The 56489-nt window shown below is 52.9% G+C and carries 58 protein-coding genes, 1 other RNA gene and 1 riboswitch (2 of these 60 running past the window's edge); of the genes, 43 read left to right on the top strand and 16 right to left on the bottom strand.

All coding sequences use genetic code 11. The annotated features are described in order from the left end of the window. The 7 genes from B2U47_RS16740 to rpsF all read right to left on the bottom strand — a co-directional run. Positions 1-340, bottom strand: partial view of an ATP-binding protein gene (locus tag B2U47_RS16740; RefSeq protein WP_296680582.1) — the beginning only. It extends 1133 nt beyond the left edge of the window; the window shows 340 of its 1473 coding nt (coding positions 1-340); the start codon lies at positions 338-340; the stop codon falls past the left edge of the window. A gap of 86 nt (positions 341-426) precedes the next feature. Beyond that, positions 427-1389, bottom strand: a complete 963-nt coding sequence (locus tag B2U47_RS16735) for a hypothetical protein (protein ID WP_296680584.1) — start codon at positions 1387-1389, stop codon at positions 427-429. Between the two features lie 94 nt (positions 1390-1483). Beyond that, positions 1484-2557 (bottom strand): alanine racemase, encoded by a 1074-nt coding sequence (alr, locus tag B2U47_RS16730; RefSeq protein ID WP_296680587.1) that lies wholly within the window; start codon positions 2555-2557, stop codon positions 1484-1486. Positions 2558-2583: 26 nt separating this feature from the next. Continuing rightward, entirely contained in the window at positions 2584-3966 is a 1383-nt protein-coding gene (dnaB, locus tag B2U47_RS16725; protein WP_296680589.1) for a replicative DNA helicase, read from the bottom strand. 132 nt (positions 3967-4098) lie between these two features. Continuing rightward, on the bottom strand, positions 4099-4545 hold the full coding sequence (gene rplI, locus B2U47_RS16720) for a 50S ribosomal protein L9 (protein ID WP_296680591.1): 447 nt from the start codon (positions 4543-4545) through the stop codon (positions 4099-4101). A 64-nt stretch (positions 4546-4609) separates the two neighbouring features. Beyond that, complete coding sequence (gene rpsR, locus B2U47_RS16715; RefSeq protein ID WP_296680594.1) at positions 4610-4837, bottom strand: 30S ribosomal protein S18; 228 nt, start codon at positions 4835-4837, stop codon at positions 4610-4612. Between the two features lie 27 nt (positions 4838-4864). Continuing rightward, complete coding sequence (rpsF, locus tag B2U47_RS16710; RefSeq protein WP_296680599.1) at positions 4865-5257, bottom strand: 30S ribosomal protein S6; 393 nt, start codon at positions 5255-5257, stop codon at positions 4865-4867. A 225-nt stretch (positions 5258-5482) separates the two neighbouring features. On the opposite strand from rpsF, the gene B2U47_RS16705 reads away from it, so the two are divergent. The 4 genes from B2U47_RS16705 to B2U47_RS16690 are packed head-to-tail and all read left to right on the top strand — an operon-like array spanning position 5483 to position 7880. Continuing rightward, positions 5483-6361, top strand: coding sequence for a serine/threonine protein kinase (locus tag B2U47_RS16705; protein ID WP_296680602.1), 879 nt, complete (start codon positions 5483-5485; stop codon positions 6359-6361). A 23-nt stretch (positions 6362-6384) separates the two neighbouring features. After that, complete coding sequence (locus tag B2U47_RS16700) at positions 6385-6708, top strand: hypothetical protein (RefSeq protein WP_296680605.1); 324 nt, start codon at positions 6385-6387, stop codon at positions 6706-6708. 39 nt (positions 6709-6747) lie between these two features. After that, complete coding sequence (gene xrtH / locus B2U47_RS16695; protein ID WP_296680608.1) at positions 6748-7272, top strand: exosortase H; 525 nt, start codon at positions 6748-6750, stop codon at positions 7270-7272. Continuing rightward, positions 7269-7880: an exosortase H-associated membrane protein gene (locus B2U47_RS16690; protein ID WP_296680613.1), complete on the top strand. Its 612-nt coding sequence runs from the start codon at positions 7269-7271 to the stop codon at positions 7878-7880. Before xrtH ends, B2U47_RS16690 begins: the two co-directional genes overlap by 4 nt. Positions 7881-7898: 18 nt before the next feature. Here the strand turns inward: B2U47_RS16690 and B2U47_RS16685 are convergent, their stop codons facing one another. Further along, positions 7899-8873 carry a hypothetical protein gene (locus B2U47_RS16685; protein WP_296680619.1) on the bottom strand — a complete coding sequence of 325 codons (975 nt, stop codon included), beginning with the start codon at positions 8871-8873 and terminating at the stop codon, positions 7899-7901. 32 nt (positions 8874-8905) lie between these two features. Beyond that, positions 8906-10795, bottom strand: coding sequence for a phosphomethylpyrimidine synthase ThiC (gene thiC / locus B2U47_RS16680; protein ID WP_296680628.1), 1890 nt, complete (start codon positions 10793-10795; stop codon positions 8906-8908). Between the two features lie 30 nt (positions 10796-10825). Next, positions 10826-10922: riboswitch (TPP riboswitch) on the bottom strand. A 152-nt stretch (positions 10923-11074) separates the two neighbouring features. Here thiC and B2U47_RS16675 point away from each other — a divergent pair. Continuing rightward, positions 11075-11362, top strand: a complete 288-nt coding sequence (locus B2U47_RS16675) for a hypothetical protein (protein WP_296680636.1) — start codon at positions 11075-11077, stop codon at positions 11360-11362. A gap of 19 nt (positions 11363-11381) precedes the next feature. Here B2U47_RS16675 and B2U47_RS16670 read toward each other — a convergent pair whose 3' ends face one another. Beyond that, positions 11382-11834 carry a universal stress protein gene (locus B2U47_RS16670; protein WP_296680638.1) on the bottom strand — a complete coding sequence of 151 codons (453 nt, stop codon included), beginning with the start codon at positions 11832-11834 and terminating at the stop codon, positions 11382-11384. A 125-nt stretch (positions 11835-11959) separates the two neighbouring features. Between B2U47_RS16670 and B2U47_RS16665 the strand changes: the two genes are divergently transcribed. The 18 genes from B2U47_RS16665 to lpxC all read left to right on the top strand — a co-directional run bounded on the left by B2U47_RS16665 (position 11960) and on the right by lpxC (position 30698). Then, on the top strand, positions 11960-12154 hold the full coding sequence (locus tag B2U47_RS16665; RefSeq protein ID WP_296680645.1) for a hypothetical protein: 195 nt from the start codon (positions 11960-11962) through the stop codon (positions 12152-12154). Positions 12155-12178: 24 nt separating this feature from the next. After that, an RNA gene (gene rnpB, locus B2U47_RS16660) (RNase P RNA component class A) lies at positions 12179-12527 on the top strand. 273 nt (positions 12528-12800) lie between these two features. Continuing rightward, on the top strand, positions 12801-13256 hold the full coding sequence (mraZ, locus tag B2U47_RS16655; RefSeq protein WP_296680650.1) for a division/cell wall cluster transcriptional repressor MraZ: 456 nt from the start codon (positions 12801-12803) through the stop codon (positions 13254-13256). A 10-nt stretch (positions 13257-13266) separates the two neighbouring features. Then, positions 13267-14205: a 16S rRNA (cytosine(1402)-N(4))-methyltransferase RsmH gene (gene rsmH, locus B2U47_RS16650; protein WP_296680653.1), complete on the top strand. Its 939-nt coding sequence runs from the start codon at positions 13267-13269 to the stop codon at positions 14203-14205. After that, a complete protein-coding gene (gene ftsL / locus B2U47_RS16645; protein WP_296680656.1) occupies positions 14202-14474 on the top strand; it encodes a cell division protein FtsL in 273 nt (90 codons plus the stop codon). Before rsmH ends, ftsL begins: the two co-directional genes overlap by 4 nt. A gap of 50 nt (positions 14475-14524) precedes the next feature. After that, a complete protein-coding gene (locus B2U47_RS16640; RefSeq protein ID WP_296680664.1) occupies positions 14525-16318 on the top strand; it encodes a peptidoglycan D,D-transpeptidase FtsI family protein in 1794 nt (597 codons plus the stop codon). Continuing rightward, positions 16315-17805: a UDP-N-acetylmuramoyl-L-alanyl-D-glutamate--2,6-diaminopimelate ligase gene (locus tag B2U47_RS16635; protein WP_296680666.1), complete on the top strand. Its 1491-nt coding sequence runs from the start codon at positions 16315-16317 to the stop codon at positions 17803-17805. The genes B2U47_RS16640 and B2U47_RS16635 overlap by 4 nt, the downstream gene beginning before the upstream one ends. Next, entirely contained in the window at positions 17802-19163 is a 1362-nt protein-coding gene (locus B2U47_RS16630; protein WP_296680669.1) for a UDP-N-acetylmuramoyl-tripeptide--D-alanyl-D-alanine ligase, read from the top strand. Before B2U47_RS16635 ends, B2U47_RS16630 begins: the two co-directional genes overlap by 4 nt. Further along, positions 19163-20245, top strand: a complete 1083-nt coding sequence (gene mraY, locus B2U47_RS16625) for a phospho-N-acetylmuramoyl-pentapeptide-transferase (RefSeq protein ID WP_296680672.1) — start codon at positions 19163-19165, stop codon at positions 20243-20245. The genes B2U47_RS16630 and mraY overlap by 1 nt, the downstream gene beginning before the upstream one ends. A gap of 14 nt (positions 20246-20259) precedes the next feature. Beyond that, the gene (gene murD / locus B2U47_RS16620; RefSeq protein WP_296680675.1) at positions 20260-21603 is read left to right on the top strand and encodes a UDP-N-acetylmuramoyl-L-alanine--D-glutamate ligase; all 1344 of its coding nucleotides are present in this window, start codon (positions 20260-20262) and stop codon (positions 21601-21603) included. Then, positions 21600-22805 (top strand): putative lipid II flippase FtsW, encoded by a 1206-nt coding sequence (gene ftsW, locus B2U47_RS16615; RefSeq protein WP_296680678.1) that lies wholly within the window; start codon positions 21600-21602, stop codon positions 22803-22805. Before murD ends, ftsW begins: the two co-directional genes overlap by 4 nt. Then, a complete protein-coding gene (gene murG, locus B2U47_RS16610; protein ID WP_296680681.1) occupies positions 22798-23931 on the top strand; it encodes an undecaprenyldiphospho-muramoylpentapeptide beta-N-acetylglucosaminyltransferase in 1134 nt (377 codons plus the stop codon). Before ftsW ends, murG begins: the two co-directional genes overlap by 8 nt. Next, positions 23931-25364: a UDP-N-acetylmuramate--L-alanine ligase gene (gene murC, locus B2U47_RS16605; protein ID WP_296680684.1), complete on the top strand. Its 1434-nt coding sequence runs from the start codon at positions 23931-23933 to the stop codon at positions 25362-25364. Before murG ends, murC begins: the two co-directional genes overlap by 1 nt. Then, positions 25364-26287: a D-alanine--D-alanine ligase gene (locus tag B2U47_RS16600; RefSeq protein ID WP_414717838.1), complete on the top strand. Its 924-nt coding sequence runs from the start codon at positions 25364-25366 to the stop codon at positions 26285-26287. The genes murC and B2U47_RS16600 overlap by 1 nt, the downstream gene beginning before the upstream one ends. Next, positions 26287-27093 carry a cell division protein FtsQ/DivIB gene (locus B2U47_RS16595; protein WP_296680691.1) on the top strand — a complete coding sequence of 269 codons (807 nt, stop codon included), beginning with the start codon at positions 26287-26289 and terminating at the stop codon, positions 27091-27093. Before B2U47_RS16600 ends, B2U47_RS16595 begins: the two co-directional genes overlap by 1 nt. Further along, on the top strand, positions 27093-28340 hold the full coding sequence (gene ftsA, locus B2U47_RS16590) for a cell division protein FtsA (protein WP_298684137.1): 1248 nt from the start codon (positions 27093-27095) through the stop codon (positions 28338-28340). Before B2U47_RS16595 ends, ftsA begins: the two co-directional genes overlap by 1 nt. Before the next feature lie 18 nt (positions 28341-28358). Further along, complete coding sequence (gene ftsZ, locus B2U47_RS16585; RefSeq protein WP_296680696.1) at positions 28359-29525, top strand: cell division protein FtsZ; 1167 nt, start codon at positions 28359-28361, stop codon at positions 29523-29525. Between the two features lie 255 nt (positions 29526-29780). Then, entirely contained in the window at positions 29781-30698 is a 918-nt protein-coding gene (gene lpxC / locus B2U47_RS16580) for a UDP-3-O-acyl-N-acetylglucosamine deacetylase (RefSeq protein ID WP_296680698.1), read from the top strand. Here the strand turns inward: lpxC and B2U47_RS16575 are convergent. Beyond that, the gene (locus B2U47_RS16575; RefSeq protein ID WP_296680701.1) at positions 30695-31120 is read right to left on the bottom strand and encodes a hypothetical protein; all 426 of its coding nucleotides are present in this window, start codon (positions 31118-31120) and stop codon (positions 30695-30697) included. The two genes, lpxC and B2U47_RS16575, sit on opposite strands and share 4 nt — an antisense overlap. A gap of 89 nt (positions 31121-31209) precedes the next feature. Between B2U47_RS16575 and B2U47_RS16570 the strand changes: the two genes are divergently transcribed. The 4 genes from B2U47_RS16570 to B2U47_RS16555 all read left to right on the top strand — a co-directional run bounded on the left by B2U47_RS16570 (position 31210) and on the right by B2U47_RS16555 (position 37182). Continuing rightward, a complete protein-coding gene (locus tag B2U47_RS16570; RefSeq protein ID WP_296680704.1) occupies positions 31210-32169 on the top strand; it encodes a M23 family metallopeptidase in 960 nt (319 codons plus the stop codon). A 145-nt stretch (positions 32170-32314) separates the two neighbouring features. Then, a complete protein-coding gene (gene secA, locus B2U47_RS16565; protein ID WP_296680707.1) occupies positions 32315-35020 on the top strand; it encodes a preprotein translocase subunit SecA in 2706 nt (901 codons plus the stop codon). A gap of 22 nt (positions 35021-35042) precedes the next feature. Next, positions 35043-36251: a bifunctional glutamate N-acetyltransferase/amino-acid acetyltransferase ArgJ gene (gene argJ, locus B2U47_RS16560; protein ID WP_296680710.1), complete on the top strand. Its 1209-nt coding sequence runs from the start codon at positions 35043-35045 to the stop codon at positions 36249-36251. Beyond that, positions 36232-37182, top strand: coding sequence for a Nudix family hydrolase (locus tag B2U47_RS16555; RefSeq protein ID WP_296680713.1), 951 nt, complete (start codon positions 36232-36234; stop codon positions 37180-37182). Before argJ ends, B2U47_RS16555 begins: the two co-directional genes overlap by 20 nt. Here the strand turns inward: B2U47_RS16555 and B2U47_RS16550 are convergent. The 4 genes from B2U47_RS16550 to B2U47_RS16535 form a co-directional block, all read right to left on the bottom strand. Then, positions 37179-37385 carry a YdcH family protein gene (locus B2U47_RS16550; RefSeq protein ID WP_296680716.1) on the bottom strand — a complete coding sequence of 69 codons (207 nt, stop codon included), beginning with the start codon at positions 37383-37385 and terminating at the stop codon, positions 37179-37181. The two genes, B2U47_RS16555 and B2U47_RS16550, sit on opposite strands and share 4 nt — an antisense overlap. Positions 37386-37392: 7 nt before the next feature. Next, positions 37393-38970 (bottom strand): DEAD/DEAH box helicase, encoded by a 1578-nt coding sequence (locus tag B2U47_RS16545; RefSeq protein WP_296680719.1) that lies wholly within the window; start codon positions 38968-38970, stop codon positions 37393-37395. A 206-nt stretch (positions 38971-39176) separates the two neighbouring features. Next, positions 39177-40541, bottom strand: a complete 1365-nt coding sequence (radA, locus tag B2U47_RS16540) for a DNA repair protein RadA (protein WP_296680722.1) — start codon at positions 40539-40541, stop codon at positions 39177-39179. Further along, entirely contained in the window at positions 40538-41347 is an 810-nt protein-coding gene (locus B2U47_RS16535) for a cytochrome C assembly family protein (protein ID WP_296680724.1), read from the bottom strand. The genes radA and B2U47_RS16535 overlap by 4 nt, the downstream gene beginning before the upstream one ends. Before the next feature lie 130 nt (positions 41348-41477). Between B2U47_RS16535 and ffh the strand changes: the two genes are divergently transcribed. The 14 genes from ffh to trxA all read left to right on the top strand — a co-directional run bounded on the left by ffh (position 41478) and on the right by trxA (position 53354). After that, positions 41478-42860, top strand: a complete 1383-nt coding sequence (ffh, locus tag B2U47_RS16530) for a signal recognition particle protein (RefSeq protein WP_296680726.1) — start codon at positions 41478-41480, stop codon at positions 42858-42860. A 209-nt stretch (positions 42861-43069) separates the two neighbouring features. Next, entirely contained in the window at positions 43070-43351 is a 282-nt protein-coding gene (locus tag B2U47_RS16525; protein ID WP_296680730.1) for a hypothetical protein, read from the top strand. A gap of 226 nt (positions 43352-43577) precedes the next feature. After that, positions 43578-43889 (top strand): hypothetical protein, encoded by a 312-nt coding sequence (locus B2U47_RS16520; RefSeq protein ID WP_296680734.1) that lies wholly within the window; start codon positions 43578-43580, stop codon positions 43887-43889. A 261-nt stretch (positions 43890-44150) separates the two neighbouring features. After that, positions 44151-44531, top strand: coding sequence for a hypothetical protein (locus tag B2U47_RS16515; RefSeq protein ID WP_296680737.1), 381 nt, complete (start codon positions 44151-44153; stop codon positions 44529-44531). Positions 44532-44759: 228 nt separating this feature from the next. Beyond that, positions 44760-45995, top strand: coding sequence for a hypothetical protein (locus B2U47_RS16510; RefSeq protein ID WP_296680740.1), 1236 nt, complete (start codon positions 44760-44762; stop codon positions 45993-45995). Between the two features lie 127 nt (positions 45996-46122). Beyond that, positions 46123-46851 carry a DUF1287 domain-containing protein gene (locus tag B2U47_RS16505; protein WP_296680743.1) on the top strand — a complete coding sequence of 243 codons (729 nt, stop codon included), beginning with the start codon at positions 46123-46125 and terminating at the stop codon, positions 46849-46851. A gap of 160 nt (positions 46852-47011) precedes the next feature. Beyond that, positions 47012-47266, top strand: coding sequence for a 30S ribosomal protein S16 (rpsP, locus tag B2U47_RS16500; protein WP_296680746.1), 255 nt, complete (start codon positions 47012-47014; stop codon positions 47264-47266). Positions 47267-47273: 7 nt separating this feature from the next. After that, entirely contained in the window at positions 47274-47780 is a 507-nt protein-coding gene (gene rimM / locus B2U47_RS16495; protein ID WP_296680749.1) for a ribosome maturation factor RimM, read from the top strand. Between the two features lie 5 nt (positions 47781-47785). Then, the gene (gene trmD, locus B2U47_RS16490) at positions 47786-48535 is read left to right on the top strand and encodes a tRNA (guanosine(37)-N1)-methyltransferase TrmD (RefSeq protein WP_414717839.1); all 750 of its coding nucleotides are present in this window, start codon (positions 47786-47788) and stop codon (positions 48533-48535) included. 6 nt (positions 48536-48541) lie between these two features. Next, positions 48542-48889, top strand: a complete 348-nt coding sequence (rplS, locus tag B2U47_RS16485; RefSeq protein WP_298684185.1) for a 50S ribosomal protein L19 — start codon at positions 48542-48544, stop codon at positions 48887-48889. A gap of 343 nt (positions 48890-49232) precedes the next feature. Further along, positions 49233-50969, top strand: coding sequence for a putative bifunctional diguanylate cyclase/phosphodiesterase (locus tag B2U47_RS16480; RefSeq protein ID WP_296680756.1), 1737 nt, complete (start codon positions 49233-49235; stop codon positions 50967-50969). A 6-nt stretch (positions 50970-50975) separates the two neighbouring features. Continuing rightward, positions 50976-52325, top strand: a complete 1350-nt coding sequence (gene mpl / locus B2U47_RS16475; protein ID WP_296680759.1) for a UDP-N-acetylmuramate:L-alanyl-gamma-D-glutamyl-meso-diaminopimelate ligase — start codon at positions 50976-50978, stop codon at positions 52323-52325. A gap of 11 nt (positions 52326-52336) precedes the next feature. Further along, positions 52337-52966: a flavin prenyltransferase UbiX gene (locus tag B2U47_RS16470; protein WP_296680763.1), complete on the top strand. Its 630-nt coding sequence runs from the start codon at positions 52337-52339 to the stop codon at positions 52964-52966. A 22-nt stretch (positions 52967-52988) separates the two neighbouring features. Continuing rightward, positions 52989-53354, top strand: a complete 366-nt coding sequence (gene trxA, locus B2U47_RS16465) for a thioredoxin (RefSeq protein WP_296680766.1) — start codon at positions 52989-52991, stop codon at positions 53352-53354. 10 nt (positions 53355-53364) lie between these two features. On the opposite strand, the gene B2U47_RS16460 is transcribed toward trxA, so the two are convergent. Beyond that, positions 53365-53979, bottom strand: a complete 615-nt coding sequence (locus B2U47_RS16460) for a metal-dependent hydrolase (protein ID WP_296680768.1) — start codon at positions 53977-53979, stop codon at positions 53365-53367. Positions 53980-54418: 439 nt separating this feature from the next. On the opposite strand from B2U47_RS16460, the gene aroC reads away from it, so the two are divergent. Beyond that, positions 54419-55516, top strand: a complete 1098-nt coding sequence (gene aroC / locus B2U47_RS16455) for a chorismate synthase (RefSeq protein WP_296680771.1) — start codon at positions 54419-54421, stop codon at positions 55514-55516. After that, positions 55513-56489: the 5' portion of an MFS transporter gene (locus tag B2U47_RS16450; protein ID WP_296680774.1), read on the top strand. Its footprint extends 220 nt past the window's final position; 977 of the gene's 1197 nt are visible here — the first part of the coding sequence; the start codon lies at positions 55513-55515; the stop codon falls past the right edge of the window. The genes aroC and B2U47_RS16450 overlap by 4 nt, the downstream gene beginning before the upstream one ends.

The raw sequence follows: 56489 nt of genomic DNA, 5'->3' as shown, positions 1-56489 counted from the left end.
GTAAGCCGCCCATTTCCCGCTCGTGGGGTGGCGGAGGAGGTGGTGGTGGCCTTTCCGCATCATCGCCATTGGCAGGAAACAGGCTGCTACGCACGGCAGAGTGCAGCAAGGTATTCCACAGCCGGGGATTGTTTTCCAGTTCCTGCCAGTTACCCTTGGCTTCATACAGATCCAGCAGTTGTGCTCCCAGTTGTGTCAGGGAACGGTTTTCCTGCTCGTTCAGGTAGTCGAGAAAACTGCGTTTGAAATTAAACTGCACCAGCGCCGCCAGCCCACCGATGGTGAGTAGGCAGGCTAAAAAAATGGCAACAAACAGTTTTGTGCGGATACTGACGATCATAACGTTTGATTGGACACCCTACACTGGCTTTGGTTGCCAGTGTAATGCAAGACTGCCAATCATGCGTCATTTTCACTGCTGGGGGGTTATTTAATTTTTAGCCAAACATGTCCTTTGTTACCTGACCTTTTGACTTGCTCGATTTCTACTTGCTGACCTTGCGGGAGATAACTGACTGTTTTGCTTAGGGATGTGTCTTTGCCGGGTGGGGTGGAACGTACATTGGCTCCCCAATTGAGTGCGTAACGTTTGCCACTGGCAGGCAATTCATTGTCGATAACCAAGCCGCGTTCCAGCCATTGTCCGTCCACAAACTGGCCTGCATAAATCCAGCCGCCCCCTGACGAACTTTCTTCTTGCTCAGGTTTCTGGGGTTCTGGTTTGGCCTCTGCTACGGTGGCAGCAGGTTCGGCAGGTTTTTCAGCGGGTTTGTTTTCAGCCGGTTTTTGGGGTTCGGGTTTGCTCTCTGTCACAGTGACAGCAGGCTCGGCAGGTTTCTCAGCGGGTTTGTTTTCAGCCGGTTTTTGGGGTTCGGGTTTGGCCTCTGCCAGGGTGACAGCAGGTTCGGCAGGTTTTTCAGCGGGTTTGTTTTCAGCCGGTTTTTGGGGTTCGGGTTTGGCTTCTGCCAGGGTGACAGCAGGCTCGGCAGGTTTTTCAGCGGGTTTGTTTTCAGCCGGTTTTTGGGGTTCGGGTTTGCTCTCTGCCACAGTGGCAGCAGGCTCAGTTGGTGGCTTTGTATCTGTAACAGTAGTGGTTACTACTGGTGTGGTTTGTTCGGTTTGTGTTGTGGTAACGGCAGGTGGTGTTGCAGCCGCCGGTTTTGGTTCTGTGGGTGCGGGCAATGCTGGTGCGAGTGCTTGCTCTTGTTTTGGTTCAGCCTGTTTGTCTGCCGATGCAGGGGTAGAAGAGGCTTCTTTGGGGGCTGTGGATGGCTGGACAATGAATGCCACTGCGATCAGGATACCACCAACACCCATGGTCAATGCTGCCAATGCCCTTGCCAGTCGCTCCTGCCTGCTTAGCAGCTTGACTGATTCTCTCTTTGCCATTTTTTACCGTCCATTACTCAAACTTGTTGCGCCAGAAGAAGAGGGTAGCAAAAATTTGAGCAATTTCCAGTCAAAGTGTAAAAAATTTTATGTGTTATTGGTATTCGTGTTGGCAGAGGTTGCCTGCATTGCACAGCAACTCGTAACTGATAGTTCCTGCTGCTTTGGCGATACGGTCAACGGATAAATGTTTGCCCCACAGTTCCACCTGATCGCCGATGCGAGCTTCAACTGTGGTCAGGTCGATCACGATCATGTCCATAGAGACGCGCCCGAGGATACGGGTTTCCTTACCGTTAATCCACACAGGTGTGCCACTGGGGGCATGGCGTGGATAACCGTCAGCATAGCCGATCGCCACCACGCCGGTACGGGTGTCTTCCGCACATGTCCAGCTTGCGCCGTAGCCGATGCTTTCACCTTTGGCAATGGTGTGGATGGCAATGATAGGGGCTGTCAGGGTCATGACCGGTTGCAGGTCATCTCCTTTGTGATTGCCATTGACGAAAGGGGAGGAGCCATACAGCATGATGCCGGGGCGTACCCAGTTGACGTGGGTTTGTGGCCAGCCAAGGATACTGGCGGAATTGCCAATGCTGCGGGGAGCCTGTAACCCTGCGGTGTATTTGGCAAAGCGCTCAAGCTGTTGCTGCGTGTGGGGATTTTCCGGTTCATCCGCGCAGGCCATGTGGGTCATCAGCCAGGGGGTGGGCTTGATGTTGGAATGCTTGCTGAGCTGTTCAAACAGGTTGCTGGCCTGTTCGATGGGCAAGCCGAGACGGTGCATTCCGGTATCCAGCTTGAGGGCTGCATCCACCTTGATGGATGCGGGGGCGCTGTCCAGCAGGTCAAGTTGGTAACGGTCGTGGATTACCACACGCAGACGGTGTTCCGCAGCCGCTTTCAGGGTTTGCAGGCTGTTGAAACCTTGCAATACCAGAATCGGGTGGATGAATCGCGCCTGACGTAACTCCATTGCTTCCTGAATGCAGGAAACGGCAAAACCATTAGCATGACTGAGGGTTTCTGCCGTTTTGAGCATGTTGTGCCCGTAAGCATTGGCCTTGATGACGGTCATTGCCAGACTGTTGGGCGCAACCTCGCGGCAACGGGCAAGGTTATGCCGCAGGGCGGAAGAGTCAATGATGGCGCGGGCTGATCGTTTCATGCGGGCAGTGTAGCGGGTTGCGCCATTTATTCAAATCCCGGTGTGTAAATGTCCGGGGTAAAATTCTCGAAACGGGTGTATTTGCCGAGGAACGTGAGGCGGCATGTGCCAATAGGGCCATTACGCTGCTTGGCAATGATGATTTCTGCCGTACCTTTGTCGGGGGATTCGGGGTTGTAGACTTCATCGCGGTAGACGAACATGATTACGTCAGCATCCTGTTCGATCGCGCCCGATTCACGTAAATCCGACATTACCGGGCGCTTGTTGGGGCGCTGTTCCAGACTGCGGTTGAGCTGGGAAAGGGCAATGACGGGGCAAGCCAGTTCTTTTGCCAGCGATTTCAGGGAGCGGGAAATTTCAGAAATTTCAGCAGTACGGTTATCAGAACCACCGCCGACCTGCATCAGTTGCAGGTAGTCCAACACAATCAGGCCGAGTTGCCCGTGTTCACGCATCAGGCGGCGGGCGCGAGCACGGACTTCCGTAGGCGACAGCGCCGGGCTGTCATCAATGAACATGGGAACTTCAGAGAAAATTTTCACGGCGGTGGCGATGCGGGGCCAGTCCTCATCGGTCAGCTTGCCGGTACGCACCTTGTGCTGGTCAACCCTGCCCATGGATGACAGCAAACGCAACACCAGTTGTTCGGCGGGCATCTCCATGCTGAAAACAGCGGTTGGCAGCTTCTTGTGGGCAGCAGCGTATTCGGCGATGTTCATCGAAAAGGTGGTTTTGCCCATGGATGGCCGCCCGGCGACAATCACTAGATCGCCTTTCTGCAAGCCGGAAGTCATTTCGTCCAGATCGGTATAGCCGGTGGAAACGCCGGTAATGGTGCTGTTGAGCTTGCTGAGTTCCTCAATGTGTTCCAAGGTGGTTTTCAGCAGTTTTTTGAGTGGCTTGAAAACCTGCCCCTGACGTGCACCTTGTTCGGCAATTCTGAAAACTTTTTGCTCTGCTTCATCCAGCAATTCCTTGCTGGGGCGACCTTGGGCGGTGAAAGCGGAGTCGGCGATACCCGTACCAACGCTGATCAACTGGCGCAGGATGGATTTTTCCCGCACGATTTCTGCATAGGCACGGATATTGGCGGCACTGGGGGTGTCTTTTGCCATGGTTGCAAGATAGGCAAAACCACCGGCATTTTCCAGTTCGCCACGTTGTTTCAGCCATTCCGACACCGTGACCAGATCCAGCGGCTTGCTGTCTTCAGCAAGGTCAGCAATGGCGCGGAAAATCAGACGGTGATCCTGCCGATAGAAATCGCTTTCCACCACCTTGTCGGCGATGGTGTCCCAGGCGGTACTGTCGCGTGCCAACCCGCTCAGCAACAAGCCGCCCAACACGGATTGCTCGGCTTCGATGGAATGGGGGGGGATTTTGAGGGATTCGTATGAGTCTGCCATGTGAGCATTCTAACGAAACTCAGCCGGAAAGGTTAGGGATAGGTCTGTGGTAATTCTGTGGATAAAACGAAAATACCCCGCAACACCTGACGGCACTGCGGGGTATTTCTGCTAGCAGGTTGTCGGCAGCGCTTATGCTGCTTCAACCACAACCTTGACGACAGTGTTGACTTCGGTATGCAGGTGCAGGCCGACTTCAAACTCGCCCAAGTGACGGATAGCACCGTCAGGCATACGGATTTCGCGGCGTTCCACTTCCACACCGGCAGCAACAATGGCTTCGGTAATTTCAATGTTGGAAACGGAACCGAACAGTTTGCCTTCGTTACCGGCTTTGGCCTTGATGGTCAGCACCATGCCGTCCAGTTGGGCTTTACGGGCTTCAGCAGCAGCCAGTGCGGCAGATGCTTCGGCTTCCAGCTCGACGCGGCGGGCTTCAAATGCTTCCATATTGGCTTTGGTAGCCATCTGGGCTTTGCCCTGCGGGATCAGGTAGTTGCGTGCATAACCCGGACGCACGGAGACAACACTGCCCAGTGCACCGAGGTTTTCTACTTTTTTCAGAAGAATGACTTCCATCGTTCTCACCTTGTTTGCGCACAAACGCCATGCATTTGCGCGTCAGTTGACTGTTGGCAGCAGCTTACTTGTGCTGGTCTGAATACGGTAGCAGAGCCAGGAAGCGGGCGCGTTTGATCGCGGTCGCCAGTTGACGCTGGTATTTGGCCTTGGTGCCGGTGATGCGGCTAGGCACGATTTTGCCGGTTTCGGTAATGAAGCTTTTCAGGATGTCGACATCCTTGTAATCAACTTCGGTGATGCCTTCAGCCGTGAAACGGCAGTATTTTTTGCGGCGGAATTGACGTGACATAAGTGTGTATCTCCAGATCAGCCGTGATTATTCGTCGTCGGATGCGTCGTCTTCGTCATCAGCGACGACTTCTTCACGCATACGCTTGGCGGGTTTGCCTTCGCTTTCCTTCTTCAGTGGGGAAGGCTCGCTAACGGCCTTGTCACAGAGGATGGTGAGATGGCGGATAACCGCGTCGTTGAAACGGAAAATGCTTTCCAGTTCAGCCAGGGTTTCCGCGCCACACTCGATGTTCATCAGCACGTAGTGTGCCTTGTGCAGCTTGTTGATAGGGTAAGCCAGTTGACGGCGACCCCAGTCTTCCAGACGGTGAATCGCGCCACCGCTTTCCTGTACCATGCTGCGATAGCGTTCTACCATCGCCGGTACTTGTTCGCTCTGGTCAGGATGAACCAGAAAAACAATTTCATAATGTCGCATGAATGCTCTTCCTTTCGGGTTAAACAGCCTCCCGTCATGGCGGTGAGGCAAGGGTTTAGAGGGTATTGCTACCGCTAAAGGGGCACAATTATCCGGGAGTGCTGGAATGTTGTCAATGTCGGAAAAAACCTGCCATATACGACAGTTAGGGAATAATAGGGAGAACTGTTCTACACTCGGGGCTTATTCCTATAAATAAGCATCAAAAGGGGTTAGGCAACGTTAATGGATGAAGCCGCTTATCAACAGCACAAGCTACGGCGTTGCCTGCAACAATACCCGCTGGTGTTGCCCGGTCTGACTTTCCGCGAGGTATTGCACGAGAGTGACAATGCCGTCATCTTGCTGGCGGAAAACACGGCGCATTTGCCGTTTGCCGTCAAACGTTTCAAATTCGATGCCCCCCTGATTGCGTCAGCAGTGCTGGATGATTTCCTGCTAACTTCGCGTGCCTTAGGGTTGCTGCAACAGCGCGGGTTGGTACGGGTGTTGGATGCAGGTATGGTCGATGGTGCGATCTATCTGCGGATGGAATACATCCAGGGGGATACCTTGCGGCATCATCTGGAAACTAGCCCTTTGCCGCCTTTGCCGCAGCGTTTGCAATGGTTTGAGGAATTGCTGGCGGCTGTCGGAGCCATGCATTCCCTGTGCCTGCTGCACCGTGATCTGAAACCGGCGAACATTTTGGTGCGCGAAGATGGTTCACTGGCTTTGCTGGACTTTGGCATTGAAAGCCGTTTGTTGCTGGAAGCCGGTTTTTTGCAGGCCGACGAGGTGTATTGCACGCCTTACTATATTAGCCCGGAGCGGATCATGGGGGAGGATGCCGATGAGCGTTCCGACCTGTATGCCCTAGGGGTAATACTGTATGAACTCCTGACAGGCGATAAGCCCTATGATGCCAAGACACTGGAAGAACTCTTGAAAAAACATCTGCTTGCCCCCATTCCCAGGCTGCCGGTTGCCTTGCAATCCTTTCAGCCACTGTTGGAGGGGCTTCTGGCAAAGTTTTTGGATAACAGGTTACAGTCTGTCAGCGATGTGGCATGTTTGTTGCTTGATGCCATGCAGCAACTTGATAGGCATAATCGCACGACTTGAGCGATGATTGGGAGAGCATTTCGATGAATGACAAAGCAAAATGTTGGGCCTTACACCGTTGTGAAAAATCACTGGCCTTCCGCTTCATCAATATTGCCCGCTGGGTTGCTTTGCTGTTACTGGTGGGGATTGGTGTCATGGGCGCTTATGTACAGCACCAGCAAGGGCAGGATGTGAGCTGGGTGTTTGTTGGTGTTTGTGTCATCTCAGGGGTGATGCTGTTCTGGATGGGGCGGTGTCTGTTGAAAAGCGAATGCCAACACCGGCAGCCAGTCGGCGGTTCCTGTGGCAAGCAGGACAAAGGCGTTGCCACAATCAAACTATCATCCGTAGGTAAAATGCGTTAAAGTTTTAACCCTGAATAATAACAATGATAAGTAGGGGCTATGTTACGTTTTCTTGTTGTGTTCATGCTGGTGCAGGTGACGCTGTTTGGTGTCGAAATCCTGCAACCGGTGCAATCTGCTGTCATCCTTCCCTGGACTGGTTTGTTGGCTGATGTCAGTGGCTGGCTGGTTTCCGCTTTTGACCCAAATGTGGCTACTTCCGGCAAGGTGGTACGCAGTACCTTGAACGGCTTTGCTGTCTCCATTGAGCCTGGCTGCAATGGGGTGGAAGCCATGATTGTGTTGCTGGCTGCCATCATCGCTTTTCCTGCACCTTTCCTGTACAAGCTGCAAGGCTTGTTATGGGGCTTTGTCGCGATTCAGGGTGTCAACCTGTTGCGGATTATCAGCCTGTTTTACCTCGGGCAATGGAACCGGGAACTGTTCGATTGGGCACATCTTTACGTCTGGCAGGCGTTGATCATGCTGGATGCGTTGGTGGTGTTTTTGATCTGGATTCGCTATTTGCCAGTGGATGACAAGCCCGTTCCACCTGCGTCACCTCAGGGGGAGGCTACGGTATGAGCCAGAAACCTTTGTATCGTTTCATGCTGGGCGTGGTAATTCTTTTGCCATTGACGTTTTTGGTCTGGTATTTCACCGCCGCTGTTCATCTTGCTCCTGTTACCTTGCTGACGAGTGCATTGCTGGATTGGATCACGCCGGATGCCTTACTGTGGCTGAAACTGGATGGGCACATGCTGGTACTGGCATCCAGTTTCGGGCGTGATGCCAGCGGGGCAGTGGTATCACCACCTGTGGGGGATGATGTGCTGGGTTTTCACCTGAACCCGCTGGTCTACAGTTACAGCCTGCCTTTGCTGGCTGCGTTGATACTGGCTACTCCAGGCAAGGAACGTGGCTTGAAGCTGGTGTGGGGATTATTACTACTGTTGCCAGTCGAATTGTTCAGCATGGTATTCCATGTGTTGAAAACGCTGACGTTTGAGGTGGGGGCTGCTTTTCAGTTGCAACAGGGGTTTGCGCAAGGCAGCATTGACCTGATTGCGCTGGGCTATCAGGTAGGAACCCTGTTGCTGCCCATGATTGCACCACTCATTATCTGGGTGGCGTTGAGTCGTGATTTTCTAACCCAACTGGCGCCGCAACTGGAAAAGGCATTGGCGCGTTAAGCCCGATGCCTTATCGTTTCATGGCTGGCTGGAGCTGGTGTCTTGCCGATCTTTTTTCCAGTTGGCAAGGCTGATTACTTTGTCCGTTGTGTCAGGATTTTCATCTTCATGGGAATAGCCCAACAGCACGGAGGGGTTGCCAGACAGGAATTCACGCATCAGGCGCAATTTCAGGCTGTTGGGGAACTTGCTTTTGCTTTGCTCGTTTTCCAGGTCTTCGGCTTCTTCTTCAGTCAGGGAATTGACCAGTTTTGACCAGCGCTCGTTGAGTGCCGTTTCGATATGGGCGCTGTCGGCTTCCAGTTTTGCCAACACATCCGGTGGCAAGGAATCCAGATAGGCATCAATATTGCCCATGATGCGCCCGAAGCGCATTTCCAGCAGGGCACGCAGGACTTCATCCGTCCACTGTTCTTCAGCCTGACGCGAGAAACTGTCCGTATCGGTAATCAGTACCCCTTCTGCATTGACCGCCCCATGCGTTTCACCATGACGTCGCCACAGGATATAGAGTTGCGGCAGAAAAGATTCCAGTTGCAAGCCATCTTCGCTTGCTTGCGGTTGAAACGTGACCGGCTTGAATTGCGGGTATGCCTGACAGAACTGGTACAGTGCACTGACATACTGGAATGGGTCAAAGGTCAGGGTAATGATGTTTTCATCGAATTCATCGGCTGGCTCGTCATCTTCCATGTCCAGTTCAACATGCAGGAACGGTTCATAATGTTCGTACACAATGTCCCACAGGATTTTGCCATCCCGGTGACGCACGAAAACGGCAGATTCTACCTGGAAATCTGGCAAGTCGGGGGTGGTGTTAACGATCCAGTAATCTCCCGTGGCTTGCGCACTACGCACAAGCGCCCGAAAGTCGAGTAATCCCAGTGGGATTTCCAGAATACGGTCGGGATGCCGGTAGCCTTCCAGTACAACGAGTTGCACGGAAGGCTGACCGCCTTCAAAAGTAACGGCAAATGATAGGCTTTCTTCCATGCGGCTATTCTAGCAAAACCTGCTAGAGACACCTATGCCTGATGGTAAATCTTGCCGCCGGTTTTAACGAATTCCACCGCTTTTTCTTCCATACCCTTTTGCAATGCTACTTCTGCATCCATGCCCTGTTTGGCGGCGTAATCGCGTACATCCTGGGTAATCTTCATCGAGCAAAAATGCGGGCCGCACATCGAGCAGAAATGCGCCACTTTCGCGGAATCTTTCGGCAAGGTTTCGTCGTGATATTCACGCGCCCGGTCTGGGTCTAGCCCCAGGTTGAATTGGTCTTCCCAGCGGAACTCGAAACGTGCTTTCGACATAGCATTGTCGCGGATTTGTGCGCCGGGCCAGCCCTTGGCGAGGTCGGCAGCGTGTGCGGCAATCTTGTAGGTGATGATGCCGACCCGCACATCTTCCTTATTGGGCAAGCCCAGATGCTCTTTGGGGGTGACATAGCACAGCATCGCACAGCCATACCAGCCGATATTGACCGCCCCAATCCCGGAAGTGATGTGGTCGTAACCGGGGGCAATATCTGTCACCAATGGCCCCAAGGTGTAGAACGGTGCTTCAAAACAGTCGCGTAGTTCCTTGTCCATGTTTTCCTTGACCATGTGCAAAGGTACGTGACCGGGGCCTTCGATCATCACCTGTACGTCGTGTTCCCACGCAATTTTGGTCAGTTCGCCGAGGGTTTCCAGTTCAGCGAATTGGGCGCGGTCATTGGCATCGGCAGCGGAGCCGGGGCGCAAACCGTCACCCAGCGAGAAGCTCACGTCGTAAGCCTTCATGATTTCGCAGATGTCTTCAAAGTGGGTGTAAAGGAAGTTTTCTTTGTGATGCGCCAGACACCACTTTGCCATGATTGAGCCGCCACGAGAGACAATGCCGGTAACACGGTCGGCAGTCATGGGCACGTATGCCAAACGCACCCCGGCATGAATGGTGAAATAATCCACGCCTTGTTCGGCTTGTTCAATCAGGGTGTCGCGGAAAATTTCCCAGGTCAGGTCTTCGGCTTTGCCGTTCACTTTTTCCAGTGCCTGGTAAATAGGTACTGTGCCGATGGGCATGGGGGCATTGCGCAGAATCCATTCGCGAGTTTCGTGAATGTTTTTGCCAGTGGAAAGATCCATCAGGGTGTCGCCACCCCAGCGTGCTGACCATGCCATTTTTTCGACTTCTTCTTCGATGGATGAGGTCACGGCGGAGTTGCCGATATTGGTATTGATCTTCACGCGGAAATTGCGCCCGATGATCATCGGTTCAAGTTCCGGGTGGTTGATGTTGGCGGGGATAATTGCACGACCTTCTGCAACTTCCTTGCGGACAAATTCTGGCGTGACTTCCGCTGGCAAGTTCGCTCCCCATGCTTGACCACCGTGTTGGCGTAACAGTTTGGCGTAGCGTGGGTCATTGCGCAGTTCCTGCAATTTCAGGTTTTCGCGGATGGCGACGTATTCCATTTCCGGGGTGATGATGCCTTGGCGGGCATAGTGCATTTGCGAGACGTTTTTTCCTGCCTTGGCGCGGCGCGGTGCTCGCAAATGGGCAAAACGCAGGTGTGCCAGGCGTGGGTCGTTCTGGCGGTCGCGTCCGTAGTCGGAGGTGGGGCCATTCAGTTGTTCGGTATCGTTGCGTTCCAGAATCCAGTTCAGGCGTACATCGGGGATGCCTTCCAGCAGGTTGATGCGCACGTTCGGGTCGGTGAATGGCCCAGATGTGTCATAGACCGGAATCGGCGGATTCACTTCTGCCCCGAAACTGGCAGGGGTAGGGTGCTGGTCGATTTCACGGATGCCGACGCGGATGTCAGGGCGTGAACCTTGCAGGTAAACTTTGCGCGAGTTGGGGAAGGGTTGTGTGACTGCGCTGGAGAGCTCAGCGGTTTTTTTCAGGAAGGATTCGGGTATTGCGCTCATATTCCTATTTGCTCCACTAGGGCGCGGAATGGCTCAGCAATGGAGCATTCCCTACGCCGGTATCATCCGTATCAGGTTCCAAGGGTGTAATCTCAGCCTGCTTGTGCAAGCACCCCTAGCTCGTTTGTCGCTACTGTAACAGATTCATCATGCGGGAGGTATAACTTGCAGTTTGTCGCGGGATATGGGTTTAACATCGGTAGTTTGATTTTTCGCAAGGTGTATTTTAGCAAAATCTTATATTAAGCTAGGGTCTTCCCCATGTTGCAGGAATATTCAATGAACGATTTGGTTGCACGCACGTATTGCGTCGTGCCGTCGGCAGTGCTTAAAGCCTTGCTATTTGCTGGCATTATCGGTGGTCTTTTCCTCGGTGTTGCCAGAGTGTTGGCGGTAGACGTGCCTGCCGAGCTGATCATTGGCTTGATAGGCTTTTTCTTTTCGGGCGCAATTCTTGCTTCCCACAGGCTTTCCCTGTTGCGCAAACCGGGTCTTGTCCTGCTGTTTGGTTCGGCCTCAATCGTGGCTGTTGTGCAATTGCAAGGCATTATCCTGACACTGCTCTGATCATCTTGTTATCCTTGTTTCAAACAGATTTGTAGCGTACTACCAGTACGTCACACTTGGCTGATTTGACGACTGCATTGGCCGTTGAGCCAAGTAAACCAAAAATGCCTTTTTTGCCGCTGTGGGCAAGCACAATCAGGTCGACCTGTTTGTCTTCGGCAAAGCTGATGATTGTTTCGGCGGCAAAGCCCGTCTCAATGGCACGTTCTACATGGAGTGGCAGTTGATGCTGGGCGGCAAGGGCTTCCAGGTTTTCCTGGGAACGGGTCAGGTGCTGCTGACGTATTTCTTCTCCCAATACCAGTGCGGCTGGTTCACCAAAGGGTTCCGCTGCCAAGGTTAGGTCTTGCACCACATGCAGCAGGCTGAGGCGGGCATCAAACAGTTCCGCCATTTGTTGGGCGTGTTGGATGACTTCTCCGCCCATGTCAGAAAAATCAACGGCGGCAAGCAAGTGCTGGTAGCGTTGCATGGTATTCCTCCTGGTGGTTGGCGCTACTAATCGGGGTATTGTATTTTTCCAGTGTAGTCCATGAAGCAGGCGCGGGAAAATGAGCTATATCTTGTATGTCCACTTTTTAGGTAAAGGAGTTGCCAGTGTTTGATTGGATGGTGAATCGCCTGATTGACGTATTGTTGGTGTTCGTATTAGCAACTGTGGTCTTGTGGTGGGGGGCAGTACGTTACCCTGAGCTGTTTCCGGCAGCGTTCTATCATTACTGGGGTGTTGCCATGCCAGTGGCAGAGGCACCTGTAACCGCGCCACCTGTTACAGCGCAGGTGCAACGTTGACGTCTATCTGTTATTGTTCGCGCCAGAGCTGATTGGGCAATCGCTGTTCCGCTTGCGGGATGGAGGAAAGTCCGGGCTCCACAGGGTAAGACGCCAGGTAACGCCTGGGCGGCGCGAGCCGACGGAAAGTGCCACAGAAATTATACCGCCAACCCGGTTCGCCGGAGGTAAGGGTGAAATGGTGCGGTAAGAGCGCACCGCGTCGCTGGTAACAGTCGACGGCACGGTAAACCCCGTCTGGAGCAAGACCAAATAGGGATGCATTGGTGTGACCCGCACTGCATCCGGGTAGGTTGCTAGAGGTGCATGGTGACATGTATCCCAGATGAATGATTGTCCTCGACAGAACCCGGCTTACAGATCAGCTCTTTATTTTTTTCAAATTCCTTTCAGCCCTTTTGCCAATTGGCATAGAGTGCTTTTTCCTGAGAATCTGCTTTAGCTTTTGTTTCCATCTTAATGAAAAAAAACAAGATTTAATTTTTAATCATTTGGTCTATTTGTTTTTAATCCTTAATTATTGCTTATTAAAGTTAATTCTTCGGAATTTTATTGACAGCGTGTGGATGTCTGCCTATATTCACCCATAAGTGGAAGAAAGTGGAAAAAAGTGGGTGTTTTTCCCATGACGGGTGGATAATCAAGCATGTTTCGCGGCATATCACATATCACGGTTGATACCAAAGGGCGGCTTGCCATGCCTACCAAGTACCGTGATGTTATTGCGGAAATAGCAGGTGGGCAAATCGTCATCACAGTCGACCACACTGACAAATGCCTGCTGGTTTACCCGATGGATCAATGGGTAAAGGTTGAGAAAACCCTGATGTCATTGCCCAATATGAACCGGCGTGTCCGCAATATGCAGCGTCTGATTCTCGGGTATGCGGCGGAACTGGAGTTGGATGCCCAAGGACGCGTATTACTGCCAGCTCCATTGCGTGAGTACGCAGGTCTGGACAAAAGGGTGGTACTGGTCGGGCAGGCCAACAAGTTTGAATTGTGGGATGCCGATGGGTGGGATGCAGCTCGTGAAGCCTGGTTGCTGGAAGCTCAGGAAGACAGTGAAACCAACGATATTCTCAATCAGGTTTCGATGTAGGCGGTGAACAGTGACTGATCCGGTCTGGAAGCACGATACAGTGCTTCTGCATGAGGCGGTTGCCGCCTTGAATGTGCAGGTTTCCGGTATTTATGTGGATGGCACATACGGGCGTGGCGGTCATTCTGCCCTGATACTGGAACACTTGGGAAAAAATGGGCGTTTGATTGTGACGGACAAGGATCCGGTAGCGATTGAACATGCACGTCAACGTTATGCGGATGACCCGCGTGTTTTTGTTTGGCACGGTTCATTCCGTGATTTTCCTGAAGCATTGGCAGCAGCCGGTGTTGCAGGGCTGATTCAGGGTGTCTTGCTGGATCTTGGGGTTTCCTCCCCGCAACTGGATGATGCTGAACGGGGTTTCAGTTTCATGCGTGAAGGTCCACTGGATATGCGGATGGATATATCCAGGGGCGAAAGTGCCGCTGACTGGCTTAATCGTGCAACGGAAACAGAAATGGCGGATATTCTCTGGCGTTACGGGGAAGAGCGGTTTTCGCGCCAGATTGCACGTGAAATTGCACGTTCACGCTCGCAAGCTCCACTGCAAACTACAACGCAATTGGCTGAATTGATTGCGGGCGTCGTGCGCAAGCGTGAACCGGGCAAGCATCCTGCAACCCGCAGTTTTCAGGCAATACGTATAAAAGTAAATCAGGAACTGGATGATGTCGAAGAGTGTTTGCGCAAATCGGTTGATTACCTGGCTCCCACAGGGCGGCTGGTCGTCATCAGTTTTCATTCACTGGAAGACCGTATCGTCAAACATTTCCTGCGGGATGTTTCCACTCCGCCGCCAATACCCAAGGGGTTGCCCGTGATGCTGCAAGCCGCACAGACACCCATGCGCTTGATAGGCAAAGCCATCCGGCCTTCTGGGGTGGAAGTGGAAGGTAATGTCCGCGCCCGCAGTGCCATTATGCGGGTTGGGGAGCGAATGCCATGAATCGTGGTCGCTTGCTGGGATTGGGGCTGTTGTACCTGTTGGTCATTGGTATGGCCTTGATGGTGGTTGCCAACCGGCATGAAGCACGTCAGTTGTTTGCAGAGTTGCAAAAACTGGAAAAGGAAAATGCTGAGCTAAGCGCGGAATGGAGCCGCCTGAAGCTCGAACAAAGTACCTTGCTGAATCAGGTGCTCGTGGAATCACGGGCAAAACAGGAACTGGGTATGCAGAAACCGTCTGCGGACAATATCAGGGTCATACGCGAGTGAAACGCAAGCATGTTACATCACCGGTTTTTCAGGGCAGACGACTGCTCCTGATGCTCCTCTTGCTGGTGGTGATCGGCATTTTGATGTTGCGTGCGGCATATCTGGAAATTTTCCAGCAGGAATGGTTGCAGAAAAAGGCGGATGACCGTCAATTGCGGGTGGCAACCGTTCCGGCTTACCGGGGCATGATCCTTGACCGTAACGGCGATGCGATGGCGATCAGTTCGCCGGTGGATTCGCTGTGGTGCAATCCGCAGGACTTGCTGAAAGCCCGTGAAGAAATGCGCCACGAATACGAGCTTGCCCGGCAGGTGACAGATGCGACCGCAGGCAAGGCTGATGCTGAAGAGCGTGAAATGCACGAATTGGCGGCAACCCGTTTCGCCCGCCTGGAAGCCGGTTTCCGTCATATTGAAGAAACCCTGGAAATGGGGGAAGGCGAGCTGTTACGGCGTCTGGAAAAAGAGGGCAACAAACAGTTTGCCTATCTCGGTCGTCATTTACCGCTGGAAGTGGCAGAGGAAATCCTCGCTCTGGATTTGCCGGGTGTGGCTGCTACCCGTGAGTATCGCCGTTATTACCCGCTGGGTGAAACCGCAGGGCATGTGGTGGGGATGACCAATACGGATGGCGTGGGCATTGAAGGTATCGAAAAAGCCCGTAATGCCGATCTGGCAGGCAAGGATGGTAAAACCCGTGTTGTGCGTGATGCCAAAGGTCGGCTGGTGGAGAGCGTGGTCAATCTGGAAGAAATGCAACCGGGGCAAAACATACAGCTCAGCATTGACCGCCGTATCCAGTATCTGGCCTACAAGGAACTTAAGGGGCGGGTTTACGAGCTGAATGCTCGCGCCGGGTCGATGGTGGTGCTGGATGCGCATACCGGTGAAATTCTGGCGATGGTCAATGTACCGTCGTTCAATCCCAACAACCGCAAAGATGTTGAGCCTTACCGCTACCGCAACCGTGCAGTCACCGACAAATCCGAGCCGGGTTCCACTCTCAAGCCGTTGACACTGGCAGCGGCACTGGAAGCGCGGGTGATTGGCTCGGATATTCTGATTGATACCTCGCCAGGGCATATCAGCTTCGGCAAATACACGGTCAAGGACAAGGGCAATTATGGCCCGATCAGTCTGGCAAAACTGCTGGCAAAATCCAGCAACGTCGGTGCCAGCCGGGTGGCTTTGCTGATGAATCCGCGTGACCACTGGATGTTCCTTAGCAAACTGGGCTTCGGGCGTGTGCCAGATGCCGGTTTTTCCGGGGAATCCGCAGGTCAGTTGACTGGCTATGAAAGTTGGGGAAAGGTTGATCATGCTTCCCATGGTTACGGTTATGGCTTGTCTTCCAGTCTGTTGCAATTGACTCATGCGTATGCGCCGTTCGCTGCGGGAGGCAAATTGATGCCTGCTAGCATTTACAAGGTGACACAGCAGCCGCTGGCTCAGGATGTCATGTCGGCTGAAACTGCCCGTTCCGTGTTGCGCATGATGGAAGCCGTTGTGCAAAAAGGTGGTACGGGGGAAATGGCGATGGTTGAGGGCTACCGTGTGGCAGGGAAAACCGGCACGGCTTACAAATTCATTGATGGCAAGTACCGTGATGATCGTTACCTGACCAGCTTTATTGGGGTTGCGCCTGTGAGCCGTCCACGTCTGGTGGTGGCAGTACAGATCGACGAGCCAAAAATTGAGGATAGTGGTGGTCGTGCGGCTGCCCCGGTATTTTCTAAAGTCATGGCAGAAGCCTTGCGCTTGCTGGATATTCCGCCCGACAACCTGCCGGATACCCGTCAGGCTGATACCCAACCACCCAAACAGACTACAGAGGGGGCAACATGACAGGGATGTCCCTTCGTGCATTATTGGCAGGTATCGTACCATCCGCGCCGGATGTGATGGTCAACGGCCTGTCACTGGATAACCGTCAAATTCGCCCCGGTATGGCTTTCGTTGCCTTGCGTGGAACCCGTCAGCATGGTCTTGCCTATGCTGAGGCGGCGGTACAGGCAGGCGCGGTCGCTATCCTGTATGAGCCGGAAGACGGTTTACAACAGCCACCCTTGTCGGTCGAGTTTGTGCCCGTGCCTTTGTTGAGGGGGCATCTGGGCACTCTCGCCGACCGTTTTAATTCCAGCCCTAGCGCCGATCTGTTCATGGTTGGTGTCACTGGCACTGACGGCAAAACCTCCGTCAGCCATTTTGTTGCTGAAGCCCTTAATGTCGGCAGTCATGGTGCAGCCATAATCGGTACGCTGGGCATCGGCATTCCCGCACAATTGCAACCTGCAACACACACTACCCCGGATGCGCTGACTGTGCATGGGTTGTTGCGCCAGTTGCGTGATGATGGGTTCCAGACTGTGGCGATGGAAGTGTCGTCCCATGCGCTGGATCAGGGGCGGGTGAATGGTATCCGCTTTGATGTGGCAGTTCTGACCAATCTGACCCGCGACCATCTGGATTATCACGGTACGGTGGAAGCCTATGCTGAAGCCAAACGCAAGTTGTTCCACTGGTCGGATTTGCGAACAGTGGTGTTGAATCTGGATGATGCCTTTGGGCGCAGGCTGGCGGCGGAAGTGCAGGGTAATACCGTGCAACTGATCGGTTATGGCGTGGGTTCCGTGACGGATTACCCAGTCGGAACGCTGGTTGCCAGTGATGCGGTGTTTGATCATACCGGCATCCGTGCCAGTGTGGTGTGGGGGCAGGAACAAGGTATCCTGCAAGCGCCGGTACTGGGGCGTTTCAACCTGCATAACCTGCTGGCGGCGTTGGGTGTGTTGCTGGCTAAAGGCGTGGTGTTTGCTGAAGCTCTGCAACGCCTGCAACAGGTGTGGGTCGTGCCGGGGCGTATGGAACGTGTTGCTGCGGGCAGCGATGATGGCAAGCTGGTGGTGGTGGATTACGCACATACACCAGGGGCGCTGGAACAGGTGCTGCAAGCCGTGCGGGCGCATACCCGTGGTCGTCTGCTCTGCGTATTCGGTTGCGGCGGTGATCGTGACCGGGGCAAGCGCCCATTAATGGCTCAAAAGGCAGAATTTGCTGCTGACGTGGTGATCGTTACCGACGATAATCCGCGCTCCGAAAATCCGCAGCAAATCTTTGAGGACATTATGCAGGGCATTACCAATAAAGCGGGCGTGACTTTTGAGCACGACCGCGCAAAAGCCATTCGCCTCGCCATCCAACAGGCACAGCCCGGTGACACGGTGCTGATTGCCGGAAAAGGGCACGAAACCGTACAGATTCTCGCCAATGGCACTGTGCCATTTGATGACCGCATCCAGGCAGCGCAAGCGTTGCAGGAGTGTGGCGCATGACATGGCTGACTTTGGCAAACATTGTTGAAATGACCAATGGCACGCTCCATGCCACGGATACAGAGCGCAGCCGCAGTATTGCTATCGAGCGGCTGGAACGTGATTCACGCGCAGTGCAAGCGGGCGACCTGTTTCTGGCACTGAAAGGTGAGCGTTTTGATGCCCATGATTTCGTACCGCAAGTGGTTGGCAAGGCCAGTGCAGCGCTGGTGGCAAAACCACTGGATGCCGACATCCCGCAAGTGGTGGTGGACGATGTACGTTTGGCATTGGGGCGGTTGGCAGCCGCTTGGCGCAAACAATTCCACCAGCCTGTTGTTGGGCTGACAGGCAGCAATGGCAAAACCACTGTCAAGGAAATGCTCACAGCCATCTTGTCATTACAGGGTGATACCTTGGCGACGCTGGGGAATCTCAACAATGACATTGGAATGCCACTGACCTTGTTGCGTCTGCGCCCGGAACAGCGTTTTGCGGTGATTGAAATGGGGATGAACCATTTTGGGGAAATTGATTACCTGACCCGGATTGCCCGCCCGGATATTGCCATCATCAATAATGCCGGGGCTGCCCATTTGGAGGGTGTTGGTGACTTGGCAGGTGTGGCACGTGCCAAGGGTGAAATTTTCAATGGTTTGTCAGAACAAGGCATTGCTGTTCTCAATGCTGATGATGCGTATGTGGATTATTGGCGTGGTCTGAATACTGGCAGACGAGTGATCACCTTTGGCATGGCTAATCCGGCGGATGTACGTGGCAGTATTGTTGATAGCCAGTTACATATTGCGGCCAATGGGCAAGCGGTTGCCGTCAGTTTGCCGTTGCTGGGGCGGCATAACCAAATGAATGCACTCGCTGCTGCCGCTGCGGTACTCGCGTTGGGCGTATCGCTGGAGACGGTGCAGCGTGGGCTGGAATCCCTGCAACCCGTCAAGGGGCGTTTGAACCCTAAACCTGGCAAGCATGGCGTTATGGTGATTGATGATACTTACAATGCTAACCCGACTTCGACCGCAGCAGCAGTAGCGGTACTGGCAGGGTTGAGTGGCAGAAAAATAATGGTACTGGGTGACATGGGCGAATTGGGCAACACTGGTGAACAATTACACGCTGCCATTGGGCAGCAGGCAGCGGCAGCAGGCATTGATGGCCTGTACACGCTGGGGCGTTTGAGTGCGAATGCGAGCCAAACATTTGGCAAGCCGGATTATGCCTTTACTGATCTGGATACCTTGTTGGCAGCCCTGGAGCAGGATTTGCAGCCGGGAACCAATGTACTGGTGAAAGGTTCCCGCTCTGCCCGCATGGAGCGGGTGGTGGATGCTTTGACAGCAGTGGCTGTCAGGGAGGCTGCGTAATGCTGGTGTGGTTGTTTGATTTTTTGAGTGATTTTTACAGCGGCTTTAACGTTTTCAAATACATCACTTTACGGGCAATTCTGGGTTTGCTGACCGCGCTGTTGATTGCGCTGTGGACTGGGCCGAGCATGATTCGGGCGTTGACCCGGTTAAAGATTGGGCAATATATCCGCGAAGATGGTCCGCAGCACCAGATGAAAGCCGGTACACCGACCATGGGCGGGGTGATGATCATCCTTGCTATCGGGGTGGCTACCCTGTTGTGGGCAGATTTGACCAACCGCTATGTATGGGTTGTGTTGGGCGTAACACTGGGTTTCGGCCTGGTGGGCGGTCTGGACGATTACATCAAGCTGAAAATGCGCCGCAACATGGGGCTGACGGCTCGCCAGAAAACCTTGGGTTTGACCATCGTGGGGTTTGCTGCTGCGTTTTACCTGTATGCCTCCGCACAAACTTCTACGGAAACCACTTTTTTCCTGCCAGTGCTGAAAGATGCCCACTGGCAAATGGGGTGGCTGTTTATTCCGTGGGTCTATCTGGTGGTGGTTGGTTCCAGTAATGCGGTCAACCTGACAGACGGGTTGGATGGGCTTGCCATCATGCCGACCATCATGGTGGCGGGCGGCCTGGCAGTCTTCGCTTATGTGAGTGGTCACGCCACGATGGCTCAGTATCTGGGTGTGCCTCGCGTGCCGGGAGCCGGTGAACTGGTGGTGTTTTGTGGCGCGATTTTTGGTGCAGGGCTGGGTTTCCTGTGGTTCAACACTTACCCCGCGCAAGTGTTCATGGGTGATGTGGGCGCATTGGCACTGGGCGCGGCACTTGGCATCGTGGCGGTGGTGGTGCGTCAGGAAATTGTGCTGGCAATCATGGGTGGGATTTTCGTGCTGGAAACCCTCTCGGTGATTTTGCAGGTGGGGTATTTCAAGGCGACCGGCGGCAAGCGCATTTTCCGCATGGCACCCTTGCACCACCATTATGAGAAGAAGGGTTGGCCTGAGCCACGGGTCATTGTCCGTTTCTGGATCATTACCGTGATTCTGGTGATGATCGGTTTGGCAACGTTGAAGATTCGTTAATGGGTAACGTGAACATGGCAACATCTGCTTACAACTGGAACACGCTGGTGGTTGGCCTTGGTCAGACCGGGCTGTCGGTTGCCCGTTACCTGCATTCACGCGGCATTGCCTTCGCGGTGGTGGATAGCCGTGCCAATCCACCGGGCAAGGATGAGCTGCTGACGCAGTTTCCGGCTGCACCTTATGCCTTCGGTGCATTTGCTGATGCGGATGCAATGTTTGCCCAGGCACAAACACTGGTGGTCAGCCCCGGTATTGCGGTGGCTACCCCTGAAATCCGCACTGCTGCCGAACGGGGTGCGGAAATCATCGGTGATATTGAATTGTTTGTGCGTGAAGCCAAAGCACCCGTGGTGGCGATTACCGGCTCCAATGGCAAAAGCAGTGTGACCACACTGGTTGATCTGATGGCGAAAAAAGCCGGGATGGCCTCTTTCGCTGGCGGCAATCTCGGTTATGCCGCGCTGGATTTGCTGGAACAAGCTGTGCCTGATTTGTATGTCATGGAGCTTTCCAGCTTCCAGTTGGAAACCACCCGGTCGTTGCGGGCAGTGTCGGCGGTGGTACTGAATGTCAGCGAAGACCACATGGATCGTTACGACAGTTACGCTGACTACGCCGCCGCCAAAGCTGTCATTTACCAGAACTGTGCTTGTGCGGTGGCAAACCGTGATGACCCGTTGGTCATGACCATGGTTGAGGGCATGGATAATGTGGTCAGTTTCGGCCTGAATGTTCCGGCTGCTGGTCAATACGGGGTGCGTGAACACGACGGCAAGCGCTGGCTGGCCAAAGGTGAAACCCTGCTGCTGCCAGTGACTGACATGAAGTTGCCCGGCGAACACAATATCGCCAATGCTTTGGCCTCACTGGCGTTGGGCGAAGCAGCCGGAATCCCGTTGGCAGGCATGTTGGCTGCCCTGCGTGAGTTTACCGGCCTGTCGCACCGTACCCAGTGGGTACGTGAACGTAACGGGGTGAACTGGTACAACGATTCCAAGGGCACAAATGTCGGGGCAACACTGGCGGCATTGGCAGGCTTGCCTGGCAAGACCGTGCTGATTGCGGGCGGGCAAGGTAAGGGAGCAGATTTCGCACCCTTGGCGCCGGTCGCACAAGAAAAAGCCCGTGCGGTGGTGTTGATTGGCGAAGACCGCAACAAGATTGCCGATGTGCTCGAAAACAAGGTGTTATACCTGTTGGCAGACAGCATGGAGGACGCTGTACAACTTGCATCAGAACTGACGCAGCCCGGTGATAACGTGTTGCTTTCCCCTGCGTGTGCCAGTTTCGACATGTTCAATGGGTATGGGCATCGTGGTGAGGTGTTCAGTGATGCAGTACGGAGGTTGCCATGAACGCGGCAGCTATCCAGCCAGACATGCCTGAAACCGGCCTGTGGGCACGTTACATCGACCGCGACTTGCTGGTTGCTCTGCTGGCATTGCTGGCTATCGGTGTGGTGATGCTGTTGTCTGCATCCATGTGGGTGGCGGAAAGGCAGTATTCCAACCCGTATTACTATTTTGTGCGGCAACTGGTGTTTCTGGGGCTGGGGCTGGTGCTGGCGTTGCTGATGTACCAGATACGCCTGGATTTCTGGCAAAAACTGGGCGTGCGCCTGTTGCCTATTGTGCTGGTCTTGCTGGTACTGGTATTGATTCCGGGCATTGGCAAGACCGTGAATGGTAGTAGCCGCTGGTTGAATCTGGGTTTCATGTCGGTGCAGGTGTCGGAAATAGCCAAGCTGATCATGCTGTTGTACCTGTCCGGCTACCTGATCCGGCATGGCAAGAATCTGGCAACCTCGCCTTCCTACCAGCCCCTGCTGATTCCCTTGACGGTCTTGGGGGTAACGGGTGGCTTGTTATTGCTGGAACCGGATTTTGGCTCGACAGTGGTTATTTTTGCAACGGGATTGGCGTTGCTGTTTCTGGGGGGTGTACCGATGAAACGGCTGGGCATTCTGCTGGGTGGCGCAGTGCTGGTGATGATTCCTGTGTCGATGATGGGTTATCGCAGCGCCCGCTGGGATGCGTTGATGAACCCTTGGGCACATGAAGCGGATAAGGGCTATCAGACTGTCCATGCGCTGATGGCTATCGGTGATGGGGGCTGGTTTGGCAATGGGTTGGGTGGCAGCGTACAAAAACTGTTCTACCTGCCGGAGGCACACAACGACTTCATTTTTTCGATTCTGGCGGAAGAATTCGGTTTTATTGGCATGTTGCTGGTGCTGTCCTTGTATGGCTGGCTGGTGATGCGGGCTTTCGTCATCGGTTTTCAGGCGGATAAGGCAGGCAAGCATTATGGTGCTTATGTGGCTTATGGTGTCGGCTTCTGGATGGGGTTTCAGGTGATCCTGCATATTGGGGTCAATCTGGCGGTATTGCCCCCCAAAGGTCTGACTCTGCCATTAATGAGTTATGGCGGCAGCAGTTTGATGATTACGCTGGCGGCAATGGCACTGCTGATGCGGGTACACCGTGAAACCCAAACAGTATTACTGGGGTTGCCAGAGCGCAAACCCCGGCAGGTGAGGAGGGTGACGCATGGCTGAGAACAGGCAACAACGCCCGGTCATGATTACCGCTGGTGGAACTGGCGGGCATGTTTACCCTGGTCTGGCGGTTGCGCGTGCCCTGATGGCGCAAGGTATTCCGGTGGTATGGATGGGAACCCGCAAAGGGTTGGAAGCAAGGGTGATTCCTGAAGCCGGTATCGAGATGGCGTGGCTGGATGTGAACGGTTTGCGTGGCAAGGGCTGGCAGACTGTACTGATGGCGCCCGTTAATCTGGTGCGTGCTCTGGTGCAATCCGTCGGCATCATGCTGAAACACAAACCGGCAGCCATTTTAGGCATGGGTGGCTTTGTCGCAGGGCCTGGTGGTCTAGTGGCTGCACTGATGGGCAAGCCGGTGGTGATTCACGAGCAAAATGCCGTTGCTGGTTTGACCAATACCTTGCTGTCGAAAGTGTGTCGTCGGGTACTGGAAGGTTTTCCGGGGACGTTTGCCAGCAGCGCCAAGGTGATGGCAACCGGCAACCCGGTAAGACTGGACATTGCTAGTCTGCCTGCGCCACTGGAGCGTCTGGCAGACCGGGATGATCAACCGGTACAGATACTGGTAGTAGGTGGCAGCCTTGGTGCGCAAGCACTGAACAAGGCAGTTCCACAGGCGCTGGCCTTACTGGATACAGCTAGTCGCCCCGTTGTGCGTCATCAGGCTGGAGTGCGTAACATTGAAGAGGCTCGCAGCCATTACGCCAACGCCGGAGTGGACGGTGAGGTAACGCCTTTCATTGAAGACATGGCGGAAGCCTACGCCTGGGCGGATCTGGTGATTTGCCGCTCCGGTGCTTTGACCATTGCAGAACTGGCAGTCGTGGGTGTTGCCGCCATTCTGATACCGTTTCCCCATGCGGTGGATGATCATCAGACTGCCAATGCCCGTTATCTGGCAGACAATGGTGCAGCCTTGCTGGTGCAACAATCCGACCTGACAGCGGAAAAGCTGGCAGGCATTTTGAAAGATTTGTGTTCTGACCGTACCAAATTGCGGCAGATGGGTGTGGCTTCCCGCCAGTTGGCCAAGCCTTATGCTACCACACAGGTAGCCGCTATCGTTGCCGCTTATGCCGGTTATGACTTTGACAACAAAACTAATACAGCAGGAAAGCAATAATGAAAACAGGAAATGACCATCTCGCTCGCAAACGCATCAACCGGCTGCATTTCATCGGTATCGGTGGTGCGGGTATGGGCGGTATTGCCGAGGTGGTTGCCAATTTGGGCTATACAGTTTCAGGGTCGGATCTGGCGGAAAGTGCCATGACCCGTCGCCTGCAATCGCTGGGCGTGACCGTTTACAAAGGCCATGCGGCTGAAAACATGCAGGGTGCTGACGTTATCGTGGTTTCCACTGCGATTGACAGCCACAACCCGGAAATCATTGCCGCTCGTGAGCAGCGCATTCCGATTGTTCGCCGTGCTGAAATGCTGGCGGAGCTGATGCGTTTCCGCCAGGGCATTGCAGTTGCCGGAACACACGGCAAAACCACTACCACCAGCCTCACCACCAGTCTGCTGGTGGAAGGTGGCATGGATCCAACCTACGTGATTGGCGGCAAGCTGAACAGTTCTGCTAGCAACTCCAAACTCGGTTCAGGTGAATATCTGGTGGCGGAAGCGGACGAAAGTGATGCCTCTTTCCTCTACCTGCAACCCATGATTGCGGTTGTCACCAATATCGACGAAGACCATATGTCCACGTATGGCGGTGATTTCAGCAGGCTGAAACAGACTTTCATCGAATTCCTGCATCACCTGCCGTTCTATGGGTTGGCAGTACTGTGTGTGGATGATGAGCATGTGCGTGAAATCTTGCCGGAAGTCAGTCGTCCGGTTGTGACTTACGGTTTCGGTGACGATGCCGATTTGCAAGCGGTGGATGTGCGTTTTGACGGAACTCAAAGCCATTTCACCGTACACCGTCGTCGGGGCAACCGAGGTTCGCTCGATATTACCCTGAACCTGCCAGGGCGGCATAACGTGCTGAATGCACTGGCGTCGATTGCCATTGCTACGGAACTGGACGTTTCCGATGCTGCCATTATCGCTGGCCTGCGCAAGTTTGACGGAGTAGGCCGCCGCTTCCAGCAATACGGTGACATCGGTTTCGCCGTCGGCAAGAAAGCCACTCTGGTGGATGATTACGGTCATCACCCGCGCGAGATGAAAGCAACGCTGGATGCAGTACGCAATGCATGGCCGACCCGCCGCGTAGTACAAGTTTTCCAGCCGCACCGTTACACCCGTACCCGCGACCTGTTTGAAGATTTCGCCCAGGTTTTGTCAGAAACCGATGTGCTGGTGCTGATGGATGTGTATGCCGCCAGTGAACAGCCGATTCCGGGGGCTGACGGGCGTGCCTTGGCACGCGCTATCCGCATCCGGGGCAAGGTAGACCCGATTTTCGTGGCAGATGTGGAAGATGTGCCGGGTGTGCTGAAACACATTTTGCAAGACGGCGATATTATCCTGACCCAAGGGGCAGGCAGTGTTGGTGCGTTAGCAGCCAGCCTGCCGGAAAAACTCACCGTTAGGGGGGCAGAATGATGGCAACAGCAGCGATGCAGGCAAAGTTTGGCAAGGTGGCAGTCCTGTACGGTGGCTGGGCGGCGGAACGCCCGGTATCACTGAAAAGCGGCGCTGCTGTCCTCAAAGCATTGCAGGACAGCGGGGTGGATGCACACGGCATTGACGTTGACCGCAACATCATCAGCGTGTTGCAGGTAGGCCAGTTTGACCGGGTATTCAACATCCTGCATGGTGCAGGTGGTGAGGATGGCGTGTTGCAAGGTGCACTCGAAATTCTCGGTATTCCTTACACCGGCTGTGGCGTGATGGCTTCTGCTATCAGTATGGACAAGCTGATGACCAAACGGGTCTGGGCGGGGGCAGGTTTGCCAACTCCGGCCTACCGTGTGCTGACAGCAGAAACCGACTTTGCGGCAGTAGTGGCTGAACTTGGTTTGCCCCTGATGGTGAAACCAGCAACCGAAGGTTCCAGCATTGGCATGAGTAAGGTCACGGCAGCGGCTGATCTGGAAGGGGCTTTCCACAAGGCAGTCCAGTGCAGTAGTACCGTGATTGCCGAGCAGTGGATTACCGGGGCGGAATATACCGCTGGGATTGTGGCAGGGGAGTCGTTGCCATTGATCCGTCTGGAAGTGCCCGGTGAGTTTTACGATTATGAGGCCAAATACCTGCGAGACGATACCCGTTACCACTGTCCCTGTGGGCTGGAGGCAGCGGAAGAACAGGCGATGCAAGCATTGGCAAGGCAGGCGTTTGCGGCTGTCGGTGGGCGCGGCTGGGGTCGGGTAGACCTGATGCGCGATGCCCAGGGCAAAGCCTGGCTGATTGAAGTCAACACCAACCCCGGCATGACTGACCATAGCCTGATCCCGATGGGAGCAAGGGCTGTCGGTTTGGATTTCAATGCACTGGTGGTACGCATACTGGAGACTACCCTGTAATGGTTCAGCAACGCCGTCGTCAGCCAGCCAAACGTTCCGGTTCAGGTTTCAAACTGCCGCAGGTCTCGCCGCGTCTGTTGAAATTGGGGATGGTATTGGCGCTGGTCATGGTGTTGCTGGGTGGAGTGCTGGGGGCACGTGCATGGCTTAATAATCCAGAAAACCTGCCCATTAGTCAGATTGATGTTCAGGGTGAGATTAAATTCATCAAAGATACTGATTTACGACCAATTATTGAAAAGTATACGCAGACCAACCTGTATTTGTTGAATGCCGCCGAGCTTGAAGCCGAGCTTGAGGCTCATCCCTGGATACGTGCAGTTACCTTGCGTAAGGCATGGCCTACCCAGTTGATCGTACAAGTGGAAGAAGAGCGCCCGGTAGCTTTTTGGGGGCGTGAGCGTTTGATGAACCAGTTTGGTGAATTGTTTGTTGCCGAATTGCCATCCATGCAGGGGGTATTCCCGCTCCTTTACAGCCCCGAAGATAAAGGCCGCGAGTTGGGGGAGCGCTTTATCCAGATGCGTGAATGGTTACAGGGTTTACCGCTGGAAATTTCGGAATTGACTGAAGATGAACGTGGTTCATGGCGAATCAAGATTAAAAATGGCCCGGAAGTGTTGATCGGTACAGAGGATCAGATGCGTCGGGTGCAACGGTTCAGGGTTGGTTTTCAGCAGGAGCTGGTTGGGCAACTGACCAATGTACGTCGTGTTGACCTGCGTTATACCAATGGTTTTGCAGTGGAATGGAAGCAATCCCCGGTCGGCTCACTGGATTTCACGGGCGGGAGCCGTAGGAGTTAATGATGTCAAAGAAAGAGCATAATGTGATTGTTGCGCTGGATTTGGGAACCTCGAAAGTGGTTGCCCTGGTTGGCGAAATCAATGATGCAGGGCGTCTGGAAATCATCGGGATCGGTTCATACCCCTCACGCGGTATGAAAAAAGGTGTGGTGGTCAATATCGAATCCACCATCCAGTCGATCCAGCGGGCGGTGGAAGAAGCCGAACTGATGGCAGGAATCCAGATTCGCACGGTTTACGTCGGTATCGCAGGCAGTCATGTGCGCAGCCTCAATTCCCACGGCATTGTTGCCATCAAGGACAAGGAAGTCACGGACAATGATGTAGACCGGGTAATGGATGCAGCACGGGCTGTTGCCATTCCGGCTGACCAGCGCATCCTGCATGTGCTGCCACAGGAATACGTTATTGACCAACAGGAAGGTATCCGCGAGCCGGTAGGCATGTCAGGTGTACGTTTGGAAGCCAGGGTACATCTGGTCACGGCAGCCCATAGCGCAGCACAGAATCTGGTCAAATGTGTAGAGCGTTGCGGCCTTAATGTTGAGGACATCATCCTTGAGCAGGTAGCTTCCAGCTATGCCGTGCTGGAAGACGACGAAAAGGAACTGGGTGTGTGTCTGGTCGATATTGGTGGTGGAACCAGTGATATTGCGGTGTTTATGAATGGAGCAATCCATCATACGGCAGTTATTCCGATTGCGGGTGATCAGGTGACGAATGACATCGCAGTAGCGGTTAGGACACCTACCCAGCACGCAGAAGAAATCAAGATCAAATACGGTCGCGCACTGCGTCAGTTGGCAGATGAAAATGAACTGATCGAAGTACCGGGCGTTGGGGAACGTGAACCACGCAGCTTGTCAGCACAAACATTGGCATCGGTGATCGAACCCCGTTACGAAGAACTGTTTTCACTCGTTCTTCAGGAACTGCGTCGTAGCGGTTATGAAGAGCGGATTGGCGCAGGCATTGTCCTGACTGGCGGCTCCTCCAAAATGCGGGGAGTCCGTGAATTGGCAGAAGAGGTGTTTCACATGCCGGTGCGTATCGGTATGCCACGCAACCTCGGTGGCCTGCGCGGTGAAGTCGAAAATCCCATCCATTCCACTGGGGTGGGGTTGCTGCTGTACGGGATGGCGCAGCAGCTTTATGGTACCAAGCGCACTTATTCCTCATCGAGTGTCATGTCAGCGGAAGACGGTTTGTGGGGGCGCTTGAAAAACTGGTTTAACGGTAATTTTTAACAGTCGGAGAGTACGGGCATGTTTGAACTAATGGATAGTGCAGCCAAAGGGGCTGTAATCAAGGTGATCGGAGTCGGTGGCGGCGGCGGTAACGCAGTCAAACACATGGTGGCTGCGGGTATCGAAGGTGTGGAATACATCTGTGCCAATACTGATGCGCAAGCCTTGCAAGGTTTGGGTGTCAAAGCCCTGTTGCAACTGGGTGCTTCCCTGACCAAAGGTCTAGGTGCTGGCGCGAAGCCGGAAATTGGGCGCGATGCAGCGCTGGAAGACCGCGACCGCATCCGTGAACTGATCAATGGCACTGACATGTTGTTCATCACTGCGGGCATGGGTGGTGGTACAGGTACCGGTGCTGCGCCGGTCATTGCGGAAATTGCCCGCGACATGGGCATCCTGACGGTGGCTGTCGTAACTCGGCCTTTCATCTTGGAAGGTATGCGCCGCAAGCAGTCTGCGGACTACGGTATTGGTGAACTGGCCAAGTATGTTGATTCCCTGATCACCATTCCCAACCAGAAACTGCTGACTTCACTGGGGAAAAATGTCTCCATGCAGTCTGCGTTTGCGGCTGCCAATGACGTATTGTTGAACGCAGTGCAGGGTATCTCCGAACTGATCACTAGCCCTGGCCTGATCAACGTTGACTTCGCAGACGTGAAAGCCGTCATGTCTAGTGGTGGCATTACCATGATGGGTACAGGGGAGGCGCAAGGTGATGACCGTGCTTCCAAGGCTGCCACCATGGCTATTTCCAGCCCGTTGCTGGAAGACATCCGTCTGGATGGTTCCCACGGTATTCTGGTCAGCATCAGTGGTGGCATGGATATGACCATGCATGAGTTTGAAGAAGTCGGCAGTGTTATAAGCCAGTTTGCCGCTGACGATGCCAATGTCATTATCGGTACAACCATGGATGAATCCCTCGGTGAGCGGATTCGTGTCACCATCGTTGCGACAGGTCTGGAAGAAACGGGCGTGACACGCGCTGCTCCACCCAAAAAGGTGGCAGAACAGCCGAAAGTTGCCAAATTGCAGCCGGTACAACTGGAACCCGTTCAGCGTGTTGCAGTCGGAGGCAGCAAAGGCCGCTATGACAATGTACTGGATATTCCAACTTACGCCCGTCAGGGTGGTGATGGCAACCTGGATATTCCTGCCTTCCTGCGCAAGCAGGCAGACTAAGCGTCACGTCACTGCTACGTTGAAAGCAGCAACATGCCCGTAGGTAGTCGGGGAGCTTTGCTCTCCGCCTGCCTTGCATGTGAAACTGGGTTATTTTGTATGTCTGCCAACTAGGGCTTGTTGGTTTTCATCTGTGCGTATTTATATCAATTACAAAAACTTCTGTGGCTTCTTGCTGTCAAAAATCAATAAAATTCGCCTACTCTTACATGTAATGACCAATGAATGGCGCAGCAGGACTCTTTAGGGGGCTAAATGCTTAGGCAGAGAACAATCAAACAAACGGTTTCTACTATAGGAATCGGTTTGCATTCCGGTAAAAAGGTTACGCTGGTTTTGCGCCCAGCGCCTTCCAATACAGGTATTGTATTCCGTCGTGTTGATATGACACCACCCGCATTGGTGGAGTTGCATCCTGAACGGGTAGGCGAAACCATGCTGTGTACCGCCCTGATTCAGGGGGATGGCAGGGTGTCCACTGTGGAGCACCTCTTGTCAGCCTGTGCAGGCTTGGGCATTGATAACCTGTATGTCGATTTGGATGCAGCAGAAATCCCCATTATGGATGGCAGCGCAGGCCCGTTTCTGTATCTGCTGTTGTCTGCGGGTATTGAAGAACTCAAGGCGCCCAAGCGTTTTATCCGCGTCAAACAAATGATTGAAGCCAAACGCGGTGATGGTTGGGCTAGGCTGTTGCCCTACGACGGGTTCAAGGCCAGTTTCGAGATTGATTTCAATCATCCTGCTGTCAATGAAACGTCACAGTCACTGGAAATTGATTTTTCCCATCAGGCTTATGCTAGCGAAATTGCTCGTGCGCGTACTTTTGGTTTCATGCGTGACGTGGAAATGTTGCGTTCCCGTAATCTGGGGTTGGGTGGCAGTCTGGAAAATGCCATCGTGCTGGATGAATTCCGTGTATTGAACCAGGATGGGCTGCGTTATGCAGATGAGTTTATCCGCCACAAGATTCTGGATGCCATTGGTGATCTGTACACGCTGGGGCACGGCATCATTGGTGCTTATCAAGGGTACAAATCAGGTCATGCCATTAATAATCTGTTGGCGCGTGAACTGCTTCAGCAACAGGATGCTTGGGAAATGGTGACGTTGGCAGAAGAACAGAAAGATCGGGTCATTTTTGTTGACAATTATGCGTTTGCCCAGTTCTAGACGGGCTGCTGTGTGTGGCTGGCTGCGTCTGCCAGCCGGTGGAGCGCCGCCTGAAGTTCCTGATCATTGATGCCCAAGGCAATGTTGTGAACAATCTGCGCTGTGTTATCTGATAGCTTTTTTCTGTTGTATTTTTGCACATTGCTTGCAAACGGCAAACCAATCACCTTAATATTCAGCCCACTGATTTTAAGGTTTAGGCGTTTGCTTAAATGTTTGCAAAGAGTGTGCTGTTGAAACCTGGCTTGCGTGGCGAGGTGGGGGTCATCAGTCAGGAGTGTCAACCGGTGGTTTTTCAGGATAGGCCAAAGCCTGTTCTCCAAAGGCAGCGACAGGAAGTCGGCGATTTCCGTTGTCAGTTCATCGAACTGTTTCAGTCGTTCAGCGAATTCTGGCTGTATCAGCCGGTTGATCCTTTCCATACTCTGTGTGTGCCTGTTCATTCCAATAAATGTCATTATAAGCGCGACAAGGCTGTTAACCTAGTTAGGAAGTTGAGGGACTTACTACCGTGAAAGTGATTTGTTTGAGTGAAGATGGCTCGCGGCGGGCTTCTTTTAGCCTGCATCCGTGGAAACATCTGATTATCCCGTCCAGTATTGTTGCCTTGTTGATCATCGGTTTGTCTGTCAACCAGATGCTTGGCTTGTACAAGCTGGATGCCACCCCGCAAAATGCATCCCTGTCACAGGCGGAAGCGGGGAAAATCATTTCAGCGCTGGAGCAACAGGTCACAACGGTCGACCAGATCAAGAAAGCCTATGCTAATTACACCGTTGACGTGGATACACTTTCCACCCGTTTGGGGTCGCTGGAAGCTGAAATTGCCCGTCTGAATGCGCTGGCGAAACGTGTTGCCGGTAAAGCCAAACTGGATCCACAAGAGTTTTCCCTTGATGAAAAACCAGCACGCGGTGGTGCAGATGAACCTGTGTCTGCTGCGCCAGGCAAAAGCTCCTCGGGAGAATTACTGGTGGCATTCCAGTCTGCGGAAAACAGCTTGGATCGGCAACGCGGAATGCTGGTGACATTGGAGCAGATTCTGGAAGGCATAACGCTGGAAGAAGAAGTCCTGCCATCAGGTCGGCCTGTGCGCGCGGGGTATATTTCATCCGAATTTGGGTTCCGGCGTGATCCCTTCAATGGGCGTTCGAAAATGCACAAAGGCATTGATTACGCAGGGCCAACCGGCACAGATATCTATGCCGTGGGTGGTGGTGTCGTGTCATTTGTGGGCAACCGTGGCGATGGTTATGGCAATGTAGTTGAGGTTGATCATGGTGATGGCCTAGTTAGCCGTTATGCACACCTGAATGCAGCCAAAGTGGTGGAAGGTCAGGTTATCAAAAAGGGTGACATGGCGGCATGGATGGGCAATAGTGGGCGTTCGACCGGTTCGCATCTGCATCTGGAAGTGCTTAAAAATGGTGAGCAGGTCAATCCGCGAGATTATCTGGGTTACGAGGAATAACTGTCGGATACATTAACAAAAATTCACCGTACAGCCAGTTAATCGGGATATAATACGAGACATACCGTCCGGTGTGGCTATTGCATGTTGCAATTTGCCGCAGCCGGACTTTTTCTGTTTGGAAAGGATACAAGAGAGAAAAATTATGCTGGGTTCTGTAGCCAGAAAGATTTTTGGCAGCCGTAATGACCGTCTGGTCAAGTCTTATTCCAAAGTAGTCAAAAAAATCAACACGTTTGAAGCGCAGTTCAAAGCATTGAGTGATGCTCAGTTGAATGCCAAAACAGACGAGTTTCGCGCTCGCCTGCAACAGGGTGAAGCACTGGAAAGCCTGTTGCCGGAAGCCTTTGCTGTGGTGCGTGAAGCAGGGCAACGTACACTGGGATTGCGGCATTACGATGTGCAAATGATCGGTGGCATGGTGCTGAACGACGGCAAGATTTCCGAAATGAAAACCGGGGAAGGCAAAACCTTGGTGGCTACCCTGGCAGCATACCTGAATGCCTTGCCGGGCAATGGGATGCACGTTATTACCGTCAACGACTATCTGGCGCAACGTGATGCGGCGCAGATGTCGAAGCTGTACGGTTTTCTGGGGATGACGACTGGTGTCATCATCAACGGTCTGACTTCCGAGCAGCGTCGGGAAGCGTATGCTGCTGATATTACTTACGGAACCAACAACGAGTTCGGTTTCGATTACCTGCGCGACAATATGGCTTTCCGCAAGGAAGAGCGGGTGCAGCGCCCGCTTTACTACGCAATCGTGGATGAGGTGGATTCCATCCTGATTGACGAAGCCCGTACTCCGTTGATTATTTCTGGCCCTAGCCATGATGCATCACAGCTTTACATGGCTATCGACAAACTGATTCCATCATTGGTCAAGCAACAAGAGGAAGAGGGAGCGGGCGATTTCTCGGTTGATGAAAAAGCGCGTCAGGTATATTTGACCGAAGCCGGTCAGGAGCGGGTTGAGCAGTTGTTGTGGCAGGCGGGTGTATTACCAGAAGGCCAAGGCTTGTACGATACGGTTAGTATCAGCGTATTGCACCACCTGAATGCAGCTTTGCGTGCTCATGCATTGTTCCATCGTAACGTGGATTACATCGTGCGCGATGGCAAAATCGTGATCGTTGACGAGTTTACCGGACGTACCATGCCGGGGCGTCGCTGGTCTGAAGGTTTGCATCAGGCGATTGAAGCCAAGGAAAATGTGGAAATTCAGGCTGAAAACCAGACTCTGGCTTCCATCACTTTCCAGAACTACTTCCGCCTGTATGAAAAGCTCTCTGGAATGACGGGTACTGCGGATACCGAAGCATTTGAATTGCAACAAATTTATGGTCTGGAGGTGGTGGTTATCCCGACCCATCGCCCAATGGTTCGTATTGATTCCAACGATCTTGTTTATCTGACTGCCGAAGAAAAGTACGAAGCCATCATCAAGGAAATCCAGGATCAGGTTGCCAAAGGGCGTCCGGTACTGGTGGGTACGGCTTCCATCGACACTTCCGAACTGGTATCCGAAAAGCTGAAAACCCTGCGTATTCCGCATGAAGTACTGAATGCCAAGCAGCATGAACGTGAAGCCCACATTGTTGCCAATGCCGGGCGTCCTGGTGCTGTCACCATTGCTACCAACATGGCGGGTCGTGGTACGGACATCGTGCTGGGCGGCAGTGTAGATGAGGAAATCCGTCAATTGGGTGACAACCCTGATCCTGATGCCGTCGCCAAAATCCGTGCCCTGTGGCAAAAGCGTCATGATGCCGTGGTTGCTTCCGGCGGTTTGCATATCCTGGGTACGGAACGTCATGAATCCCGTCGTATCGACAACCAGTTACGCGGTCGCGCTGGTCGTCAGGGCGATCCTGGTTCATCCCGTTTCTTCCTGTCGCTGGAAGACAGCCTGATGCGTATTTTCGCTTCAGACCGGGTGAAAGGCATGATGCAGCGTTTGGGGATGGAGCGCGGGCAAGCTATTGAAGCCGGTCTGGTTTCCAAATCCATCGAAAATGCCCAGCGCAAGGTGGAAGCACACAACTACGACATCCGCAAGCATTTGCTGGAATACGATGACGTAGCCAACGACCAGCGCAAGGTTGTGTACTCGCAACGTAATGATTTGTTGGAAGCCGAGGACATCGGAGAAACTATTGTCGCTATCCGTGAAGATGTGGTGGATGCCATGTTTGCCGCGCACATTCCGCCCGGCAGTGTAGATGAGCAATGGGATGTGGAAGGTCTGCACAAACAGCTTTATACCGATTTCGGCATTGATTTGCCGATCAAACAATGGTTGGCAACTGAGAAAAACCTGCATGAGGAATCCCTGCGTGACCGCATCCAGGAACAGGTGGCAGCGGTTCTCCAGAACAAGGAAGACATGATTGGTGCGCCCAATATGCGTCGTCTGGAACGCGACATCATGCTGCACGTGTTGGATGGTGAATGGAAAGAGCATCTGGCAGCCATGGATTACCTGCGCCAAAGCGTTGGCCTGCGTGGTTATGCGCAGAAAAACCCCAAGCAGGAATACAAACGTGAAGCGTTTGAAATGTTTGAGCAACTGCTGGATCGGGTCAAGCATGATGTGATTGCGTTCATCATGCGTATCCAGTTGCAGGAGCCGCAAAAGGCGATGGCAGAGCTGGAAGAGCATCCGCAACAGCAGATGGAGTTTTCCCACCCTCAAGCCGGTAGTGTATTGGCAGAAGATGAAGAAGTGGTGGATGCAGTGGTAGGTAATGATACCTATCAGCGTGACAGTGCCAAAGTAGGGCGTAATGATCCTTGCCCATGTGGTTCTGGCAAGAAATACAAAAACTGCCACGGTAAACTGGCTTAGACATTAACATGGGAAGGTAACTATGGCTGTCAACCTACATGCTCCTGAAACCTTGTTGCCCATCGCGGGTGTCCGTTTGGCATCGGTGAATGCAGGCATCCGTTACAAGAACCGTAACGACCTGTTGTTGATTGAGCTGGAGCCGGGTAGCCACACAGCGGCAGTTTTTACCCGCAATGCGTTTTGTGCGGCTCCCGTGCATGTTTGTCGTAGCCATTTGCAGCATGGCAATCCGCGCTATTTGCTGATCAATGCAGGCAATGCCAATGCCGGGACAGGCGAGCCAGGAATGCAGGCTGCAAGGGAATGTTGCGAGCAGTTGGCAGAGCAGGGTGAATGCTGGGCAGAGCAAGTGTTGCCATTTTCCACAGGTGTGATTGGAATGCAGTTGCCGGTCGACAAGATCGTGGCAGCTTTGCCGGAGGCACTGGCAAAGCTGGATGCCAACGGTTGGCTGGAGGCTTCCCGTACCATCATGACCACTGATACGGTTGGCAAGGCTATCAGCCGTCAGGTGGAAATTTTTGGTGAAACCATCACCATCAGCGGGATTGCCAAAGGCGCAGGCATGATCCACCCCAACATGGCAACCATGCTGGCGTATGTGGCGACGGATGCCCTGATTGAGAAAGATACCCTGCAACGAGTGCTGAATGCGGTTGTGGAGGAAACTTTCAACTGCATTACCGTGGATGGTGATACTTCCACCAATGATTCACTGGTACTGATGGCGACTGGCAGCTCCGGCGTGTATGTCGGTAGCACTGGTCTGGCGGTTTTCCAGCAAGCTGTGCAGGATGTCTGTCTGTATCTTGCGCAAGCTATCGTGCGTGATGGTGAAGGTGCGACTAAATTCATCAGCGTTGTGGTGGAAGGCGCGGCTACTCGTGCGGAAGCCCGTGCAGTTGGCAATACCGTGGCACTTTCCCCGCTGGTCAAGACAGCCTTGTTTGCTAGTGACCCCAACTGGGGACGTATTCTCGCGGCTGTGGGGCGTAGTCCGGTCGATGCATTGGATGTTGGTCTTATCACCATCTGGTTGGGTGATACTCTGCTGATTGAAAACGGCGAACCGGCTGCAAGTTACCGGGAAGAGCTGGGCGCGGCAGAAACCCGTCAGGAAGAAATCATTATCCGTATCAACTTAGGGCGTGGTGACGCAGCAGCTACAACGTGGACGTGCGATTTCTCTTACGATTACGTCAAGATCAATGCCGAATACCGCAGTTGATTATCTGCATGTGGTTGCTGCTGTCATTCGTGGCGGGGACGGCAGCATCCTGCTGGCACGTCGCCCTACCCACAAGCATCAAGGTGGTAAGTGGGAGTTTCCTGGTGGCAAGGTAGAAGCCGGTGAAACAGCCCAAGCGGCTTTGCAACGCGAGCTGCATGAAGAGTTGGGTATTTCCATCAGTCAGTTCCAACCCTTGATCAAGGTCAAGCATGTCTACCCGGAGCGAGCAGTGTTGCTGGATGTCTGGGATGTGACGGCTTTTGACGGTGTTCCGCATGGGCGTGAAGGTCAGCCTGTTGCTTGGTTTGCGGCAGAACAGTTGCCGGAACTGGAGTTTCCGCCCGCCAATTATCCCATCATTACGGCTGCCCGTTTGCCCTCCCGCTGTTTGATTACACCAGAGCCAGCAGATTCTTCCCTGTTTTTGCAGCAGCTTGAGCGTGCTTTGCAAGCAGGTATCCGTTTGGTGCAGTTCCGGGTGAAAAGCCTGAGTGCGAGTGCTTATCTGGATTTGGCGCGTGAAAGTATTGCAATGGCTCATGCCGCCAATGCCAAGGTGATTTTGAATTCTCCGCCAGTCATGCTGGAGGAAGCAGATGGATTGCATTTGACCAGCCAGCAGTTACTTGCTGGTGTTGTTCCGTCAAAAGGTGCGGGCAAGTGGCTTTCCGCAGCCTGCCATCACGCCAATGAACTACTGCTGGCGCAGCAAGCCGGGGTCGATTTTGCCTTTCTGGCGCCCGTCATGAATACTCTTACACATCCTGACGCTCCTGCGCTCGGTTGGAATGCATTTAGGCGCTTGGTGGAACAGGTGAACTTCCCGGTGTATGCCTTGGGCGGCTTGCAACCAATAGACGTGGAGCAAGCCAAATTGAGTGGCGGGCAGGGGATTGCTGCCATCCGCAGTTTGTGGAGTGATGTCTAAGCGTTCAGGTCAGGAATCAACTGGCTTTTGATGCGCACAATCATGTCCTTCAGTAGCAACTTGCGTTTTTTCAGGCGTGTCACCTGAAACTGATCATGTTCATCGCTGGCCTGCAAGCGGGCAATGGCTTCATCCAACTCACGGTGTTCGTGAGTCAGTTCTGCCAGTCTCTGGTGTAAGGCTTCCGTATCTTCTGGGTACATACAAAGCTTATTTGGTTAACAGGTGACGCTTCTTTTCTTTGTAGCGGATAACGACCTGTTTGTCAGTCTTGGGCTTGTCACCCTGCTGAGGCATGTAATCCGGTTTTTCCCAGCTACCGATCTCGTAGGAGCCACCATTGTCACGGCTGGAACCTCCCATCGGGCCATTGTCACGCTTGCGCTGTGCTCCACCGTTGAGACGACCGAATGGTCCTTTGCGTTGCTGACGTTGCGGATCATTTGCCTGCTGTTGGGGGCGATCCTGTCTGTGTTCGTTGTTTCGGTTTTGCCCCTGGCCTTGCTGGTTGCGTCCTTGGCCTTGTTGACCATTGCTGCGGTGCTGACCGCCTTGTTGCTGCCGTCCGCCACCACCAGCACCGTGCTGGCGACCGCCTTTACCATGCTGTGAATGGCTGTTGCGCTGCCCGGCATTGCTGCGTGGGGAACGTACCGCCGGGGTAAAGCCTGACGTATGTTCCAATGGGGCAAGTCCAGGCAGGGTACATTGCTCGATGGAATCACCCAGGAAATCTTCAATCCGTTTCAGGTGTTCGCGTTCACGTGGCAGTACGATGGCTATAACGGCTTCTTCTCGTGAATCCGTGATGCCCCGCAAGCGTGCTTCATAATCTTCCACTTTGGCGGGTAGCTCAAAGTTGATGATGTGTTCTTCACCACGCAGGTTGGGTGTCAAGCCATCCTGGTCGGCATAAATCAGGATGGGTGATGATTCGCCATTGCGTTCTTCCGCTGGCAAGTCAGTAGCAACATCCGCAGAATGACCGTGGTTGGCAAGGTTATCCGCCAATGTTTTGGCTTCCTTGCTGGTAACGGTGAAAATGACGGTTGGTTCACCGGAAAACTCATCCAGCAAGTGATCCATTAACGCGATCTTGTGGGTGTAATCATCGGCTAAATGGATGACCTGTGGAATCTGCAACAGCGGGTTACGGTCATCATCGACTTGCAATTCAGCCGCACCTGCGAGGATGGCACGCGCATACCCGGCAATATCATCTTCCGGGCGCACGAAGGCGATAACCGGACAGGCGGTTGAGCGTTCGGTCAGGATTTTGTTGATAAGGCCGTGTAACCCCTTGTGGTAAATGGCGCTGAGATCATCAATGACCAGCATTTCCAGTTTGGAAAAGTCAGCCTTGTTGTTATCGACCAAATCGTTAAGACGCCCAGGGGTGGCAATCATCAAATCCAGCGGGCGGCGCAGCAGGCGCATTTGCGGCTGATAAGGACGCCCACTGACAATGAAACCGGAACGGATTTGCTGGTCATCACCTACCAATCGTTTGATGGTGTAGTTGATCTGGTTGACCCGATCGCGGCGCGAAGTCAGGATCAGGACACGGGCGTGCCGATGATCTTCTATCGGGTTGGACAGAATATAGTTGATAGCCGGTATCAGGAAAGCGCCTGTCTTGCCAGAAGCTGATTGCGTCCAGATGATGACACTTTTGCTGTCAGTCATCAGTGGAATCAACTGCTTTTGCAATTCAGTCGGATTTTCGTAACCAGCCGCCTGAATTCTGGCTGCGAAACTTTCGTTAAGACCTAGTTCTGAAAAAGACAAGACACGTACTCCCCGGCTGTATCAAGGGTGAGAGCGATTTTAATAACAAGCAACTACCATGCTGGATGAAGAATGAACCAACCAAAGCCATCCTGCGACTCCGCTCGATACCCGTATTTGTGAAGTGAATTGCGGGTCGGATATAGTCGATAAAATTATTATATCTGTTGCATTTCGTCAACGAGTATAAGCCTTTTGTGGTAAATTTACATCATTATTTCGATAGCTTTATCCAGCCGCGAAATTGCAATGACCTTCATGCCATCGACAGGGTGGCGTGGTTTGTTGCCCTTGGGTACGATTGCCTGCTTGAAACCATGTTTGGCAGCCTCGCGTAAACGCTCCTCACCGTTTGGAACAGGGCGGATTTCTCCAGCCAGCCCAACCTCCCCGAAAACCACTAGGTCGGCAGGTAAAGGACGGTTACGAAAACTTGAGAGTGCCGCCAGTAATAATGGTAAATCAGCAGCGGTTTCGGAAATCTTAACACCACCAACGACATTTATGAATACGTCTTGGTCAAACATGGAAACTCCCCCATGCCGATGCAGTACTGCCAGCAGCATGGCAAGGCGGTTTTGTTCCAGCCCAAGTGTAACACGACGGGGTGCTGCACCGTGACTTTCATCAACTAGCGCCTGCACTTCCACCATCAATGGGCGGGTTCCTTCCCGCGTCACCATGATGACACTACCGGAAACCGGTTCGTCGTGGCGCGAGAGAAAAATAGCGGAAGGATTGCTGACTCCTTTCAAACCTTGCTCAGTCATGGCAAACACACCCAGTTCATTGACCGCGCCGAAGCGGTTTTTCACTGCCCGCAGTATCCGGTAACGTCCGCCGGGTTCGCCTTCAAAATACAAGACGGTATCAACCATGTGTTCGAGGACACGCGGGCCTGCTAGTGTGCCTTCCTTGGTGACGTGCCCGACAATGAACAGGGCAGTCTGGGTCTGTTTGGCAAAACGTACCAGTTTGGCTGCCGATTCACGGATCTGGCTGACAGAGCCGGGAGCAGATTGCAGATGGTCGGTGAAAATGGTCTGGATGGAGTCAATTACCATCAGTGCCGGTTTTTCCTGTGCGGCAAGTGCCAGGACGTTTTCCACGCAGGTTTCGGTCAGCAAACGCAATTTGTCGGTGGGCAAGCCCAAACGTCTGGCTCGCAGGCCAACCTGTTGCAGGGATTCTTCCCCAGTGACATACAGGCTATTGAGTTCGGTCAGAGTGGTCAGGGTTTGCAGTAAAATGGTGGATTTGCCAATGCCGGGATCGCCGCCGATCAGGACAACAGAACCGGCAACAAGCCCACCACCAAGCACGCGATCGAGTTCCGGCTGATGGGTTTGGATGCGAGGATCTTCACTCAGGCTGACTTCATTCAGGGTACGGATGGCAATTTGTTCCCCGGCATAGCCACCTGCACGGTTGTTGCCGGTAGTTTTGGCAGCAGGCAGGCTGACGGTTTCCTCCAATGTATTCCATGCGCCGCACTCACCACATTGACCGCTCCATTTGGTGTGCAAGCCGCCACAGGCAGTACAGCAGTATTGGAGCTTTGCTTTGCTCATGCTGGTTTGACCAGAAATTCCAGTACAAATTTGCTGCCAAAAAAGGCCAGCATCAGGATGAAAAAGCCGCTCAGTGTCCAACGGATGGCGATGCGCCCGCGCCAGCCGTATTGCCAGTGACCTACCAGCAAGGTGGTGAAAACAATCCATGCAATGATCGACAGGATGGTTTTATGCACCAGATGTTGCCCAAACAGGTTGTCAACATATAGGGAGCCACTCAGCAAGCCGAACGATAGCAAGATGACACCCAACAGGACTAATTTGAACAGCAGGTCTTCCATGTCCAGCAAAGGAGGCAGGGTGCGTATCAGTCCGCCTGGATGGTGGTTATGCAGGTGTTTGTTCTGCAAAGCCAGCAGCATGGCTTGCAGGCTTGCCAGCGTCAGGATGCTGTATGCTAGCAGGGAAATGAAAATGTGTACTCCAACACCATGACCAAGATCAATGGCATCCGTATGTCCTGCGTTTAACAGGGGTAACAACATGGCGGTCAGGGTAAACGGCAACACAAAAATACCCATCGTTTCCAGTGGACGGGTCAGCATGGTGACAAACAGCAGGATGCTGCATAGCCACATCACAATGGAACCGGCAGCAGCGAAATGGATGGTTATACCAGGGGTTTGCCAGATGGCGTGCAGAATCGTCAAGCCATGCATCAGCAACGCGACAACCCACAGCACAATCAGTAACTGGCGGTGTTGGGGCTGTCGGGTTAGCAGGCGCTCACGCAGGCGCGTACCAATCAGCAGCCATGTCGCAAGCCATGCCAAAGTGGCTAGCAGGTTAATCGTTATTGTCATTTGCTCAAGCGCTTTCGTCGGTTAGCTACAAAAAAATCGGTCAAATGGCATTTGCCGGAGAACGCATTCGTTTTTGCTTTGATGTTATGATAGCAACTTGTGCCTGAATGGGACTAGCAAGAAGTCAAACATGTTCGAGAATTTGAGTGAACGTCTTTCACAGACGGTAAAAAAACTGCGTGGTCAGGCGCGACTGACCGATGAAAACATCAAGGATGCCCTGCGTGATGTCAGGATGGCATTGCTGGAGGCGGATGTCGCCTTGCCGGTCGTGCGCGAATTTACCAACCGCGTGCGTGAGCGGGCTATTGGTCAAGAAGTGCTGGAAAGCCTTACCCCCGGTCAGGCATTGATCAAAGTCGTTAACGACGAATTGGTCAGCATCATGGGCAAGGCCAACGAAACCCTTTCCCTCAATGCCCAGCCGCCTGCCGTAATTTTGATGGCAGGTTTGCAGGGTGCAGGCAAGACAACCACGGTGGGTAAGTTGACTCGCTTCCTGAAAGAGCGCCAGAACAAGTCGGTCATGGTTGCCAGTTGTGACGTGTACCGCCCGGCGGCTATCCGTCAGTTGGAAACCGTGGCAGGGCAGACGGGAGGGATTTTCTTCCCCAGTGATCTTTCACAGCGGCCTGTCGATATTGCCAAAGCTGCGCTGGCGCAGGCAAAACTCAAATACATGGATGTCCTGATCATCGACACGGCAGGGCGTTTACACGTCGATGCCGAGATGATGGAAGAAATTCAGGCAATCCATGCTGCCATCACACCGGTTGAAACCCTGTTCGTGGTGGATAGCATGACAGGGCAGGATGCTGCCAATACGGCCAAGGCGTTTGGTGATGCTTTGCCGTTAACCGGGGTGGTGCTGACCAAGGCTGATGGTGATGCACGCGGTGGTGCTGCGCTTTCCGTGCGGCATATTACCGGCAAGCCGATCAAATTCATCGGTGTTGGGGAAAAGCTGGATGCCCTTGAGCCTTTCCACCCTGACCGGATGGCTTCCCGCATTCTGGGCATGGGTGATGTCCTCAGCCTGATTGAGGAAGCCCAGCGTAAGGTTGACCACAAGAAAGCGCAGCAACTGGCCAAGAAGCTGAATAAAGGCAAAGGCTTCGATTTTGAGGATTTGCGTGACCAGATGACGCAAATGCTGAATATGGGGGGCATCGCCGGTTTGCTGGACAAATTGCCCGGTATGGGAAATTTGCCTGCCAACGTCAAGGATCAGGCCAACGACCGGGAAATCCGGCGCATGATTGCCATCATCAATTCCATGACGCTGGAAGAGCGGCGTAACCCTGACCTCATCAAGGCGTCGCGCAAACGCCGTATTGCAGCGGGTTGTGGGTTGCAAGTGCAGGATGTGAACCGTTTGCTCAAGCAGCAATTACAAATGAGCAAGGCCATGAAACAGTTTTCCAAAGGCGGTTTACGCAAGTTGATGGGCAGTATGAAAGGCAAGCTACCGCCGGGAGGAGGAATGCCGCCAATGGGGGGATTCCCAGGGTAAAATGCGGCTATGCAGTAAAAAAATCATAAAGTCACATAATTCTTGATAAGCCGGGTTTGCCAGGTGAATGGACTAGATGTATGATGCGCACGTCCAGAGACTCCGATCGGTATGACGGGGGTGTTGTGCCGAATCTGGATACACTCTTGTTCCGGGTGGGTCTGACCCGGTTCAGTATTCCCTTTCCTTTCAATTAATCGTGAGAGAGTTTGACTATGAAAATGAAATCTCAATTTGCTCTGGCTGCCGTACTGTTCGCTGGCCTGCTCGCTTCTGGTTGCAGCCAACAGCAAGCTGCTGGTGGTTCTGCTCAACAAACTGCTGCTGCTGAAGCTCCAAAAGCTGCTGAAGCTCCAAAAGCTGCTGCTCCTGCTGCTGCTCCTGCTGCAAAAGCTCCAGCCGTTCCAAAAGTTAAAGCCAAAGGCAACTACAAAGGCAAAGTCGCTCAAGACGCAGCCTCTGCCAAAACTATGGAAGCTTACAAGAAGTAATTCTTGTAATGGGGCTGGCTGGTTCAGCTCCTGTGCTTGATGGTTAAGCCCCTTGTGTTAAGCAAGGGGCTTTTTTTTCGCCTGTTTGCAGCAATCTTTGCCGTTGGTCGGCTTTTTGCGGGAATCTATACTAAATATATGGCGAGTGACGTGGAACGTGGGTCATCTTTGGCTTCCGTCACTTTCAAGAAAGTTTTAACCGAAATTATCAAGCGAGGCTAATGCCATGGAATTTAAGTCAAAATTGACACTTGCTGCCCTGATTTGTGCGGGTTTGTTTGCAACAGGTTGTAGTCAGCAACAGGCTGCGGGTAGCCAGCAAACAGTTGCCAGCCAACAGACTGCTTGCCAGCCGTGTGATCAGGCAAAACCAGCACCAGCACCGGCAAAACCAGCACCAGTTAGACCGGCGCCTGCACCAAAACGCCCTGTTGTACCAGCACCAAAGGTTCCACAGGTCAAGGCCAAAGGTAATTACAAAGGTGCGGTACAAATGGATCCTGCTTCCCAGGCGACTATGCAGCAGTATCAGCGCTGATTCAGCGTTTCATGATAAAGCCCTTGTCTTGTCGATAAGGGCTTTTTTGTTTGAACCTTTGGTAAATTTGGTGCAACCTATCAACGGGCTTGATTCTGTTGCCCGCATGGGTTTTTAGCAGTTGACGGTAAGTTTTTGACGGACGTTACCGGTTTTTTGTTGAAATCCATGCTAAATTCAACACGTGATCAGTAAAGAAAACCCCAAATCTTTACTACACTTATGAGTGCTTTCCCTTCAACAACGAAAGAGACCAAGACGATGAAAATCAAATCTCAACTCACGCTTGCAACCCTGATCGTCGCTGCCATGTTTGCTACTGGCTGCCAACAAATGCAGCAAACTGCTGGTGCAGGTGGCAGTCAGCAAGTTGCTGAAAAGCCAGCCGAAAAAGGTGCAGAACCGGCGACTAATAAAGGTGCTGCACCGAAAGCTGGTGAGCATTGCCATGCCGAAGCGCCACCTTGCGCAACCAAGTGCCATAGCCACGCTTCCAACGACCCTAACCACAAACACGTTTACGGTTGTGTGGCTGGTCAAAAGAAACCTGGTATTCCAAAAGTCAAGGCCAAAGGCAACTACAAAGGTGCTGTGAAGATGGACGCTACTTCCAAAGCAACCATGCAGCAATACCAGAAGTAATGATGAGTTGACATTTCTGGCTATTTGATCCTGTTGGGCAGATAGTCCATCGTGCAAGTGCCCAATCAGTTTTTGATTGGGCATTTTTTTGGTTGAAATTCACGATAAGTCACACTACGCTAGACGCTCTTGGGAATTTATGGGCGTTTCCTCTGTCTTATTCCCTAACGCAGGACATGCGTTTTGTTTGTCCGGTGAGTGTTTGTCAATTTAATCAAGTACATTCTCATGAAGAAAATTGCTAGTTTTTGGGCGTTGTTAGTATTGATTGCCTGTTTTTTGCCTTCGGTTGCATCTGCCGCTGTCTGGCCATCTGAAAACCAATGGGATGAAAGCTGGGAGGAGCGTTACCAGCAGTGGGTGCGTACCAACTGGAAAGATGACATCTTCATGGATCCAAGTCGTCCTTATTACAAGTTTGAGAATGACTGCGCAGATGCGGTGTATGCCATGCGTCTGATTTTTGCCTTTGAAAGCCGGTTGCCGTTTGTGGTGGGTAATCGTGATGTAAAAGGGCAGGTGATCAGTAACGAGATGAAAACGTGGGATAACTTGCCCATCAATGATCGTTTGCGCCGCTTTATGGATTACGTTGCTGATATGACCAGCACTGTGACCCTGCGCAATGATACTTACCCGATTGCACTGAATGACATCAATCCGGGTGATATTTACGTTGCACCGGGTGTGCATTCCTATCAAATCGTTGAAGTGACTGATGCGGGTATCGCCGAGGTGATGGCTTCTACTACGCCGAAGCAGGCACGTTATTTGCTGCGTACCCCATCCTTCCCGTTTTACGTGCCTGAAGACCCGAGAATGGGTGATGGTTATCGCCGCTTCAAGCAGCCACAAAATGCGAGCAAGCCAGCCATGGCTCAGCCAGGTTATAGCGAGGAGCAATTCAAGCTGGCAGCAGATTTGGCTTATGACTATGTGGCTTTTACTGACATTATTTCCCAAAAGCTGGGTAAGCGTGCAGAAAAACCTGATGAAAAAACCATGCGACTATTACTGGCATTGTGCATGTATGCCAACGACCGCAGTGTTTATGTTTATGATGCACTGTGGTACTTGCAAAAAATTCGTGGTGAAGGCCGTAATTGCATGAATGCACGTGAGTACGATGATCATTCTACCCCCGGTCGTGACAAGCGTCTGAAAATGTTCTTTGATTCCATTCGTCGTCATTTGGATCACATTGGGCGTTTTGATCCGCGTTCGCAGCCAGCACGCTGGGCGAAGGCTGTATTCTCTAACGATGAGCCACCAGCTCAGGAAATGAAATCTCTCAATGATTTCTGCATGGTGCAGATGACGTTGGGTGAAGAATATTACATGACCCTGCGCGAGTTGCGCCAGAATGTGGATGCAAATGCGTTGGTGTCTGATCCTAATGCTCCGTTACCGTTCCGTTGGGGAGTTGTCAAGGAGCCGTTTAGGGCTGAATGTCCTGTTTATTAAGCTGGAGTATTCTTTGGGCGGGTTAAACTCGCCCAATGGCGCTAAATTTTACAACTATTATTAAAAGCGCAAGAAAGGAGTCTGACTGTCTGTGTAGTGTTCTGTTGCGTAAGCAAGAGAGGGGTAAATGAAAAGTGATGGTGTGAAAGTGTGTTTTTTCCCCAAGTTAACCATGTTGATGTTGTTGGGGAGTAGTTTGATGGTTGGCGGGTTGGCAGGATGTTCCAGCCAGCAGAAGAGTACCCAGTCGCTGGATATGAAACGCTCAACAACGTCAGCCAAAGCCAGTGTGGCGACGCCTGAGCGTTTGTCTTATGCAGCACTGGATCGCCTGCGCCACAGGGTTACCTATGACGGGCGTTATATTCCAATCGCTTATCCAAATGGTGATGTACCAGCTAGCATGGGGGTTTGTACCGATACGGTGATCCGTTCTTATCGCAAGTTGGGGGTTGACCTGCAACGGTTGGTACATGAAGACATGTCCCGTAATTTTTCTTCATATCCAAACTTGAGCAAGTGGGGTTTGAGCGGGCCAGATACCAATATTGACCATCGGCGTGTGCATAACCTGAAGGCGTTTTTTACGCGCCGTGGTGCACGAGTTCCGGTGACCTCTCGCGCGGAAGACTACCGTCCTGGTGACATTGTGACATGGAGTCTCGGTGGGGATCAGGAGCATATTGGCATTGTAGTTAACCGTAAGTCATCTGCTGATCCCGCTCGTCACTTGATTGTACATAACATTGGTGAAGGTGAGCGCATAGAAGATGTATTGTTTGAGATGCCGATTACCGGACATTTCCGTTTCTTCCCCGGTTCCCGAGGGTCGAGGCAATACGCTTCTGCCCGCTGAGTTGGGCATGAAGCCAAAGAAGCCTCTGCTGATCGGGGGCTTTTTTGTTATAAGCCAGCAATCAAGGCTTCACTTTTTCTGAAATTAACGTAGAATTGCGCGTTTACTTCGGGCAGCTACCCTTGCCCTGTGTTAACTGTATTTGTTTTAAGGTTTTGTAATGGTCAATATCCGTCTGGCTAGAGGTGGCGCAAAAAAGCGTCCATTTTATCATATCGTTGTAAGCGATCAGCGCAAGCCACGTGACAGTGGTTACATTGAACGCATCGGTTACTTCAATCCTGTTGCACGTGGTCAGGAAGTGCGTCTGCATATCGAGCAGGATCGTGCCACTTACTGGCTGGGCTGCGGTGCGCAACCAACAGAACGTGTTGCCAAGCTGCTGAAAGAGTCAGCGGAAGCTGTCGCTGCCTGAGGTGAGCATGTCCAACCCTGATATGGTGACGCTGGGGAAAGTCTCTGGTGTATTCGGTGTGAAGGGTTGGGTCAAGGTGTTTTCCTATACTGAGATGCGTGACGGGATTCTGGGCTATAAGCCTTGGTTTCTGGATGTGGCAGGAGAGTGGAAAACATTCAAGGTTGTAAGCAGTCAATCCCAAGCCAAAGGTATTGTTACTTTATTTGAAGGGATTGCTGATAGGGATCAAGCCCAAAAGCTGGTTGGTTGTCGTATCGCTGTTCCACGTGAGCAATTGCGCAAGTTGAACGAAGGCGAGTATTACTGGGCAGATTTGGAGGGTATGGATGTCATCACCACAACAGGTGTTTCCCTTGGAAAAGTGGATCATCTGTTTGAAACAGGTGCCAATGATGTCATGGTCGTCATTGGCGATAGGGAGCGTTTGCTGCCGTGGCTGATGGGTGATGTCATCAGGCAGGTTTCCCTGACAGATGGGCAGATTCTGGTTGAGTGGGATCCTGACTTCTGATGCCAATGCGCTTCGATGTGATTACCCTATTTCCCGAGCTGGTAGCAAGTGTTGTCAGTGGCGGTGTTACAGGTAGAGCAATGGAACGCAGCATTATTGGGTTGAAATCATGGAATCCGCGTGATTTCAGCACGGATGTGCACCGGACTGTCGATGATCGACCCTATGGGGGTGGCCCTGGCATGGTGATGAAAGCCGATTGTTTGTTACAGGCAATTCGGGCTGCCAGACAGGAAAATCCCGGAAAGGTGGTCTATCTGAGTCCGCAAGGTATGCCCCTGAACCAGCAGTTGGTCAGACAGTTTGCAACAGAAGATAATTTAATCCTGCTTTGTGGGCGTTACGAAGGTATCGACGAACGCATTATTGAGCTGGAAGTGGATATGGAATGTTCAATTGGTGACTATGTGCTCAGCGGCGGTGAGCTAGGGGCAATGGTACTGATTGATGCGGTAACGCGCTTGTTACCGGGCACGTTGGGACATGATGATTCGGCAGCACAGGACTCCTTTTTTGATGGATTACTGGATTGCCCGCATTATACCCGCCCGGATGAGCTGGAAGGGCTGAGTGTTCCTGCGGTGCTAAAAAGCGGCAATCATGCAGATATTGCCCGTTGGCGCAAACAACAGGCGTTGGGCAGGACATGGCAGCGCAGGCCAGATTTATTGAAGGCACGGCAGTTGACAGTGAGTGAACAGGCGTTGCTTGACGACTATATAAACGAGTTTGATAGAAGTACGAAACTTCATTAGAGGATCATCATGAGCACGATTATTCAACAACTTGAACAAGAGCAGATGACAAAGACCATCCCTGAGTTCAATCCGGGTGATACGGTTATAGTTCAAGTGCGCGTCAAAGAAGGCGACAAGGAACGCCAACAGGCTTACGAAGGCGTTGTTATTGCCAAGCGCAATCGTGGTTTGAATTCTTCTTTCACTGTCCGCAAGATGTCTTATGGCGAAGGTGTTGAGCGTGTGTTCCAGACTTACAGCAACAGCATTGCCAGCATCGAAGTCAAGCGTAGTGGTGATGTGCGCCGTGCCAAGCTGTACTACCTGCGTGGACGTACCGGTAAGGCTGCGCGTATCAAGGAAAAGGTCTGATTATTGCCTGATCTGTGGGGTTGGTTATGCTTCTTCGGCTAGCCAGCCCCATTTTCATTTCCTACCATCTGTTTTTCTCTGCTTGCCGCAGGGGAAATGTCTTTTTTTTTGTTTATTCCCTGCGTAAGTTTTATTATTTGTCAGGCATTTTCAGCAAAATGCCCGCTCTTCGCTGAATACTGTACATGCCTGCTGGTACTGCCTATGATTGGCAGCAATAACAAGGTTAAAAATAACAGAATTTATGCATCCGGGGGCATGAGTGCTTGATTTCTTACCTATATCTACCGTAATTGCCTGCCTGCTGCTGTTGGGCGTTATCGGGTCGGGTGTAATGTTTTTCATGCGTCAGCAACGTCAACAGCGCAACGAGTTGTATCTGGCGCAACAGAACATGCTGGTTTCTTCCTTGGCAGAGGTGATGGAACTGGCTGTGCTGGTTGATGGCAAGGGTATGGTTGATTTCATCAATCCTGCGACAGAACGGCTGCTCAAATACAAGATGCGCAGTGCTCGCGGCAAACATCATGCTGAATTGTTTTCCTTGCTTGACCCTGTTACCCGTCAGCCGATCCAGTGGTTGGTGCAGGAACAAGTACGCCAGACTGAGCGGACAGCCGTGCAAAGAGCGTTACTGGCGGCAGGCAATTTGGGGGAGTTGCAGGTCAACTACAGTGTGCAGACCATCCACTACGCGCAAGAAGAGGAGCCGTGGCACATGCTGTTGTTGCGTGACCAGACAGAGGTTCATGCCATGCAGGTGCGGCTCGATCATATTGAAATGCATGACCAGCAAACCATGTTGCTGAACCGAAAAAGTTTTGAGCAACGCTTGAAGGTGGCAATTGACCAGGTGCGCCAGCATGGTGTCAAACACTCTTTCTGCCTGATTTCGATGGATCAGTTCAAGCTGGTGAATGATTCGATGGGGCACAGTGCCGGTGATGTGCTAATTGATCGTATCTGCAAGATTCTTAAAGAAAATATTGATGCCAGACGCGATATTCTTGCCCGCCTTGGGGGTGACGAGTTTGGTATCCTGTTTCAGGAGAACGAGCCGTCAGTAGCGATTCGAGCGGTAGACCAAATTCGACGCAAACTGGAATCACACGAATTCGAGTGGAACAAAATGCGTCAGCAAGTGACCGCCAGCATTGCTTTTGTACCGCTGTATAAAGCTTTGGGGACACCCAACAAGGTTTTGTCGGTCGGGGATGCAGCGTGTCGTGTTGCCAAAGGCAAGGGTGGCAACCGTATCCATATCTACAAGCCGGATGACCAGGAGGTCATCAAGCAGCGGGGCAATATGGTCTGGCTGGGACGCTTGAAAAAGGCATTCGAGGCGGGCAATTTCAAACTGGTGGCGCAACCGATCCACCCTCTGGCTCCCGCTGAATTCAAGCGACCATTCCACCACTACGAGGTATTGATCCGGCTGTATGATGAGAATAATCAGCCGATTGTCCCTGACGAATTTATTCCTGCGGCTGAATATTATTCCATGATGCCGCGATTGGATCGCTGGGTGGTGCGTACCTTGTTGAAAGCCTTGCAGGATATTACCCAAAAAGTGCCACGCCCGGTTTTTGCGGTGAATCTGTCAGGGCAAAGCCTGGATGAGCCTGATTTTCTGCAATTTGTGCTGGAAGAAATCAAAACTGCGGGTATCAGCCCGGCGATGATCTGTTTCGAGATTACCGAACGGGTCGCCATCCATAATCTGGATTTGGCGCAGCAGTTTATTGATACCCTGAAAGGGCTGGGATGTAGTTTTTCACTGGATGATTTCGGTACAGGGGTCAGTTCGTTTGCGTATCTGAAATCCCTGCCGGTGGACTATCTGAAAATTGACGGTAGTTTCATCAAGGATATTGCTACGGACGATGTGGCACGGGCGATGGTACGCTCGGTGAATCAGGTTGGACACATGATGGGCGTACAAGTTATTGCCGAATACGTCGAAAATGAGCGGGTCATACAGATGTTGCGTGAAATTGGTGTTGATTTTGGGCAAGGCTACGGTATTTCCCGCCCGATTCCGCTGGAGAATGCCATCAATAATCACGTCTTGAAAGGGTAATCAAGGATGAAAATTCATATTCTGGGTATTTGTGGAACTTTCATGGGCGGTATTGCCTTGTTGGCACGGGAGCATGGTCATCAGGTGACAGGTTCCGACAGTAATGTTTATCCACCGATGAGTACCATGTTGGCGGAACAGGGTGTGGACATCATGCAGGGTTTTCAGTCGCAGGATTTGCCTGCCAATGCTGATGCGATTGTAGTCGGCAATGTCATGAAGCGCGGGCTGGAGGTGGTTGAATACATGCTCGACCGCAATCTGCCGTATATTTCCGGCCCGCAATGGCTGGGTGAAAACATCCTGCGTGACCGCTGGGTGCTGGCGGTGGCAGGGACGCATGGCAAGACCACCACGTCCAGCATGTTGGCGTGGATTCTGGAATATGCAGGGTTGAAACCGGGGTTTCTGATCGGTGGTGTACCGGAAAATTTCGGGGTATCCGCGCGGTTGGGTGATTCGCCATTTTTCGTGGTGGAAGCCGACGAATATGATACGGCTTTTTTCGACAAACGTTCCAAGTTCGTACATTACCACCCGCGCACGGTCATCCTGAATAATCTGGAATATGACCATGCCGATATTTTCCCCAATGTCGAGGCGATCAAGACCCAGTTTCATCACTTGATGCGTACCGTGCCAGGCAGTGGTCTGGCAGTGGTCAATGCACAGGATGCCAACCTGCGAGATACGCTGGCAATGGGGTGCTGGACTCCCGTGGAAACCTTTGCGGATGGCGACTGGCGGGCTGAGTATCTGCAAGCGGATGGTAGTGAATTCCGTGTGTTCTGTAAGGGAGATGAACAGGGCATTGTGCGCTGGTCGCTGTTGGGAGAACACAACGTCAATAACGCATTGGCTGCCATTGCAGCAGCGCGTCATGCGGGTGTGCCTGCTGCCCATGCGATTGCTGCCTTGGCAGAATTCCAAGGGGTGAAACGGCGAATGCAGATGCGGGGGCAAGTGCGTGGTGTGACTGTCTACGATGACTTTGCCCATCACCCGACGGCTATTACCACCACGCTGGCAGGTTTGCGAGCCAAAGTCGGTAATGCTCGTATCGTTGCCTTGCTAGAGCCACGTTCCAACACCATGCGCATGGGGACGCACAAGGCGCAACTGGCGGCTTCCCTGCAAGCTGCCGATCAGGTTTTCCTCTACCAGCCACAAGGGTTAGGTTGGGATCTTGCTGATGTAGTAGACGAGCTGGGCGAAAAAGGCTGTTTGCTACATGATGTTGATGAGCTGGCGGCGCTTGTTACCCAGCAGGCGCAAGCGGGAGACCACATTCTGGTCATGAGTAATGGCGGGTTCGGCGGGATTCATGACAAGCTGCTGGTGAAGTTGGCTGTTTGAGGATTGCTCCCTTGCCAAAAAACATTACCCTGATCATGACTGGTGCATCCGGCGCACAATACGGCTTGCGTTTGCTGGAATGTTTGTTGCAGGCCGGTTGCCGGGTATATTTGCTGCTGTCACGTCCCGCACAAGTTGTGATCAACATGGAAACTGAACACCGCCTGCCGGGGCGAGCCAGCGAAATACAGGTGTATTTCAACCAGCTTTATGGGGCGCAGCCGGGGCAGTTGCAGGTATTTGAGCGCGAGCAGTGGGCAGCACCAATTGCCAGTGGTAGTGCAGTAGCAGATGCAACCGTGGTTTGTCCCTGCACGACCGGCACGCTGTCAGCCATTGCCAGTGGCAGCAGTCGCAACCTGATTGAACGTGCTGCTGATGTTGCTTTGAAAGAACGCAAAAAACTGATTTTGGTCGTGCGCGAAACGCCATTTTCCGAAATCCACCTAGAAAACATGCTGAAACTGGCGCGGATGGGGGTTATCATCATGCCCGCCAATCCGGGCTTTTACCATCGCCCGGCATCCGTGCAGGAACTGGTTGATTTCATGGTGGCGCGGGTACTGGATCATCTGGATATTCCACAAGCGCTCATGCCGCGTTGGGGGCAGGCAGCCCCGCAGGAACAACAGAATTTTTAATTGACAATACAGGAGCTAAGCCATGGCAGCCATGGAAATGACCGCAGAAGATTTTGAAGAAACCATCACCACTAACGACATCGTTGTTATTGATTTCTGGGCTCCCTGGTGTGGGCCGTGCCGTTCTTTTGCACCGATTTTCGAGAAAGTTTCCGATAATCACTCCGACATCGTGTTCGCCAAAGTGAATACGGAAGAAGAACAGGCTTTGGCGGGACATTTCCAGATCCGCTCCATTCCGACCCTGATGATTTTCCGTGAACAGGTCATCATCTTTGCGGAAGCAGGCATGTTGAGTGAGCCGCAACTGGAGCATGTGATTGCGCAAGTTCGCACGCTGGACATGGATAAGGTGCGGGCGGACATCGCCGCCCAGCAGGAAGGTTAAGCCTAACTTTTCAAATTCCCCACAGGGCAAAGCCGCAAATCAGACCGATGGCAATAATGCCATAGAGTTCAACGGCTTTGCCCCGCCCCAGAATTGTCAGGGCGGAAGCCGTTTCTGGCATCTCGTTCAGCCCGTTTTCGGCAGCGCTTTGCAGATCATCCAGCAACAGGTGTAATAAGTAACCTGTTCCGGCTGCGATGAAAGCAGGTAAAGCTGCCGCGTAATCGGCGGTCAGATAGGCTACCCAGGCAACGCCCAGCGACAGGCAAACGGCGGCTATGACCGAATGGGTACGGCTGCCGCGTTTCATCACGGCGTGCAACAAATCCCAGAAACGGGAGACCATGAACAGCGACAGGACGACCGCCAGGATCAGGTCAGTCGGTCGGTAAAAAAACTGGATGGATGGGACAACAACCGCCGCCAGTTTGGTCAGAAACCGGGTAATCTTGAAATTAAGTGAGTTTTCGTCGTCAATATCCGGTAATAAAGCCCCAACGTAGCCACTCAGGGCAATGGCTCCCACTGCGTCTAAACCCAGATGTGGCAACAGACTGATGGATGTGGCTCCAGCACCAACCCCTACGGCTATGGCAGCCGCTTGATGCGTCATGCACTTTGTCATGCTCGTTTCCCCAATGTTTATTTTGTACTGTTATCTGAGACATTTTGTAGACGATTTCATTCCCGCCCCCAGGAATGTTTTTCGTCAATTTCTTTTGTTGTTTACGGGCACAATCATGCCAAAATTTTGCTTATGAACATAGCCGTTTCGTAAAGAAAAGCCGGGCTTGCGCCCGGCTCGTTTTCCCCTGTTTAAAACTGACCAAACCCGTGGGGTGAGGGTTCAGCTTCCTCCCAGCTTTTTATCCGGTAATGTGATATGGGCGCACACGCAAAAAGGAGAGGGGACGGGCGTTCCCTCTCGTGGGCTTTTGCGTCGATATTATGGGAAGGATATTTTTTATCATTGTTTAATTTTATAACAGCCACGCTTGTGTGGTCAATAAGTATTCATCGGCAATAGCTGCCAGGAGTCCCGGATAGCTGTTACAATCGCGTCCATGTCAGGAAATAGCTTTGGAAAACTGTTTAGCGTGACCTCCTTCGGTGAGAGTCACGGCCCCGCAATCGGCTGCATCGTGGATGGCTGCCCGCCTGGACTCGCCCTCACGGAAGCTGATATTCAAACCGACCTTGACCGGCGCAAGCCGGGGCAAAGCCGTCATACCACCCAACGGCGCGAAGCCGATGAAGTGCAAATCCTTTCCGGCGTGTTCGAGGGCAAGACCACCGGCACGACCATTGCGCTCTTGATCCACAATACGGATCAGCGTTCCAAGGATTACAGCGACATCATGGATCGCTTCCGCCCCGGTCACGCCGATTACACCTACTACAAGAAGTACGGTTTCCGCGATTACCGAGGCGGCGGGCGTTCGTCGGCGCGGGAAACGGCGATGCGCGTGGCGGCTGGTGCAATTGCCAAGAAGTGGTTGCAGGAGCGTTACGGCGTACTGATTCGCGGTTACCTGTCGCAGCTCGGCCCGATTGTGGCGGAAACGCTCGACTGGGACGAAATTGCCAACAACCCGTTCTTCTGCCCGGATGCCAGCAAGGTGCAACCGATGGAAGAGTACATGGATGCTTTGCGCAAGGAAGGCAATTCCGTCGGGGCAAAGATCACCACCGTGGCTTCCAACGTGCCGCCGGGCTGGGGCGAACCGATTTTCGACCGGTTGGATGCGGACATTGCCCATGCGATGATGTCGATCAATGCCGCCAAGGGTGTGGAAATCGGCGCGGGTTTCGACTGTGTGGCGCAAAAAGGCACGGAACACCGTGATGAAATCACCATGGCAGGCTTCCTCAGCAATAACGCGGGCGGCATTCTGGGAGGTATTTCGTCGGGGCAGGAAATCGTGGTGCATACCGCCTTCAAACCGACTTCGAGTATGCGCATTCCGGGGCGTACCGTGAACCTGGAGGGCGAAGCGGTGGAAGTGATTACCAAAGGCCGCCATGACCCGTGCGTGGGCATCCGCGCTACCCCGATTTGCGAGGCCATGTTGGCTATTACGCTGATGGATCATGCCTTGCGGCATCGGGCGCAGAATGCGGATGTGGTGACGGATTTGCCGGATATTCCTGCTTCACCTTGAGTAGCCCCACCCTTCCAGCTTCCTCCGTAAAGCCGCCGTATGTGCGGCTTTCGGTTTTCTATTTCACCTATTTTGCCGCGCTAGGTATTTTCGTACCGTACTGGACGGTGTACCTGAAGAATGTTGCCGGTTTTTCCGCTGCGCAAATCGGCGAGCTGATGGCAGTATTCATGGCGAGCAAGGTGATCGCACCCTTCATTTGGGGCTGGCTGGCAGACCATAGCGGGCAACGCTTGCGCATTATCCGACTGGCGAGTTTGCTGGCGGTGGTGTGTTTCGCGGGGGTGTACTGGCAGCACAGCTACGGCTGGATGCTGCTGGTGATGGCGGGCTTCGGCTTTTTCTGGAATGCGTCGTTGCCACAGTTTGAGGCATTGACGCTTAACCATCTGGGTGAATATATCGGGCGCTATAGCTGGATTCGGCTATGGGGGTCGATCGGGTTCATTGTGATGGTGGTGAGTTTGCCGCCCCTGCTGGATAGCTGGGGCATTGAGCGGGCGGTGGATGCCATGTTGCTGCTGTTCATCACTATTTGGCTTACCACGTGGCTGGTACGCGACAAGCCACACCATGCCCATGCCGAAAACACCAGCCGTTTGCGTGAAGTCATCCGTCAGCCTGCGGTGTGGATGCTGTTGCTGGCGTGTGCCTTGCAACAGGCTAGCCACGGGGTCTATTACACCTTTTTCAGCCTGTATCTGGAAGACCACGGCTATTCACGCAACTTCACCGGTTGGATGTGGGCGCTGGGGGTGGCAGCGGAAGTGGTGCTGTTTGTGTTCATGCACCGACTAATCCAGCGTTTCGGGGCGGAACGCTTGTTTGTGCTGGCGATGTTGCTCACCGGCATTCGCTGGATTCTGCTGGGAGCGTGGGTGGATAACCTGCCGGTCTTGTTGTTGGCGCAGGTGTTGCACGCGGCAACTTACGGGTTGTTCCACGCTTCTGCTATCCATGTGGTACATCACGT

This window comes from Thiothrix sp. UBA5583, from assembly GCA_002425225.1.
GTDB lineage: Bacteria > Pseudomonadota > Gammaproteobacteria > Thiotrichales > Thiotrichaceae > Thiothrix > Thiothrix moscowensis.
This window is presented reverse-complemented; position numbering and strand designations above follow the sequence as displayed.

Excerpts from the sequence above, each read along its gene's own strand:
- B2U47_RS16735 (WP_296680584.1), bottom strand. The coding sequence starts at position 1,389 with ATGGCAAAGAGAGAATCAGTCAAGCTGCTAAGCAGGCAGGAGCGACTG.
- alr (WP_296680587.1), bottom strand. The coding sequence starts at position 2,557 with ATGAAACGATCAGCCCGCGCCATCATTGACTCTTCCGCCCTGCGGCAT.
- dnaB (WP_296680589.1), bottom strand. The coding sequence starts at position 3,966 with ATGGCAGACTCATACGAATCCCTCAAAATCCCCCCCCATTCCATCGAA.
- rplI (WP_296680591.1), bottom strand. The coding sequence starts at position 4,545 with ATGGAAGTCATTCTTCTGAAAAAAGTAGAAAACCTCGGTGCACTGGGC.
- rpsR (WP_296680594.1), bottom strand. The coding sequence starts at position 4,837 with ATGTCACGTCAATTCCGCCGCAAAAAATACTGCCGTTTCACGGCTGAA.
- rpsF (WP_296680599.1), bottom strand. The coding sequence starts at position 5,257 with ATGCGACATTATGAAATTGTTTTTCTGGTTCATCCTGACCAGAGCGAA.
- B2U47_RS16705 (WP_296680602.1), top strand. The coding sequence starts at position 5,483 with ATGGATGAAGCCGCTTATCAACAGCACAAGCTACGGCGTTGCCTGCAA.
- B2U47_RS16700 (WP_296680605.1), top strand. The coding sequence starts at position 6,385 with ATGAATGACAAAGCAAAATGTTGGGCCTTACACCGTTGTGAAAAATCA.
- xrtH (WP_296680608.1), top strand. The coding sequence starts at position 6,748 with ATGTTACGTTTTCTTGTTGTGTTCATGCTGGTGCAGGTGACGCTGTTT.
- B2U47_RS16690 (WP_296680613.1), top strand. The coding sequence starts at position 7,269 with ATGAGCCAGAAACCTTTGTATCGTTTCATGCTGGGCGTGGTAATTCTT.
- B2U47_RS16685 (WP_296680619.1), bottom strand. The coding sequence starts at position 8,873 with ATGGAAGAAAGCCTATCATTTGCCGTTACTTTTGAAGGCGGTCAGCCT.
- thiC (WP_296680628.1), bottom strand. The coding sequence starts at position 10,795 with ATGAGCGCAATACCCGAATCCTTCCTGAAAAAAACCGCTGAGCTCTCC.
- B2U47_RS16675 (WP_296680636.1), top strand. The coding sequence starts at position 11,075 with ATGAACGATTTGGTTGCACGCACGTATTGCGTCGTGCCGTCGGCAGTG.
- B2U47_RS16670 (WP_296680638.1), bottom strand. The coding sequence starts at position 11,834 with ATGCAACGCTACCAGCACTTGCTTGCCGCCGTTGATTTTTCTGACATG.
- mraZ (WP_296680650.1), top strand. The coding sequence starts at position 12,801 with ATGTTTCGCGGCATATCACATATCACGGTTGATACCAAAGGGCGGCTT.
- ftsL (WP_296680656.1), top strand. The coding sequence starts at position 14,202 with ATGAATCGTGGTCGCTTGCTGGGATTGGGGCTGTTGTACCTGTTGGTC.
- B2U47_RS16640 (WP_296680664.1), top strand. The coding sequence starts at position 14,525 with ATGCTCCTCTTGCTGGTGGTGATCGGCATTTTGATGTTGCGTGCGGCA.
- B2U47_RS16635 (WP_296680666.1), top strand. The coding sequence starts at position 16,315 with ATGACAGGGATGTCCCTTCGTGCATTATTGGCAGGTATCGTACCATCC.
- B2U47_RS16630 (WP_296680669.1), top strand. The coding sequence starts at position 17,802 with ATGACATGGCTGACTTTGGCAAACATTGTTGAAATGACCAATGGCACG.
- mraY (WP_296680672.1), top strand. The coding sequence starts at position 19,163 with ATGCTGGTGTGGTTGTTTGATTTTTTGAGTGATTTTTACAGCGGCTTT.
- murD (WP_296680675.1), top strand. The coding sequence starts at position 20,260 with ATGGCAACATCTGCTTACAACTGGAACACGCTGGTGGTTGGCCTTGGT.
- ftsW (WP_296680678.1), top strand. The coding sequence starts at position 21,600 with ATGAACGCGGCAGCTATCCAGCCAGACATGCCTGAAACCGGCCTGTGG.
- murG (WP_296680681.1), top strand. The coding sequence starts at position 22,798 with ATGGCTGAGAACAGGCAACAACGCCCGGTCATGATTACCGCTGGTGGA.
- murC (WP_296680684.1), top strand. The coding sequence starts at position 23,931 with ATGAAAACAGGAAATGACCATCTCGCTCGCAAACGCATCAACCGGCTG.
- B2U47_RS16600 (WP_414717838.1), top strand. The coding sequence starts at position 25,364 with ATGGCAACAGCAGCGATGCAGGCAAAGTTTGGCAAGGTGGCAGTCCTG.
- B2U47_RS16595 (WP_296680691.1), top strand. The coding sequence starts at position 26,287 with ATGGTTCAGCAACGCCGTCGTCAGCCAGCCAAACGTTCCGGTTCAGGT.
- ftsA (WP_298684137.1), top strand. The coding sequence starts at position 27,093 with ATGATGTCAAAGAAAGAGCATAATGTGATTGTTGCGCTGGATTTGGGA.
- ftsZ (WP_296680696.1), top strand. The coding sequence starts at position 28,359 with ATGTTTGAACTAATGGATAGTGCAGCCAAAGGGGCTGTAATCAAGGTG.
- lpxC (WP_296680698.1), top strand. The coding sequence starts at position 29,781 with ATGCTTAGGCAGAGAACAATCAAACAAACGGTTTCTACTATAGGAATC.
- B2U47_RS16575 (WP_296680701.1), bottom strand. The coding sequence starts at position 31,120 with ATGGAAAGGATCAACCGGCTGATACAGCCAGAATTCGCTGAACGACTG.
- secA (WP_296680707.1), top strand. The coding sequence starts at position 32,315 with ATGCTGGGTTCTGTAGCCAGAAAGATTTTTGGCAGCCGTAATGACCGT.
- argJ (WP_296680710.1), top strand. The coding sequence starts at position 35,043 with ATGGCTGTCAACCTACATGCTCCTGAAACCTTGTTGCCCATCGCGGGT.
- B2U47_RS16555 (WP_296680713.1), top strand. The coding sequence starts at position 36,232 with ATGCCGAATACCGCAGTTGATTATCTGCATGTGGTTGCTGCTGTCATT.
- B2U47_RS16550 (WP_296680716.1), bottom strand. The coding sequence starts at position 37,385 with ATGTACCCAGAAGATACGGAAGCCTTACACCAGAGACTGGCAGAACTG.
- radA (WP_296680722.1), bottom strand. The coding sequence starts at position 40,541 with ATGAGCAAAGCAAAGCTCCAATACTGCTGTACTGCCTGTGGCGGCTTG.
- B2U47_RS16535 (WP_296680724.1), bottom strand. The coding sequence starts at position 41,347 with ATGACAATAACGATTAACCTGCTAGCCACTTTGGCATGGCTTGCGACA.
- ffh (WP_296680726.1), top strand. The coding sequence starts at position 41,478 with ATGTTCGAGAATTTGAGTGAACGTCTTTCACAGACGGTAAAAAAACTG.
- B2U47_RS16520 (WP_296680734.1), top strand. The coding sequence starts at position 43,578 with ATGGAATTTAAGTCAAAATTGACACTTGCTGCCCTGATTTGTGCGGGT.
- B2U47_RS16515 (WP_296680737.1), top strand. The coding sequence starts at position 44,151 with ATGAAAATCAAATCTCAACTCACGCTTGCAACCCTGATCGTCGCTGCC.
- B2U47_RS16510 (WP_296680740.1), top strand. The coding sequence starts at position 44,760 with ATGAAGAAAATTGCTAGTTTTTGGGCGTTGTTAGTATTGATTGCCTGT.
- B2U47_RS16505 (WP_296680743.1), top strand. The coding sequence starts at position 46,123 with ATGAAAAGTGATGGTGTGAAAGTGTGTTTTTTCCCCAAGTTAACCATG.
- rpsP (WP_296680746.1), top strand. The coding sequence starts at position 47,012 with ATGGTCAATATCCGTCTGGCTAGAGGTGGCGCAAAAAAGCGTCCATTT.
- rimM (WP_296680749.1), top strand. The coding sequence starts at position 47,274 with ATGTCCAACCCTGATATGGTGACGCTGGGGAAAGTCTCTGGTGTATTC.
- trmD (WP_414717839.1), top strand. The coding sequence starts at position 47,786 with ATGCGCTTCGATGTGATTACCCTATTTCCCGAGCTGGTAGCAAGTGTT.
- B2U47_RS16480 (WP_296680756.1), top strand. The coding sequence starts at position 49,233 with ATGCGTCAGCAACGTCAACAGCGCAACGAGTTGTATCTGGCGCAACAG.
- mpl (WP_296680759.1), top strand. The coding sequence starts at position 50,976 with ATGAAAATTCATATTCTGGGTATTTGTGGAACTTTCATGGGCGGTATT.
- trxA (WP_296680766.1), top strand. The coding sequence starts at position 52,989 with ATGGCAGCCATGGAAATGACCGCAGAAGATTTTGAAGAAACCATCACC.
- B2U47_RS16460 (WP_296680768.1), bottom strand. The coding sequence starts at position 53,979 with ATGACAAAGTGCATGACGCATCAAGCGGCTGCCATAGCCGTAGGGGTT.
- aroC (WP_296680771.1), top strand. The coding sequence starts at position 54,419 with ATGTCAGGAAATAGCTTTGGAAAACTGTTTAGCGTGACCTCCTTCGGT.